The 45,741-nt window shown below is 64.5% G+C and carries 46 protein-coding genes (1 of these 46 only partly in view); 23 read left to right on the forward strand and 23 right to left on the reverse strand.

Going from position 1 to position 45,741, the window contains the following annotated elements:
• Together AWB70_RS33155 and AWB70_RS33160 are read right to left on the reverse strand one after the other, a co-directional pair.
• Positions 1 to 398, reverse strand: the start of a protein-coding gene (locus AWB70_RS33155) for a sugar ABC transporter ATP-binding protein (RefSeq protein ID WP_053571705.1). 1,141 nt of this gene lie to the left of the window's left edge; only the first 398 of its 1,539 coding nucleotides appear in the window; the start codon lies at positions 396 to 398; its stop codon lies beyond the left edge, outside the window.
• The gene (locus AWB70_RS33160; protein ID WP_014252841.1) at positions 388 to 1,632 is read right to left on the reverse strand and encodes an ROK family transcriptional regulator; all 1,245 of its coding nucleotides are present in this window, start codon (positions 1,630 to 1,632) and stop codon (positions 388 to 390) included. Before AWB70_RS33160 ends, AWB70_RS33155 begins: the two co-directional genes overlap by 11 nt.
• A 248-nt stretch (positions 1,633 to 1,880) precedes the next feature.
• On the opposite strand from AWB70_RS33160, the gene msrC reads away from it, so the two are divergent.
• From msrC to AWB70_RS33175, 3 genes are all read left to right on the forward strand, one after another.
• A complete protein-coding gene (gene msrC, locus AWB70_RS33165) occupies positions 1,881 to 2,378 on the forward strand; it encodes a free L-methionine (R)-S-oxide reductase MsrC (protein WP_053571704.1) in 498 nt (165 codons plus the stop codon).
• The gene (locus AWB70_RS33170) at positions 2,375 to 2,773 is read left to right on the forward strand and encodes a DUF302 domain-containing protein (protein ID WP_041733498.1); all 399 of its coding nucleotides are present in this window, start codon (positions 2,375 to 2,377) and stop codon (positions 2,771 to 2,773) included. The genes msrC and AWB70_RS33170 overlap by 4 nt, the downstream gene beginning before the upstream one ends.
• A 94-nt stretch (positions 2,774 to 2,867) precedes the next feature.
• The gene (locus AWB70_RS33175; RefSeq protein ID WP_053571703.1) at positions 2,868 to 3,851 is read left to right on the forward strand and encodes a substrate-binding domain-containing protein; all 984 of its coding nucleotides are present in this window, start codon (positions 2,868 to 2,870) and stop codon (positions 3,849 to 3,851) included.
• A gap of 3 nt (positions 3,852 to 3,854) precedes the next feature.
• On the opposite strand, the gene AWB70_RS33180 is transcribed toward AWB70_RS33175, so the two are convergent.
• Positions 3,855 to 5,042 (reverse strand): fumarylacetoacetate hydrolase family protein, encoded by a 1,188-nt coding sequence (locus tag AWB70_RS33180; protein ID WP_053571702.1) that lies wholly within the window; start codon positions 5,040 to 5,042, stop codon positions 3,855 to 3,857.
• Between the two features lie 103 nt (positions 5,043 to 5,145).
• Here AWB70_RS33180 and AWB70_RS33185 point away from each other — a divergent pair, with 103 nt between their 5' ends.
• Entirely contained in the window at positions 5,146 to 5,892 is a 747-nt protein-coding gene (locus AWB70_RS33185) for an IclR family transcriptional regulator (protein WP_053571701.1), read from the forward strand.
• Here AWB70_RS33185 and AWB70_RS33190 read toward each other — a convergent pair.
• Positions 5,871 to 6,425, reverse strand: coding sequence for a universal stress protein (locus AWB70_RS33190; RefSeq protein WP_053571700.1), 555 nt, complete (start codon positions 6,423 to 6,425; stop codon positions 5,871 to 5,873). The genes AWB70_RS33185 and AWB70_RS33190 overlap by 22 nt on opposite strands.
• 97 nt (positions 6,426 to 6,522) lie before the next feature.
• Complete coding sequence (locus AWB70_RS33195; protein WP_045461774.1) at positions 6,523 to 6,762, reverse strand: hypothetical protein; 240 nt, start codon at positions 6,760 to 6,762, stop codon at positions 6,523 to 6,525.
• A gap of 218 nt (positions 6,763 to 6,980) precedes the next feature.
• Between AWB70_RS33195 and AWB70_RS33200 the strand changes: the two genes are divergently transcribed.
• A complete protein-coding gene (locus AWB70_RS33200; protein WP_053571699.1) occupies positions 6,981 to 7,448 on the forward strand; it encodes a response regulator in 468 nt (155 codons plus the stop codon).
• On the opposite strand, the gene AWB70_RS33205 is transcribed toward AWB70_RS33200, so the two are convergent.
• The gene (locus AWB70_RS33205) at positions 7,424 to 7,819 is read right to left on the reverse strand and encodes a hypothetical protein (RefSeq protein WP_050878628.1); all 396 of its coding nucleotides are present in this window, start codon (positions 7,817 to 7,819) and stop codon (positions 7,424 to 7,426) included. The genes AWB70_RS33200 and AWB70_RS33205 overlap by 25 nt on opposite strands.
• 233 nt (positions 7,820 to 8,052) lie before the next feature.
• Entirely contained in the window at positions 8,053 to 8,409 is a 357-nt protein-coding gene (locus AWB70_RS33210) for a hypothetical protein (RefSeq protein ID WP_014252832.1), read from the reverse strand.
• A gap of 241 nt (positions 8,410 to 8,650) precedes the next feature.
• Here AWB70_RS33210 and AWB70_RS33215 point away from each other — a divergent pair, with 241 nt between their 5' ends.
• The gene (locus AWB70_RS33215) at positions 8,651 to 10,096 is read left to right on the forward strand and encodes an AarF/UbiB family protein (protein WP_053571698.1); all 1,446 of its coding nucleotides are present in this window, start codon (positions 8,651 to 8,653) and stop codon (positions 10,094 to 10,096) included.
• Here the strand turns inward: AWB70_RS33215 and AWB70_RS33220 are convergent.
• The 9 genes from AWB70_RS33220 to AWB70_RS33260 form a co-directional block, all read right to left on the reverse strand.
• Complete coding sequence (locus AWB70_RS33220; RefSeq protein WP_200826457.1) at positions 10,093 to 10,905, reverse strand: IclR family transcriptional regulator; 813 nt, start codon at positions 10,903 to 10,905, stop codon at positions 10,093 to 10,095. The two genes, AWB70_RS33215 and AWB70_RS33220, sit on opposite strands and share 4 nt — an antisense overlap.
• Positions 10,902 to 11,630: an SDR family NAD(P)-dependent oxidoreductase gene (locus AWB70_RS33225; protein WP_053571697.1), complete on the reverse strand. Its 729-nt coding sequence runs from the start codon at positions 11,628 to 11,630 to the stop codon at positions 10,902 to 10,904. The genes AWB70_RS33220 and AWB70_RS33225 overlap by 4 nt, the downstream gene beginning before the upstream one ends.
• A gap of 11 nt (positions 11,631 to 11,641) precedes the next feature.
• Positions 11,642 to 12,943, reverse strand: coding sequence for an MFS transporter (locus AWB70_RS33230; RefSeq protein ID WP_053571696.1), 1,302 nt, complete (start codon positions 12,941 to 12,943; stop codon positions 11,642 to 11,644).
• 68 nt (positions 12,944 to 13,011) lie between these two features.
• The gene (locus AWB70_RS33235) at positions 13,012 to 13,539 is read right to left on the reverse strand and encodes a 2,4'-dihydroxyacetophenone dioxygenase family protein (RefSeq protein ID WP_014252827.1); all 528 of its coding nucleotides are present in this window, start codon (positions 13,537 to 13,539) and stop codon (positions 13,012 to 13,014) included.
• Between the two features lie 167 nt (positions 13,540 to 13,706).
• Positions 13,707 to 14,039, reverse strand: coding sequence for a cytochrome o ubiquinol oxidase subunit IV (cyoD, locus tag AWB70_RS33240; RefSeq protein ID WP_014252826.1), 333 nt, complete (start codon positions 14,037 to 14,039; stop codon positions 13,707 to 13,709).
• A complete protein-coding gene (gene cyoC / locus AWB70_RS33245; RefSeq protein ID WP_014252825.1) occupies positions 14,039 to 14,647 on the reverse strand; it encodes a cytochrome o ubiquinol oxidase subunit III in 609 nt (202 codons plus the stop codon). The genes cyoD and cyoC overlap by 1 nt, the downstream gene beginning before the upstream one ends.
• Positions 14,647 to 16,656 carry a cytochrome o ubiquinol oxidase subunit I gene (gene cyoB, locus AWB70_RS33250; RefSeq protein ID WP_053571695.1) on the reverse strand — a complete coding sequence of 670 codons (2,010 nt, stop codon included), beginning with the start codon at positions 16,654 to 16,656 and terminating at the stop codon, positions 14,647 to 14,649. Before cyoB ends, cyoC begins: the two co-directional genes overlap by 1 nt.
• A 3-nt stretch (positions 16,657 to 16,659) precedes the next feature.
• Positions 16,660 to 17,547 carry a ubiquinol oxidase subunit II gene (cyoA, locus tag AWB70_RS33255; RefSeq protein WP_053571694.1) on the reverse strand — a complete coding sequence of 296 codons (888 nt, stop codon included), beginning with the start codon at positions 17,545 to 17,547 and terminating at the stop codon, positions 16,660 to 16,662.
• A gap of 238 nt (positions 17,548 to 17,785) precedes the next feature.
• Positions 17,786 to 18,628, reverse strand: coding sequence for an IclR family transcriptional regulator domain-containing protein (locus tag AWB70_RS33260; protein ID WP_053572118.1), 843 nt, complete (start codon positions 18,626 to 18,628; stop codon positions 17,786 to 17,788).
• Positions 18,629 to 18,726: 98 nt separating this feature from the next.
• Here AWB70_RS33260 and AWB70_RS33265 point away from each other — a divergent pair, with 98 nt between their 5' ends.
• The 17 genes from AWB70_RS33265 (at position 18,727) to AWB70_RS33345 (ending at position 40,601) form a co-directional block, all read left to right on the forward strand.
• Positions 18,727 to 19,986 carry an aromatic ring-hydroxylating dioxygenase subunit alpha gene (locus tag AWB70_RS33265; RefSeq protein WP_053572117.1) on the forward strand — a complete coding sequence of 420 codons (1,260 nt, stop codon included), beginning with the start codon at positions 18,727 to 18,729 and terminating at the stop codon, positions 19,984 to 19,986.
• A 16-nt stretch (positions 19,987 to 20,002) separates the two neighbouring features.
• Positions 20,003 to 20,473: an aromatic-ring-hydroxylating dioxygenase subunit beta gene (locus AWB70_RS33270; RefSeq protein WP_053571693.1), complete on the forward strand. Its 471-nt coding sequence runs from the start codon at positions 20,003 to 20,005 to the stop codon at positions 20,471 to 20,473.
• Positions 20,470 to 21,420: a PdxA family dehydrogenase gene (locus AWB70_RS33275; RefSeq protein WP_053571692.1), complete on the forward strand. Its 951-nt coding sequence runs from the start codon at positions 20,470 to 20,472 to the stop codon at positions 21,418 to 21,420. The genes AWB70_RS33270 and AWB70_RS33275 overlap by 4 nt, the downstream gene beginning before the upstream one ends.
• 11 nt (positions 21,421 to 21,431) lie before the next feature.
• Positions 21,432 to 22,406, forward strand: a complete 975-nt coding sequence (locus AWB70_RS33280) for an FAD-binding oxidoreductase (RefSeq protein WP_053571691.1) — start codon at positions 21,432 to 21,434, stop codon at positions 22,404 to 22,406.
• A 38-nt stretch (positions 22,407 to 22,444) separates the two neighbouring features.
• The gene (locus AWB70_RS33285; protein WP_053571690.1) at positions 22,445 to 23,797 is read left to right on the forward strand and encodes an MFS transporter; all 1,353 of its coding nucleotides are present in this window, start codon (positions 22,445 to 22,447) and stop codon (positions 23,795 to 23,797) included.
• A 191-nt stretch (positions 23,798 to 23,988) separates the two neighbouring features.
• Positions 23,989 to 25,731 (forward strand): ABC transporter permease, encoded by a 1,743-nt coding sequence (locus AWB70_RS33290; RefSeq protein WP_082378200.1) that lies wholly within the window; start codon positions 23,989 to 23,991, stop codon positions 25,729 to 25,731.
• 22 nt (positions 25,732 to 25,753) lie between these two features.
• Positions 25,754 to 26,866 carry an ABC transporter ATP-binding protein gene (locus AWB70_RS33295; RefSeq protein WP_053571689.1) on the forward strand — a complete coding sequence of 371 codons (1,113 nt, stop codon included), beginning with the start codon at positions 25,754 to 25,756 and terminating at the stop codon, positions 26,864 to 26,866.
• A gap of 138 nt (positions 26,867 to 27,004) precedes the next feature.
• Entirely contained in the window at positions 27,005 to 28,255 is a 1,251-nt protein-coding gene (locus tag AWB70_RS33300; protein WP_053571688.1) for an MFS transporter, read from the forward strand.
• A 2-nt stretch (positions 28,256 to 28,257) separates the two neighbouring features.
• On the forward strand, positions 28,258 to 29,652 hold the full coding sequence (locus AWB70_RS33305) for a NarK family nitrate/nitrite MFS transporter (RefSeq protein WP_053571687.1): 1,395 nt from the start codon (positions 28,258 to 28,260) through the stop codon (positions 29,650 to 29,652).
• Positions 29,653 to 29,795: 143 nt separating this feature from the next.
• Entirely contained in the window at positions 29,796 to 33,512 is a 3,717-nt protein-coding gene (locus tag AWB70_RS33310; RefSeq protein WP_053571686.1) for a nitrate reductase subunit alpha, read from the forward strand.
• Positions 33,509 to 35,062 (forward strand): nitrate reductase subunit beta, encoded by a 1,554-nt coding sequence (narH, locus tag AWB70_RS33315; RefSeq protein ID WP_053571685.1) that lies wholly within the window; start codon positions 33,509 to 33,511, stop codon positions 35,060 to 35,062. Before AWB70_RS33310 ends, narH begins: the two co-directional genes overlap by 4 nt.
• A gap of 14 nt (positions 35,063 to 35,076) precedes the next feature.
• Positions 35,077 to 35,751 carry a nitrate reductase molybdenum cofactor assembly chaperone gene (narJ, locus tag AWB70_RS33320; protein WP_053571684.1) on the forward strand — a complete coding sequence of 225 codons (675 nt, stop codon included), beginning with the start codon at positions 35,077 to 35,079 and terminating at the stop codon, positions 35,749 to 35,751.
• Positions 35,748 to 36,431 carry a respiratory nitrate reductase subunit gamma gene (gene narI, locus AWB70_RS33325; RefSeq protein WP_053571683.1) on the forward strand — a complete coding sequence of 228 codons (684 nt, stop codon included), beginning with the start codon at positions 35,748 to 35,750 and terminating at the stop codon, positions 36,429 to 36,431. The genes narJ and narI overlap by 4 nt, the downstream gene beginning before the upstream one ends.
• Positions 36,432 to 36,446: 15 nt before the next feature.
• Positions 36,447 to 38,297, forward strand: a complete 1,851-nt coding sequence (locus AWB70_RS33330; RefSeq protein ID WP_053571682.1) for a type IV pili methyl-accepting chemotaxis transducer N-terminal domain-containing protein — start codon at positions 36,447 to 36,449, stop codon at positions 38,295 to 38,297.
• A 43-nt stretch (positions 38,298 to 38,340) separates the two neighbouring features.
• Entirely contained in the window at positions 38,341 to 39,003 is a 663-nt protein-coding gene (locus AWB70_RS33335) for a response regulator (protein ID WP_053571681.1), read from the forward strand.
• Between the two features lie 75 nt (positions 39,004 to 39,078).
• A complete protein-coding gene (locus AWB70_RS33340) occupies positions 39,079 to 40,254 on the forward strand; it encodes an NAD(P)H-dependent flavin oxidoreductase (RefSeq protein WP_053572115.1) in 1,176 nt (391 codons plus the stop codon).
• 125 nt (positions 40,255 to 40,379) lie between these two features.
• Positions 40,380 to 40,601 (forward strand): DUF3079 domain-containing protein, encoded by a 222-nt coding sequence (locus tag AWB70_RS33345; protein ID WP_014252805.1) that lies wholly within the window; start codon positions 40,380 to 40,382, stop codon positions 40,599 to 40,601.
• Positions 40,602 to 40,610: 9 nt separating this feature from the next.
• Here AWB70_RS33345 and AWB70_RS33350 read toward each other — a convergent pair whose 3' ends face one another.
• From AWB70_RS33350 to ccmC, 7 genes are all read right to left on the reverse strand, one after another.
• Positions 40,611 to 41,675 carry a tetratricopeptide repeat protein gene (locus AWB70_RS33350; RefSeq protein ID WP_053571680.1) on the reverse strand — a complete coding sequence of 355 codons (1,065 nt, stop codon included), beginning with the start codon at positions 41,673 to 41,675 and terminating at the stop codon, positions 40,611 to 40,613.
• Positions 41,672 to 42,055, reverse strand: coding sequence for a cytochrome c-type biogenesis protein (locus AWB70_RS33355; protein WP_052485893.1), 384 nt, complete (start codon positions 42,053 to 42,055; stop codon positions 41,672 to 41,674). The genes AWB70_RS33350 and AWB70_RS33355 overlap by 4 nt, the downstream gene beginning before the upstream one ends.
• Complete coding sequence (locus tag AWB70_RS33360; RefSeq protein WP_053571679.1) at positions 42,048 to 42,587, reverse strand: DsbE family thiol:disulfide interchange protein; 540 nt, start codon at positions 42,585 to 42,587, stop codon at positions 42,048 to 42,050. The genes AWB70_RS33355 and AWB70_RS33360 overlap by 8 nt, the downstream gene beginning before the upstream one ends.
• A complete protein-coding gene (locus AWB70_RS33365) occupies positions 42,584 to 44,539 on the reverse strand; it encodes a heme lyase CcmF/NrfE family subunit (protein WP_053571678.1) in 1,956 nt (651 codons plus the stop codon). The genes AWB70_RS33360 and AWB70_RS33365 overlap by 4 nt, the downstream gene beginning before the upstream one ends.
• Positions 44,536 to 44,997, reverse strand: coding sequence for a cytochrome c maturation protein CcmE (ccmE, locus tag AWB70_RS33370; protein ID WP_053571677.1), 462 nt, complete (start codon positions 44,995 to 44,997; stop codon positions 44,536 to 44,538). Before ccmE ends, AWB70_RS33365 begins: the two co-directional genes overlap by 4 nt.
• Complete coding sequence (locus AWB70_RS39590; RefSeq protein WP_255724936.1) at positions 44,994 to 45,122, reverse strand: hypothetical protein; 129 nt, start codon at positions 45,120 to 45,122, stop codon at positions 44,994 to 44,996. The genes ccmE and AWB70_RS39590 overlap by 4 nt, the downstream gene beginning before the upstream one ends.
• The coding region (gene ccmC / locus AWB70_RS33375; protein WP_060854246.1) for a heme ABC transporter permease CcmC at positions 45,119 to 45,741 on the reverse strand (623 nt) is incomplete at its 5' end. The genes AWB70_RS39590 and ccmC, both read right to left, overlap by 4 nt.

Raw genomic sequence — 45,741 nt, forward strand, 5'->3', positions numbered from 1 at the left:
AGCACCTCCTCGCAGCCGCGCTCCATGCCCGCGCGATCCACCAGCCTGCCGCGGCGCAATTCGCGCCCCGCATAGATGTTTTCCGCAACCGAGAGATTCGGCGCGAGACTCAGTTCCTGATAGATCACGGCGACGCCGAGCGCGCGCGCAGCCAGCGGCCCGTCGATGGTGACGGCGCGTCCATCGATGAGAATCTCGCCGCCCGCGTCGGCCTGATACGCGCCGGAGAGGATTTTCATCAGCGTGGACTTGCCCGCGCCGTTTTCGCCCATCAGCGAATGCACTTCGCCGGGATAGACCGAGAGACGCACGTCGTTCAACGCGCGCACGCCCGGAAAGGTCTTGCTGATGCCGCGCATTTCCAGCAATGGCGGTCGAGTCGAAACATCATGCGGCATGGTTCACCTCCTGCGATTTGATGCCGGCGTGGCGAAGACCGGCCGCGCGCGGTGAAAAGTTGAAGAACATCGGCAGCGTGGCGGCCCCGATCGCGCCCGCATCCGGGCCGAAGGTGCCGCGCACCAGCGTTGGCGTGCCGCGCGCTTCAGGCGCGTTCGCGGCGAGCGTCGTCGAAAGACGCTTGACGAGCTTGTCCAGCAGGCCGCCGTCGATGTCGGAATCGATCACGACCATCGGCACGTCGAGCACGCAGAGCGTCGCGCGCAAGGCGGGCGCGAGCGCCTCGATGCAGTCGTCGATCCATTCGTCGACGGCCGGCAGACGCCGTTCGATGCACGCCTGCAAATCGACGCGGTTGTCCGCCGCCGCGCCGCTGTAGTTGAGATGCCGCACGAGCGCGTTGAGCGACGCGCGCGACAGCAGAATGTCCCACTGGCCCGCGGGCTGCGGCGCGGAGGGCAGGCGGCTCGGCGGCACCGGAATCACGCCGATATCACCCGCGTTGCCCGACGCGCCGCGCAGGCAGTCGCCGTGGATCGCGATGCCGCCGCCGATCGCCGAGCCGAGAAAGAGATAGACGAAGTCGTCGCAGCGGCGGCCGTGGCCGTAGAAGAGTTCGGCGGTGGCAGCGGCGTTGCCGTCGTTTTCGCTGAAAACCGGCAACGACAGCGCGCGGCCGAGCGTATCGGCGAAATCGGTTTCGTCCCAGGCGCGGAAGGTTTCGGCGGGCAGGCCGAGTTCGCGCAGCCAGCTGCCGAGATTGAAGGGCTGCGCGATGCCGACGCCCGTCAGCCGTTCGCGCTCCGCCGCCGACAGCAGGCCGAGCATGCTTTCGATATCGCGGCGCACGATCCTCAGCACTTCGGACGGATGCGGCAGCACGGCGTCGAGCGCGCTGCGGGCGAGCACGTCGCCGGCGAAGTTGACGAGCACCGTCTCGATGCCCGTGCGATCCAGCCGCACGCCGATGCCGAACGCGCCGCGCGGATCGAGCCGGATGAGCGACGCGGGCTGGCCGCGCTGGCCGTCCAGACGCCGTCCGGTGTATTCGATCAGGCCCGCATTTTCCAGCGACTCGACGATGCTGCCGACCGCCGTGCTCGTCAGATTCGCGTGACGCGCAAGCTCGGCTTTCGAAGCCGGCTCGGTGCGCCGCAACGCCTGCAGCAGCAGGCGCTCGTTGTACCGGCGCACGCTCGCAGAGTTGCTTCCTCGGCCGCTTAGGGGTTTCACGCGCTGTCTCCGTTTTCGAGCGGTCTTGCTGCCGCGTATTAATTAAATCAAGTTGATTTATTTAAGAACGAAGACGGCGCGAAGTAAAGCAGGGAATTCCCGAAGCTGCTTTTAAGCAACCGATGCAGACAACCACGACCGGTGCGCCTTTCACACTAGGCGATGGTTCTTACAAATGCTCGGCGACGCGAAAAACGCGTGGCGAATCGTTGTGCTATCGTCGGCGAAACTTTTTGACGCTTTTTGCCATGTTCTCGATCTCTCAAGCCACGCACGCCAGCAAGGCCGCGCAGTACGACGACCTGTTGCAGCAAGCCCGCGCGCTGATTGCCGACGAAGCCGACTTCATCGCCAATGCCGCGAATTTTTCGTCGCTCGTCTATCACACGCTGCCCGATCTCAACTGGGCGGGCTTTTACCTGTTCGATGGAACCGAACTCGTCGTCGGGCCGTTTCAGGGCAAGCCCGCGTGCGTGCGCATCGCGATCGGGCGCGGCGTGTGCGGCACGGCGGCGCGCGAGCGGCGCACGCAGGTCGTGCCGGATGTCGAAGCGTTTCCCGGCCATATCGCGTGCGATTCGGCGTCGCGCTCGGAGATCGTCGTGCCGCTCGTCGCGAGCGACGGCACGCTGATCGGCGTATGGGACGTCGACAGCCCCGTGCCCAACCGCTTCGATGATGAAGACGCGCTCGGCATGGAAGCGCTGTGCACGGCGTTTGTCGCGCTGGCGTGGAGCAGGAAATGAGCATCGATCCCGCGGACAACGGCGTCGTCACGATTGCGAGCGCGCAGGGCGCCATCGCGAGCGCCGACAAGCTCGAAGCGCTGATCCGCGCGCGCGGTCTGATGCTGTTCGCGCGCATCGACTTCAGCGGCGACGCGGCGCGCGCCGGTCTCGCCATGCCGCCGAGCCAGTTGCTCGTGTTCGGCAATCCGCAGGCGGGCACGCCGCTGATGCAGGCCGTGCCGACCGCCGCGCTCGACTTGCCGCTCAAGGTGCTGGCGTGGGAAGACGCTGGCGGCCGCGCGTGGCTCTCCTATAACGCGACGGAGTATCTGCGCGCGCGCCACGGCCTGGATGCCGATCTGATGAAGCCGGTAAGCGGCGTGGCCGCGCTCGTGGAAGCGGCGGCGCGCTGAAACGGGAAGCCTTACCGGCGACCGGGCTGCCTTCGGCGCGCGAACCCGTGCGTCTACAATGAGACGTCTTCGACCGTCTCAACCATCAGTTTCCATGACGAGCCTTGCCCGCCGCCGCCTGCTTGCCGCGTGCGCCCTGAGCGCGTGCGGGTTCGCGCGCATGCGCGAGGCGCGCGCGGCCTCGGACAAGGCGACGGTCGCGCTCGTGCTGAAGTCGCTGAACGATCCGTTCGTCGCATCGATGATCGATGGCGCGCGCAACTATCAGCGGCATTACGCGTCGCAGCTCGATCTCACGACGCACGGCACGAACACCGACAACGATATCGCCGGGCAGATTCACATCGTCGAAACCTTGATCGAGGCGAAGACCAACGCAATCGTGATCGCGCCCGCGGATTCCAAGGCGCTGCTGCCGGTGGCCGCGAAAGCGATCGCGGCGGGCGTCATCGTCATTGCGATCGACAATCCGTTCGACGAAGCCGCGCAGGAAGCCGCGAACCTCACGATTCCGTTCGTCGGGCCGGACAGCCGGCGCGGGGCGAAGCTCGTCGGCGGCTATCTCGCGTCGAAGCTCGCCGCGGGCGATGAAGTCGGCATCATCGAAGGGCCGCCGAACGATCGCAATTCGCAGCAGCGCACGCTCGGTTTCAAGGACGCGATGAACGCGGCGGGCTTGCGCATCGCGCCGCCGGACGGCGGCGACTGGACCGTGATGGGCGGCAAGTCGGCGGCGCTGCAGATGCTCTATACGCATCCGACGCTGCGCGGCTTGCTCTGCGCGAACGACAACATCGCAATCGGCGCGATCGATGCGGTGCGCATCGCGGGCAAGAGCGGCCGCGTGCTGGTGACGGGTTACAACAATATCGACGCCGTGCAGCCGATGCTCGACGACGGACGCCTGCTCGCGACCGTCGAGCAGTTCGGCGCGCGGCAGGCGGTGTTCGGGCTGGATGTGGCGGTGAAGGCGCTCGTGGAAAAACGGCGGCAAAGGGATTTGTCGCCGTACATGGAGACGCCGGTTCAGCTCGTCACGAAAGGACAGGCGAAGGGATTCGGCTTCGGCGCGTCGTGATCGTCACTGCGCGGACGCGCCGAGCAATCCCCGCGCCGCGAGACTCTGATACAGCGCACGCACGCCGAACGTCCACGGCTCGATCTCCGTCGACAGCCGCACGGTATTGACGAGCGCGCCGAGCGAAGGCGTGGAAATCGTCACGACGTCGCCGAGATGATGCGTGAAGCCGCCGCCTTGCGTATCGCGATCCTTGATCGGCGAGAACATGGTGCCGAGAAAGAGCATGAAGCCGTCCGGATACTGATGATGCGCGCCGTGCGTCTGCGTCACGAGATCGGCCGGATCGCGGCTGATTTCGCTCATGTGGCTCACGCCTTCGAGCACGAAGTCGTCATCCGCGCCTTCGATCTTCAGCGAGACGCTCGTGGCGCGCACCGAATCCAGCGTGAAGCGCTCATCGAAGAGACGCACGAACGGACCGATCGCGCACGACGCGTTGTTGTCCTTGGCCTTGCCGAGCAGCAGCGCGCTGCGGCCTTCGATATCGCGCAGATTCACGTCGTTGCCGAGCGTAGCGCCCACGATCTCGCCGCGCGCATTCACCGCGAGCACGATCTCCGGCTCCGGGTTGTTCCATTGCGATGTCGGATACAGGCCGACGTCCGCGCCGAAACCCACCGACGACATCGGCTGCGACTTCGAGAACACTTCCGCATCCGGCCCGATGCCGACTTCCATGTATTGCGACCACGCGCCGCGCCGCTCCAGTTCGGCCTTCAGCTTCATCGCGGCTTCCGAGCCGGGCTTGATCTTCGAGAGATCCGCGCCGATCAGCTTGTTGATGGTCTCGCGCACTTCTTGCGCACGGCTTGCGTCGCCGCCCGCCTGCTCTTCGATCACGCGCTCGAGCAGGCTCACCGCGAACGTCACGCCGCACGCTTTCACCGCTTGCACGTCGCAGGGCGCGAGCAGGCGCAGGCCATCGGCGGAGGCGTCGAGCGTCGCCTGCAGCACGTCCTGAACGTTGCCGAGATGCTCGCCTTCGGCGTTGCGGGCGATGTCGAGCGCATCGGGGCGATCGAAGAGATCGGCGGTCGTCGGCGCGGCCCGCGTGATGTCGAACACTTCGCCCTTGCGCACCGCGACGACCGACGGACCGTTCACCGGCGCGGGACGCCACACGCGGCCGACGAGCACGGCATCGGCGAAATCTTCGGGCAGGCAGGAGGACACGTTGACGGTTTGCATGAGCTGGAATGGGCTGGCGAAAAAGGAAAGCCGATGCTAGCCCGCGCGTCCGGCAGTGTCCATCAGGTTGATTAAATATCCAACCTGTTGGAATATGACGGCCATGGAAAAAACCTACGATGTGCCCGCGCTGCGCCGCGCGAACGACATTCTCGAAGCGCTCGCCAGCGCCGCGAAACCGGTGCGCGCGGCGGCGCTCGCCGAGCAGACAGGCCTTTCGCGCAGCACGCTGTATCTGATGCTCGAAACGCTCGCGCGCATGCAGTGGATCGAAAAGCGCGACGACGGCTACATGGTCGGCGTCGGCCTGTTCGAGCTCGGCAACGCGTATGTGCGCCACGACAAGCTGCAGGCGGCGTTTCGCGAAGGCGCGGGCGCCTTCATCAACAAGCACAACGAGGTCGTGCAGCTTGCCGTGCTCGACGGCGTGGAGGTGGTGTATGTCGCGCGCGAGGACGCGCATCGGCCGGTGCGGCTCGTCTCCGATCTCGGTTCGCGCCTGCCCGCGCATTGCTGCGCGCTCGGCAAGGCGCTCTTCGCCGGCATGACCGACGAGGATGTCATCGAGCGTCTTCCCGAGCGGCTCGAAGCGGTGACGCCGCGCACCATCACGCGGCGCGCGGCGCTGCTACGCGAACTCGCCGCGATCCGCGCGAGCGGTCTCGCGGTCGAGCGCGAGGAAGTGGCCGAAGGGCTCGCGTGCTTCGCCGCCTATGTCGGCAGGACGCCGGCGGGCAAGCGCGTCGCGGTATCGACGAGCGTGCCGATCGGCCGGTTGGATGCGAAACGCGAGAAACAGATTTCGATGGGCATCGTGCAGCTTGCGGCTCACTTGCGCGGCGCGCTCTGACGATGCGCCGGGCGCGCATTCACCCGACCTTGCGATCCGGCGATGCGCGCTTCGATCGATTCCATTTCGTTTTCCGCATGCGACGCCACGGGCGCGTGTGCCGCGATCAGCACGTCGCAACGCGCGTGCAGGCACACCACGTCGCGCAGACGCGCCTCGCCATGCCGCCAGCCGGTGTCCGATTCGCCGCCGAGCACGATGAGATCCGCGCCCGCCTGCTTCGCCTCCTGCGCGATCAGCTCGCCCACACTCATGCCGTTGAGCGGCTGCGTCACGCTGCGCGCAAGGCCGTCGATGCCCGCGCTTTCGATCAGCCGTGCGGCATAGCGCGTGACGGCGCGCGCATGATCGTCGATGACATCGAGCGTATCGTCCGGATCGCTTTCCGCCGTCGGCACCGCCCACCACGGCGCCTGATCGACGATATGCAGCGCCGTGAGCCGCGCATTGCAGTCGCGCGCGCGGGTGATGGCGGTAGTCAGGGCGCTTTCGCTGAGGCTCGTACCCACGGCCACGAGAATGTGCTTGTACATGGTGCGTCTCCGGTCTGAATCGATGAGACGGATGATCGCCGCGCAGACTTAGCCGCGAATGAGCGCGCGTCTGCACCGGCCCGCACACACGTTCGTGCTAACGGCGGCGTTTCTTCCATTCGTAGTCGCCGGGCGGATCGGCGACGCCGGGCTGGCCGACCGAATGCGGGTTTTCACTGCACAGCGTCACGAAGCCGATGTCTTCGCCGCCGGCCTGGCGGCGTCGAAGCGCTTCCGCAAAGCGCAGCGCGTCCGCGAGCGCGTTCGCATCGAAGCGTTTGAAGTGCGCCGCGCCTTCGATATCAGGGTTGGCGCCGAGCCAATACACGACGAACATCGATTAGCCTCTCGATTGGAGATGGAGCATCGTCGCCGTCGCTCGCGCCACGGCGATGCAAAACCTGCACGGCGCTCGTGCATCGACGCGCCGCGACAGCCATCGGGTATTCCCGAAGTGTAGCGTCGGCGGGCCGCATGCCGCCTGAGGACGCGCGTTTCGGAGCCCGCAGAGGAATGATCGTTGCTGCACTCTCCGTCCATTCCGAGGCCCATACGATGCAACGCTACGACCCTGTTCCTTCGCAAGCGCTATGGCAGATTCCGTCGCCGGCGACACGCCACCACGAGCCGCGCGTGCTCATCGCCGATGACGATATCGATGCCACGCGCGCCATCTGTCTCGCGCTCGAAGACGCCGATTTCACCGTGCGCGCCGTGCATACCGGGCTCGACGCGGTGTCCCTGGCGCGCAAATGGCGTCCGGGCGTCGTGCTGCTCGACTTGATGATGCCGCTCGGCGACGGCTGGGAGGCCGCCGAAGCGATACGCGCGATCGATCTTTCCATGTTGCTGATCGCGCATACGAGCCGCACGGACCCGGAGGACCTGACGCGCGCGCAGCGCACCGGCTTCAACGGTTACTTCGTCAAGCCGACGGAACTCGACGGCATGATCGCGGTGTTTCGCGATTATTTCTCGACGCACAAAGGCGAAGGCGATCAGGCCTCGGCGAGTTCGGGCTGACGGGCGTCGAAGTGCATGTCGGGATGGACGTGCTCCTTGAGCATGTCCTCCCAGTACTGGCAATAGCCGGCCCAGAACGGCATCTGGGAATACGCGGACGCGGCGGTGGGCAACGGGTCGGGCAGCATGCGGGAGAGCCGCCGGATTTCCTTGTGCTTCCATTGCAGCAGCGCCCGGCGATGTCCGCGCCGCGGCGGGCACATTTCGTTCATTCTCGCGACGGCGATCGAGAAGCCCTCGGCGGGGCGCGACGCCATCTTGGTGAGCACCGCGGTCTGCGGGCGCGGCCCGCGTTCGTGACAGATGATCGCGCCGATCTGGCCGAGGATATACATCGCCTTGGCCATCGGCCGCTCGGAAGGGTGTTGCATGGTGCCTCTCGGATTATCGTTATGGGTCTTCGTGCACGAACGCTCGATGCGGCCTCAATCTCGTTATTGATACGTTGTAGCGTCCGGCATTAATAAGATACCGCATTACGACTATTCCGAAATATGCATGCACAAAAAGATACAGTGATGAGGTTTGTTTTGGACTGCGTAAAAGCGAAGCGCCCCTGCATTCGCATGCAGAGGCGCTTCGCTTCGATGATTCTCGTGCCGGATCAGTGCTGCGTGTATTCGATCGGCTGTTGAATTTCGCTGACTTCAGGCAGATGCTTTTGCCGATAGTGCTCCGCCGACGCATTCGCGCCGCGCTCGTAATACGACTGCGCCGTGTGCTGTTCGAGCGCGTCGATGACCGGCAACTGCTCTTCGGCAATCGAATGCATGAGGCTCAGGATGTCGCGCTTCATCGCATCGGGAAACGCCGAGAAGTGCTCGAACCCGCCCGGCGCGGCGACCATGTTCACGAGCGACGACAGCAGGCGCGCGCGGCTCTTGCAGTGTTCGCTGATCGACGTGGAGTGAGAGATGACCGTATGGCCTTGCGCATCGACTGTAATCTGGAGGGGTTTCATGTGCCACCTGGGCTCGTCTGTGATGTCGACATTAAAGCCGAGTGCGACATAAGAATCAGTGAGACACATCTTAAACGGCCGTCGCCGGCGGGAAACGGATCGAATCGAAAAGTGAAACGCGGCGGCGGGATTTCACGGGCGTGCGTGCTCGGCGCAATCGGTTTAAATTGTGCAATCGGCGCCATGCTCGCGGGCATCGCGGTCTTTCAGCGGTTTCAACTCACTTTCAGCGAGCCTGAATTTGTCTGTCCGACGACTCGCAACGCTCTGGCGGCTTGGCCGGGCGTTCGTCCATGAAAGCCATCTGACCGATGACGGCGCCGCGATGACGCGCGTCGCGCGCTTTTTCGCGTCACATGGCGCGCGTGCCGCGCCGCTCGCGGCTGGCGTGCCCGCGCTGTCGCAACTGTCGCGCGTGCTGGAAAGCGCGTCGGGCGCGCTCGCGGCGCATCCGGCGCTCGCGGAAACGGCGGTGCGCGTCGCGCTGCACGAACTCGACGGACTCTTCACGGCCTACGACGCCGCCCGTTTTCGCGACGCCTGCATCGCGGCGTTTCCGCCTGCGCTTGCCTTCGAGCTCACGGATCTGAGCGATGTGCCGTTGCGCGCGGGCGTCGCGGAGCAGACGCACCGGGCACGCGTCGGCGATATTCCCGTGCGCATCACGCTCTTGCGCCCGGATGCGCATGCCGAACTCGTGGACGATCTCGATCTCGCGCTGGCGGCGGCGCGTTTCGCGGAACGGCGTTCGGCGAAGGCGCGCGCGTTGCATCCGGTGGAATGGGTGCGCCGCGCGTGCGAGAGCGTCGATGCGATGATCGACTTGCGCCAGCGCGCCGCCGATCAGAGCTACCTGCGTTTTCGCCTGCGCGACGACGCGCGCCTCGCCGTACCCGAAGTCCTCTGGGACTATTGCAACGATGCCGTGCTGACCACGCGCGCGATCGAAACGGCCTCGCTCACCGATACGGAAACGCTCGCCTCCTGCGGACTCGATCAGGCCGATGTGCTCGCGACCTTCATCGAAGCGTTCTTCGAAATGGCGCTCGGCGTCGGCGTGTATCACGCGGGGCTGGATGCGGCGGGCGCGCGCGTGAGCATCGAGCCCGGCACGCGCGGTCAGATCGTCCTCGAAGCCGACAACCCGATGATGATCTTCGCGGCGCACGAAAAGGACTTCATCGCCGGCGTGTCGCATGCGCTCATGGAAGGCGATCACAAGGCGGCGGCGCGCATGCATCTCGAACACGGCCGGCCCGCGGTTCACGCGACGCATCACGAAGTGCGGGTCGAGGCGACGTACCGGCGCGAGGCGGAGCGTTTCGCGTCGGCGCAATCGAAGCGCGGCGCCGGCGTCGCGCATCTGTTCGGCGCGATCGGCAAGGCGCCTGCCGAGCACATGTTCAGCGCGTCGCACGGGCGCATCGCGTCGCGCGCGGTGCTGCTGGCGAGAGCGGCCGAGAGAATCGAGCGCGTCGCGCACGAGATCGCGCCCGATGTCGATGTCTGGAAGATCGCGCGCCGCGTCATCGTGCGGATCGCCGCCGATCAGTTCAGCCTGCGCAGCATGGCGGCGCGTTTCGCGCACGAAGCGACGCATTGGCCGCATACGCTGCCGCGCTTGCCGAGGCTCATCGCGCTTCGCGCCGCAGCGACGCAACGCACGCGCGGCACGATCTTTCGCTAGCGCGTGCCGGGGCTCATGCGTTGCGCAATCGCGCGGCACGCTTCCCTGAGCGGCGCAACGTAGGTTTCGAGCGGCGTCGCGCTCTTTCTGAACAGCGGAATGCTCACGCTCACGCAACCGAGCGTGGCGCCGTTCGCGCCAACGATCGCGCTGCCATAGCAGAAAATCTGCGCCTCGTTTTCCTCGCGGTCTTCCGAATAGCCGCGTGCGTGCGTCTCGTCGAGTTCGGCGTCGAGCGCGGCGCGATCGACGATCGTGTTGGGCGTGAAGCGCTCGAACGCGATGCCTTGCAGAAGCACATCGCGTTCGGCGGGCGCGAGCGTCGACAGATACGCCTTGCCGACCGAACTCGAATAAAGCGTGACCCGCGTGCCGATGCGCGACGCCATGCGCACCGCATGCGGGCTTTCCAGCTTTTCGATGTACACCATCTCCGACGCGCTGCGAACCGCGAGGTGCACGGTTTCCTGCGTCGCGTCGCGCAGCGTCTGCAACGCGTCCGTGGCGGCGATGCGCAAGTCCGAGCGCTCCCAGCTTCGGCTCGCGAGGGACATCAGACGCGGCCCGAGCGCGTAACAGCCGCCGCGCGCGCTCTCGACAACGAGTCCCTCCGCGATCAGCGCGCCGACGATGCGATACACCGTCGGGCGCGGATAGCCGCTCGCCGCCGTGAGACGCGCGATGGTCGGCGGCTCGTTCGCGTCGGCGACGAGTTGCAGCACCGCCATGAACTTCGAGAAGGCGGCGGTGCCGGTGGCCTTGGCGGCGTCGAGAGAAGAGGAATCGGTCAGCATGATGCTGCGAATCATGCCACCAAATAGCCGCCATCGACAGGCACGATCGTGCCCGTCATGAACGATGCCGCCGGCGACGCGAGAAACGCCGTCACGCGCGCGACGTCTTCCGGCAGGCCCCAGCGCTTCATCGGCGTGCGGTCGAGAATGGCTTGCGAGCGGCCGTCGTCGTCCTGCAGCGCTTGCGTCAGCGGCGTCGCGATCCAGCCCGGCGCGACCGCATTCACGCGGATGCCATCGGCGGCGTAGGCGATCGCGAGCGACTTCGTCAGTTGCGCCACGCCGCCCTTGCTCGCGCTGTACGCGGGCACGAGGCCGCCGCCGAAGAACGTCAGCATCGACGCGGTATTGACGATCGAGCCTTGCGTGGCGGCGAGCAGCGGGCGAGCGGCGGCGCACATGCGCATCGTGCCGCTCAGGTTCACCGCGATCACGCGCTCGAAGGTTTCGATGTCGTGCTCGTCGCCGCGGCGGATCATGCCCGCGCAGTTGACGAGCACGTCGAGCGTGTCGAGCGACGCGAAGAGGGCGGCGGCGCTGTCGGCATCGGCGACATCGAGTGGTGCGACTTCGATGCCGCCGCCTAGTGCTTCGCGCTGCGCTTCGGTGGGCGCGAGGCCCGCCGCGACGACGCGCGCGCCGAGCGCCGCGAATTGCTGCGCGATGCCCGCGCCGATGCCCTGCGTGCCGCCCGTGACGACGACGGTCTTGTCCTTGAAGAGATCAGCTTGAAAAGTCATGACGATGTGAGTTAGACGGCGGGAACGGGCTCGGTTTGCTGCTCGACGTCCTCGATCGGCGAGCGCACGACGAACATGTAGACGAGCGCGGCGGCGAACGCGACGCCCGCGCTGATCAGAAACGCGTTCACGAACGAATGCGTCTTGTCGACGACGAGACCGGTGATGAACGGCGCAAACGATCCGCCGAAGTAGCCGCCGAAGTTCTGAATGCTGCCGAGCGACGCGACCATGTGGCGCGGCGCGGCAACCGAGACAAGCGCCCATGCCGCGCCGCTCGCCATGTTGACGAAGAACATCGCGGCGGAGAGATACACGATCGCGAGCGTGAGGTTCGGCGTGAAGGCGGCCGGCACGGTGAAAAGCGCACCGCCGATGAGGCCCGAGCAGATCGGCCACTTGCGGCTCTTGATCGGTGCGACGCCGCGTGCCATCAGTCCATCGGCGATGAAGCCCGACGACAGCATGCCGAGCGTGCCCGCCAGATAGGGAATCGTCACGACCCAGCCGGTCTTCGCGATCGTCAGATGACGCTCGTGTTCGAGATACGCGGGCAGCCATGTCAGGTACAGCCACACCATGTAGATCACGCCCATGAAGCCGAAAATCATGCCCCACGTCGTGGCTTTGCCGAACAGGCCGCGCCATTCCGCGAACGTCATGTTGCGTTCCTTGCGCTGCGCGGGTTCGCCTTCGGTCAGATGCGCGATCTCGTGCGATTCGAGCTTCATGTCGCGCCGGTTGCGATAGACGATGTACCAGCCGATCGACACTGCAATCCCGAGTGCGCCCATGATGACGAACATGTTGCGCCACCCGAAAGACAGCAGCAGCACGGTGAGAATGGGCGGCGCGAGCGCCGGTCCGATCGTCGACGACGTGACGAAGATGCCTGTCGGCTTGCCGCGCTCGCGTTGCGCGAACCATTCGGAGACCACTTTCGCGCCTGCCGGAAACTGCGGCGCCTCGCCGATGCCGAGCGCGATGCGCGCCGCGAGGAACTGATGCAGGTTCGTGACGAGGCCGCCGAACAGCTGCGCCACCGACCACACGAACATGCCGAGGCCGAGCATGATGCGCGCGCCGAAGCGGTCGAGCATCACGCCGACCGGCAACTGCGAGAACGCGTAGGCGAACGAGAAGGCGGAGAGCAGCAGGCCCATTTGCGACGCGGACAGGCCGAGTTCCTGCGTGACGGAATGATTCGCGATCGAAAGCGTGCTGCGATCGAGATAGTTCACGATGCCCGCGAGCATGAGAAACGTGATCGCGACGATCTGAATGCGCTTGAGGCGCGGTGATTTTTCCAGCATGTTCGTCTCCTCCGAATGCGCTTCTTCGAGGCTTCGGGGTTGGATGGTTTCGGTTGGTCGAGGGTGATCTAGCGGATGAACTGGTCGACGAAATCGGCGCCGAGCCCGACGGCTTCGTAATGCTTGCGGCACATGTCGACCTTGGTGAACACGTCTTCGTAGCCGGTGTAGTTGCCGTACGGATCGCAATAGAACATCACGCCGTTCACCTGGAAGTACGTGATCATTTCTTCGACGTCTTCAGGCACGTAGAGCGTGTGCGTCTCGCCGGGCGGCTCGAACACGTAGCTGCCTTCGGTCGCTTCCCAGTCGTGCTCCAGATAACGCCAGCGGCCTTTCAGCACCATGCCGTGCACCGCTTGCGGATGACGATGCCGCGACAGCACGCCGGATTTGCGCACGCGCAGGAGGTTCATCCAGTAGCCCGTCGACACGTTCAGGCACAGCGGCCGGAACCACACGTTTTCGGCTTGCGGAACCCACTCACGTTCGTCGGCTGGAATCGCGCTGCCAACGACGATTTCCTTTTGCGCTTCCTTGGGGAAGGGAAGTTGATACGGCGTCATGGCGTCCGCCGACGGTTTTGGCGCGGTCATCGCGTCTCCTTGTCCATATTGTGGATGATGAAATCAAATTATGGACAAATGGTGTGCCTCGTCACAAGAATTGTCAAGATTCTTTAGCGGGTGATGAATTCGCGCGGGGCAAAAAAAAGCGGACCCCGAAGGGCCCGCTTCTGCGATGCGCTCAAACCCCGGACGGGTTATCGCGCCATCATCAGCATGTGCACGTTATGCATCACCCAGACCGTGCCGACGATGAGAATCAGCGACATGAGAATGGTGTAGGCGAACGACAGCGCATGCCAGCGCTGGCCCTTCGACGCGTTGACGTGCAGGAAGAAAATCACATGCACGATCATCTGAACCGCCGCGAGGACCGCGAGCGCGACGATCGCGTTTTCGCCCTTGAACGCGCCCGAAGTCGCGGCCCAGAACGATGCCACCGTCAGCACCACGGCGAGCACGAAGCCGATGAGATAACCGCGCACGCTGACGTGCGGGAAATCGCCGGAATTGGTATGCGTATGAGCCATCAGACGACGCTCCCGAGATAGACGAAGGAAAATACGCAGATCCAGACGATGTCGAGGAAGTGCCAGAAAAGGCTTAGGCACGCGAGGCGGCGCAGTTCGCGCTCGTTCATTTCCGGATTGCTCACGATCTGCACGGCCAGCACGACGAGCCACACGAGACCGATGGTGACGTGCAGACCGTGCGTGCCGACGAGCGTGAAGAACGCCGACCAGAACGCGCTGCGCTGCGGACCGGCGCCTTCGGCGATCAGATGCGCGAACTCGTGCATTTCGAGCCAGAGGAAGCCCGCGCCCAGCACGAACGTGACGAACAGCCACGCGAGCACCGCGCCCGACTTGCGGCGATACGCCGAGATCATCGCGAAACCGAACGTGAGGCTGCTCGTGAGAAGCAGGGCCGTTTCGTACGCGACGTCCGGCAGCTTGAACAGATCCTTGCCCGTGGGGCCGCCGGCGGTCTGCATCGCGAACATCGCGAAGGTCGCGAAGAGCGAGGCGAACAGCACGCAGTCGGTCATCAGGTAGGCCCAGAAGCCGAACACCGAATGCGACTGGTGTTCATGCTCATGGCCGTGCGCATGCTGCGCGGAAAGTGTCGATTGCGACATTACATTGCCTCCAGTTCGGGTTCGCGCACCGTGCCGGCCTTGACGGGCATCTTCGGCGGCCGATTGCGCTCTTCGGTCGACTTCACGGTCGCGGCCGGAATGATGAAGCCGGCGTTCTCGCGGAAGCTATAGCCGATGACCGTCGCCGCCACGCCGATCAGACCGGCGCCGGCGAGCCACCAGATATGCCAGATCGCGGCAAAGCCGAACGCCAGCGCGAACAGGCCGATCACGAGACCCGCGCTCGTATTCGACGGCATGTGGATGTCGCGGTACGGACGCGTATCGATGCGGCCGTGCTCCTTCGCATCCGCGAAATCGTCCAGCTCGCGCACGGCCGGCAGATTCGCGAAGTTATAGACGGGCGGCGGCGAGCTCATGGTCCATTCCAGCGTGCGGCCGTTCCACGGATCGCCCGAGAGGTCGCGGTACGCAGGCTGATTGCGGCGGATGATGCTCACGACGATCTGCAGGACCTGGAACACCACGCCAACCGCGATGATGCCCACGCCGATAGCGGCGACGGTGAAGTACGGCTGCCATGCCGGATTGTCGTAGTGATTCAGGCGGCGCGTCGCGCCCATGAAGCCGAGAATGTAGATCGGCACGAACGCCACGAAGAAGCCCACGAACCAGCACCAGAACGCCTTCTTGCCGAGCTTGTCGTCGAGCTTGAAGCCGAACACCTTCGGCCACCAGTACGACACGCCCGCGAAGTAGCCGAACACCACACCGCCGATGATCGCGTTATGGAAGTGCGCGATCAGAAAGAGGCTGTTATGCAGCACGAAATCCGCGCCGGGAATGGCGAGCATCACGCCCGTCATGCCGCCCAGCGTGAACGTGACGATGAAGCCGATGGTCCACAGAACCTGCGACGTCATCTCCACGCGGCCGCGGTACATCGTGAAGATCCAGTTGAAGATTTTCACGCCGGTCGGTATGGAGATGATCATCGTCATAATGCCGAAGAAGGCATTGACGTTCGCGCCCGAACCCATCGTGAAGAAGTGATGCAGCCACACAAGGAACGACAGCACCATGATGCAGCAGGTGGCCCAGACCATCGTCTTGTAGCCGAAGAGCGGCTTCTTCGAGAACGTGGCGACCACTTCCGAATAAATGCCGAACGCGGGCAGAACCAGGATGTAGACCTCGGGGTGACCCCAGGCCCAGATCAGGTTCAGGTAGACCATCGGGTTGCCGCCGCCGTCGTTCGTGAAGAAGTGCATGCCCATGTAGCGGTCCAGCGCCAGCAGCGCGAGCGCGACGGTCAGGATCGGGAAGGTCGCCATGATCAGCACGTTGGAGCAGAACGCCGTCCACGTGAACACCGGCATCTTCATCCAGGTCATGCCGGGCGCGCGCATCTTGACGATGGTCACGAAGAAGTTCACGGCGGTCAGCAGCGTGCCGATGCCGGACAATTCGAGGGCCCAGATGTAGTAGTCGACCCCGACGCCCGGACTGAACTGCGTTTCCGACAGCGGCGGATACGCGAGCCAGCCCGTCTTCGAAAACTCGCCGACGAACAGCGACAGGTTGATCAGGATGGCGGAGATGGCCGTCATCCAGAACGAAAGCGAGTTGATGAACGGGAACGCCACGTCACGTGCGCCGATCTGCAGGGGCACGACGAGGTTGAAGAACGCGACCAGCAGCGCCATGGCCATGAAGAAAATCATGATGGTGCCGTGCGCCGTGAAAATCTGGTCGTAGTGATGCGGCGGCAGATAACCGGGCGAATCGAGCGCGATAGCCTGCTGAATGCGCATCATGACGGCGTCGGCGAAGCCGCGCACGAGCATCAGCCCGGCAACGACGAGATACATGACGCCAATGCGCTTGTGATCGACCGAAGTCAGATACTCGCGCCAGAGCCAGCCCCATTTGCCGAGTTTGGTGATAAGGCCAGCCGTACCGATTGCGAGGATCGCCATGAAGACGGTCGCCCCCATGATGATGGGTTCGTGGTACGGGATGGCCTCGAGCGTTAGTTTGCCGAACATGGCTTACCCCTTGGTTACACAATTTGCGCCATTCACATCGAAGCGGCCGTTGTTGTATTTGGCGACGATGTTGTTGAAGAGCTTCGGATCGACGGTCGAGAAGTAGCGCACGGCAACCTTCTCGCTCGGACGCGCGACGCCCGAGTAGACATCCATGCTCAGCGATTCGGGCGCGGTCCTGACCTTCTTGAGCCATGCGTCGAATTCGGCGCCGGACATGGCCAGGGCGCGGAACTTCATGTCGGAAAAGCCTGCCCCGCTGTAGTTGGCCGAGATGCCGGCGTAGTCGCCCGCGTGGTCGGCGAGGAGGTGCAGACGCGTCTGCATGCCGGCCATCGCGTAGATCTGGCTGCCGAGCTGCGGGATGAAGAACGAGTTCATCACCGAATCCGACGTGATGCGGAAGTTCACCGGCGTGCCGACCGGGAACGCGAGCTGGTTCACCGACGCGACGCCCAGGTCCGGATAGATGAACAGCCACTTCCAGTCGAGCGCGACGACTTCGACGTTGATCGGCTTGACGTTCGATTCGAGCGGCTTGTACGGATCGAGCTCGTGCGTGGTCTTCCACGTCAGGATGCCGAGATACAGGATGATGACCGCGGGAATCGCCCAGACGACGATTTCGATGGCCGTGGAGTGCGCCCACTTCGGCGCGTAGGTGGCGTGCTTGTTGGACGCCCGATAGCGCCATGCGACGAACAGGGTCAACAGAATCACCGGCACTACGACGAGAAGCATGACGTAGGTCGCGGTGGCGATCAGCGAGGATTCCGCTGTGCCAATCACGCCTTTCGAGTCCAGAACCTCAAGCTTGCATCCCGAAAGAGAGAGACTGGCTATCAACCCCGATAACAATGGCACTGCTAAACGTTGGCTATTCTCATTCATTGCATTCGCTGGTTTCTATGATCGGAGCGTCCCGTAAGGGCGCTGCTGCACGGCGTTGCGCCGCGTCAGGATCATGCCACGCGCGATTTTTCGCGATGGCGCGAATGGTTGAAATTTTGTTTCAGATCAAGCTGATGCGACAGGGTGTCGCGCAGGGGGCAAGCCCTTCCGGGTTCGTCCGGAAGGGGTAGCGAAGTCTACAACGAAGGGATGGGGTCGCGCGTGTAATAAAGCATGCTCACAGCGCGCGTTCGAGCCGCGACGCGAGACGTTGCAGGACCGGCAGGAAGTCGCGCTTCATCGCGTCCACGCTCACGCGCGCCGACGACACGCTCACGCTCACCGCGGCCTCGATGCCGCCCTGGCGATTTTTCACCGGCACGGCCATCGCGCGCATGCCGAGTTCCAGTTCCTCGTCGCTGATCGCGTAGCCATCGGTTTGCACGCGATGGATCGCCGCGATGACTTCATCGGGCGCATGGATGGTGCGCGCCGTGAGTTTCCTGAGCGGCACCGCCGAAATGTGCCGGACGATCTCCCCTTCCGATTTCTGCGAGAGCAGCACGCGGCCCGTTGCCGAGCAGTACGCGGGGAACCGGCCGCCGAGCTTCGCGCCCGTCGACACGATGCGAACCGCCTCCGCGCGCCCGACGAACACCGAATGACCTTCGTCCAGGACGGCGAGCGATACCGATTCCTGCAACTCGTCGCGCGCGGCGGCGAGCAGCGGCTGCGCGATCTGCGCGAGCGACGAGGTCGAGAGATACGCGCCGCCGAGCCGCAGCATGCGCGGCAGCGGCGTGAAGAACTTGCCGTCGTGCGACAGATAACCGAGATCGACGAGCGTGAGCAGGCAGCGGCGCGCGGCGGGCCGCGTGACGTCCGCGAGACGCGCGGCCTCGGCGACGGTCATGCGCACGGTGGTCGTGCTGAACGCCTCGATGATCGCGAGGCCTTTGGCGAGACCGCCCATGCCCTCCCGCGCACGCGGTTCGGATGCTTCTTCGGTGGCGGCTTCGATGTCGGCGGCGGACGCAAACGCGCCGTCCTCGCCGTTGACAGGCAATTTGACGGATGTCATGATGGTTCTATATTCGAACAATGTACGATATTCGAACACAACGAAAGCGCAGTGTCAAGCGCCCGCCGCGAACGAAAACGAAGACGAAGGAGAACGACTTGAACATCATCCCCATCCAACCGGCGCCGCGCGCCGAGATCGCCTGGCCCGAAGAAGGGCTGACGCGCGTGCCGTACACCGTCTTCCAGAGCCGGGACGTCTATGCGGACGAGCAGGACAACATCTTTCGCGGCGCGAACTGGAATTTCCTGTGCCTCGAAGTCGAAGTGCCGAATCCGGGGGATTTCCGCGCGACTTTCGTGGGCGACACGCCCGTGGTCGTCACGCGCGATGAAGACGGCGAGCTTTACGCATTCGAAAACCGCTGCGCGCACCGCGGCGCGCTCGTGTGTCTCGAAGATCAGGGCAACGCGAAAGACTTCAGTTGCGTGTATCACGCGTGGACCTACAACCTGCAGGGCGATCTGCAGGGCGTCGCGTTCAAGGACGGCATCAACGGCAAGGGCGGCATGAAGCCGGACTTCTGCCTGGAAGATCACGGCCTGCGCAAGCTGCGCGTCGAGACGCTGCACGGCCTCGTGTTCGGCAGCTATTCCGACGACGTCGCTCCGCTCGACGAATACCTCGGCGAAGAAATCGTCGCGCGCATCGCTCGCGTGCTCGAAGGCCGCACGCCCGTCGTGCTCGGCCGCTTCACGCAGATGCTGCCGAACAACTGGAAGCTTTATATGGAGAACGTGAAGGACTCCTATCACGCGAGCATCCTGCATCTGTTTTTCACGACGTTTCAGTTGAACCGTCTGTCGCAGCGTGGCGGGATCATCGTCGATCCGAGCGGCGCGCATCACGTCAGCTACTCGGCGGTCGATCACGCTCAGGAAACGTCGTCGAAAGATTATTCGCAGCAGAACATCCGCTCCGAAAGCGGGCACCGGCTGGAAGACACATCCGTGCTCAAAGGCGCGGATGAATTCGGCGACGGCGTCACGCTGCAAATCCTCTCCGTGTTTCCCGGCTTCGTGCTGCAGCAGATTCAGAACGCGATCGCCGTGCGTCAGATCCTGCCGCGCGGCACGGAGGAAACCGAGCTCAACTGGATTTATCTGGGCTTCGACGACGACACGCCCGAGCTGCGCGAAATGCGTCTGCGGCAGGCGAATCTCGTCGGCCCGGCGGGCTATGTGTCGATGGAAGACGGCTGCGTCGGCGGCTTCGTGCAGCGCGGCATCGAAGGCGCGGAGAACGCGTGCTCGGTCATCGAAATGGGCGGCGACACCGCCGAAAGCAGCGAAAGCCGCGTGACGGAAGCCTCGATTCGCGGCTTCTGGAAGGCGTATCGCCACGCAATGAACTATTGAGCACGACGGGGACCGCATCATGCAAGACACTTTCCAGTTGATCGCGCGGGCGCAGGCGGAATACGCGCGCTGCATCGACGACGGCGATCTCGCGCAATGGCCGGACTTTTTCGTCGGCGAATGCGTGTACAAGGTGACGACCGCCGAGAACCACAAGCGCGGGCTCGAAGCGGGGCTAATTTACGCGGCGTCGCGCGGCATGCTGATCGACCGCATCGCGTCGCTGCGCGATGCGAACATCTACGAGCGGCACGCGTATCGGCATCTGGTCGGGCAGCCGTACATCGTGTCGGAAGAGGGCGATGAAGTGCGCAGCGAGACCTCGTTCATCGTCGCGCGCATCATGCGCGATGGAAGCACGAGCCTCTTCGTGACCGGCCGATATCTCGACGTCTACGTGCGCCACGAAAACAGCGTGAAGCTGCGCGAGCGCATCGCGGTGTGCGACAGCTCGCGCATCGATACGCTGCTCGCGTTGCCGCTATGACGCGCGCCGCTTCCGTCATCGCGCTGGCCATCGGCGACCCGAACGGCATCGGGCCGGAGATCGCCGTCAAGGCGGCGGCGCGGCTGGCGACGCAGGATGCGCCGCGCATCGTGCTCGTCGGCGATGCGCATGTGATCCGCTGGTACGCGCAGCGTTGCGCGTTGCCCTTCGATGCGCTCCACGTGCTCGACGTGAAAGCGCTGCCCGCCGATTCCTTCAGGCCCGGCGAAGTGAGCGCGGCGGCCGGCGCGGCGACGCTCGCCTACGTTCGCGCCGCGCTCGATCTCGCGCGCGCCGGAGAGGCCGATGCCGTGATCGCGTGCCCGCATTCGGAAACGGCGATCAATGCGTCCGGCACGGCGTTCGCGGGCTATCCCGGCTACGTCGCGCAGCATCTCGGACTCGCCGCCGACGATGTGTATCTGCTGCTCATCGGCGGCGGCCTGCGCATCGTGCATGCGACGCTGCACGAAGGGCTCGCGGGCGCGCTCGCGCGTCTCACGTCGAAGCAGGTCGAAGGCGCGGCGCGCGCGGCGGTTCGCGCCATGAACGCGATGGGCATCGACAAGCCGCGCATCGGCGTGATGGGCATCAACCCGCATGCGGGCGAAGGCGGATTGTTCGGCCGCGAGGACATCGACGTGACCGAGCCCGCCGTCGCCACGTTGCGCGATGAAGGCATCGACGTGGTCGGCCCGCAAGGCGCGGACTTGCTGCTGACGCGCGAGGACATCGACGTGTTCGTCGCGATGTATCACGATCAGGGCCACATTCCGGTGAAGCTGCGCGCGGGACGCCATTCCGCGGCGATGTCGATTGGCGGCGATGTGGTGTTTTCGAGTGTCGGACATGGCAGCGGCTTCGATATCGCCGGCCGGCTCGTGGCGGACCCGGCGCCTTTGCTCGGCGCGATCGGGCTCGTGACGCGCGGCGAATCGCCTGCCTGAAAGGAGCATAAGTGTCTTACCAGATCAAGGTCGCGGCAAGCGACATCACCTTCGATTGCAACGATGGCGAGAGCGTGCTCGATGCGGCCGAACGCGCGGGCTTCGCGCTGCCTTATTCGTGCCGCAAGGGCGTGTGCTCGGAGTGCCAGGGCGGCGTGGTGAACGCGCAGGGCATCACGGAAAAAGCGCTGCTGTGCTGCGTGCGCCCGTCGGCGAACGTCACGATTGCGCCGCGCAAGATCGAGAAGCGCGAACGTGTCGTGCGCAAGAAGCTCGATGCGTCCGTGTTCCGCATCGCGCAGGCCGCGCCCGACGTCACCGTGCTGCAACTGCGCCTGCCGACCGGCGTGCGTGCGAAGTTCCGCGCGGGCCAATACCTGCAGATTCATCTCGACGATGAAACCGTGCGCAATTATTCGATGGCCAATCCGCCGCATCAGAGCGACAGCGTTCATCTGCACGTGCGTCACGTTGCGGGCGGCCGCTTCTCCGATGGCGTGCTGAAGGAGCTCGCGGTCGGCAGGAAGCTGCGCATCGAATTGCCTTACGGCGAGTTCTTCTTTCGCGACGAATCGGCGAAACCGGTGATTCTCGTCGCGACGGGCACGGGCTTCGCGCCGGTGAAATCGATCGTCGAGGATGCGATCAAACGCAAGCTCGCGCGGCCGATGAAGCTGTATTGGGGCGCGCGCCGCGAGCAGGACCTGTATCTCGCGGATCTCGCGCGGAAATGGCACGACGAGGGACACGTCGAGTTCATTCCGGTGCTCTCCGACCCCGATGGCGACTGGGCGGGCCGCACGGGATTCGTGCATCGCGCGGTGCTGGCGGATCATCCGTCGCTCGCGGCGCATCAGGTCTACGCATGCGGCAATCCGTCGATGACGAGCGCCGCGCGCGATGCGTTCACGAGCGCGGGCCTGCCGGAAGACGAATTCTTCTGCGACGCCTTCGTGCAGACCGGCACGCTCGAACCGGCGGCCTAGCCTCAGGCAACAGATAACAAGCGAACGGAGACAAAAAAGTGGCATCCCCAAGCATCGACGTTTCAGAACTCATCGAGCGGCAGCGCATCAACGGACGGCAATATCTGATCGTGCTGCTGTGCGCGCTGCTCATGTTCCTCGACGGCTTCGACACGCAAGCCGTCAGTTATATCGTGCCGGTGCTCGCGAAGACCTGGCACTTGCCGCGCGAGATTCTCGGCTCGATCTTCTCGGCGGCGCTCGTCGGCCTGATGGTCGGCTATCTGGCGATTTCGCCGATGTCCGGCCGCTTTGGCCATAAGCGCATGATGGTGTTCAGCACCGTGTTCTTCGCGATCTTCACGCTGCTCACCGTGTTCGCGACGAACGTGACCCAGCTTATCGGCCTGCGTTTTCTGACGGGCATCGGCCTGGGCGCCGCAGCGCCGAGCGCGGTCGCGCTGACCTGCGAATTCGCGCCGAAGCGCGTGCGCTCGACCTTCGTGCTGCTCGTGTATTGCGGCTTCTCGCTGGGCTTCGTGGTGGCGGGCTTCACATCCGGCGCGCTGCTTCCGGCATTCGGCTGGCAATCGCTGATGCTGGCGGGCGCGGTCGCTCCGCTTCTGCTCGCGTTGCCGCTTGCGCTTCTGCTGCCCGAATCGCTCGCGTATCTCAGGAAACGCCCGCACGGCGATGACCGCATCCGCGCGCTGGTGCTGAAAGTGTTTCCGGCCGCGCACATCGCGCGGGGCAGCCGCTTCGTTCTCGAAGACGAAGAGGAGTCGCGCGCGAGCGTCGCGGCGCTGTTTCGCGGCCGCACGTCCGTCGGCACGCTGCTGCTGTGGGGCGTGTTCTTCCTGAATCTCGCCGAGTTCTACTTCCTGCAAAGCTGGCTGCCGACGATGCTCACCGGTCTCGCCTATCCCGCCGCGACGGTCGTCTGGGTGACGGCGTTGCCGACGATCGCGGGCGTGATATCGGCCGTGCCGCTCGGACTCGCGATGGATCGCGTCGGCCCCTATGTCACGCTGACGGTGATGTACGTCGCCGGCTGCCTCTTCATGTTCATGGTTGCGTCGACGTTTGCCGCGCCCGTGTGGCTGCTGATGGTCGCGGTGTTCTGCGCGGGCTTTTGCATCAGCGGCGGGCAGAAGAGCGTGATCGCGCTCGCGGCGATCTACTATCCGTCGAATCTGCGTTCGACCGGCGTGGGCTGGGCGCTCGGCATCGGGCGGCTGGGCGGAATCGCCGGGCCGCTGATCGTCGGCGTGATGTATTCCGCGCACTGGACGCCGGCCGAGGTGTTTCGCATTGCCGCGTTGCCGGTGCTCGTGGCGGGGTTTGCGGTGTTTTTGATGGGGCGGTTGTCGGGGGCGCATGAATCGGTCACGGGGGCGCGCGTGACGAGTTGAACGCTCGGCTTCCGACTTCGAAGACGCGGTGCGGCCTCCAAGCCCACCGCGTTTTTTATTCCACTTGACAGAACGCCCGCCGTGCCAGCGGTCCCTCAGTACTTTCCGCAGGTTTATTTGCTTAGATACCTAAGCTTATGATGCGCTTCATCCGATGAGACTCAGTCGATCACTTCGAGGAGGAGCCGCGCTTGGAACAGACATTCGATGCGATGAAGGCAGCCCTGTCGCGTTCCACGCGGCTCGACGCGAAGTGGCTCGTGATCGGCGGCGCGGTGATCGTCGTGGGCGTGCTGGCGCTGATCCCGCTCGTGTTTCTCTTCTGGCAAAGCTTCTTCACGCCGCAAGTCGCCGATAACCCGGCGGTCTTCACCTTCGGCAACTACAAGCTCGCCTACGGCAGCCCCGAAACGCTGCGCACGCTCTTCAACTCGCTCAAGTTCGCGCTCGGCGCGTCGTGCGTGTCGTTCTCGATCGGCACCGTGCTCGCATGGATCATCGAGCGCACCAACACGCCGTTGCGCAAGTTCTTCTACGCGATCACCATCGTGCCGCTGATCGTGCCGAGCATCCTCTTCACGATTGCATGGATCTTTCTCGCGAGCCCGAAGATCGGCGTGCTGAACGTGGCGCTCGGCTCGCTCTTCGGCGTGACCCGGCCCGTCTTCAACATCTACAGCATGAGCGGCATGATCTGGGTCGACGGTCTGCATTATTCGACGATGGCCTTTCTCCTCATGTCCGCCGCCTTTCGCGGCATGGACCCTTCGCTGGAGGAATCGTCGTTGATGAGCGGCGCGGGCGTCGCGCGGACAATGTGGCGCATCACGCTGCGCCTCGCGTTTCCGGCCATCGTCTCGACGCTGCTGATTCTCTTCGTGCGCGCGCTCGAATCGTTCGAAGTGCCCGCGCTGATCGGCTTGCCGGTGAAGCTGCAGGTGTTCACGTCGTCGATCTACGAAGCGATCGAGCAGTATCCGAGCCAGATCGGTCTCGCATCGTCGTATTCGATGCTGCTGCTCATCATCACATCCGTCGGGCTGTATCTGCAATCGCGCGTGTCGTCCGGCGGCGGCAAGTATTCGACGATGAGCGGCAAAGGCTTTCGCCCGCGCGTCGTGGATATCGGCAAGTGGCGCTATCTCACCGTCGGCGTGTTCGTCGTCTACTTTCTGCTGATCGTCGCGTTGCCGTTCGCGGTGCTGCTGTGGTCGTCGCTGCAGAAGTATTACCGCACGCCGTCGCTCTCGGCGCTGGATCATCTTTCGTTCGACGCGTACCGCTACATCCTGCATCTGTCCACCCTGCGTCATGCCGTGATCAACAGCCTCGCGCTGTCGTTCGGCTGCGCGACCGCCGTCATGCTGCTGTCGGCCGTGATTTGCTGGATCGTCGTCAAGACGAAGCTGCCGGGCCGCTGGCTGCTCGACAACCTCGCGTCGCTGCCGCTGGTGTTTCCGGGGCTCGTGCTCGGCCTGTCGTTCATGATCGTGTCGCTGAAGGTGGATATCGGCATCTACGGCACGCTGTGGATTCTGCTGATCGCCTACATCACGCGTTTCATGCCCTACGGCATGCGCTATACGACGACATCGATGGTGCAGATTCACAAGGAGCTGGAAGAGTCCGCCGCGATGAGTTGCGCAAGCTGGAGCGCGACGTTCTTTCGCATCGTGCTGCCGCTTCTCAAGCCCGGTCTGCTGGCGGGCTGGATCTACGTGATGATCGTGTCGATCCGAGAACTGTCGAGCTCGATCCTGCTGTACAGCCCCGGCTCGGAGACGGTGTCCATCGTGATCTGGGAGTTGTGGCAGAACGGGCAATACGTGGAACTGTCGGCGCTGTCGGTGATGCTCGTACTGGCGCTGCTCGCGCTCGTCATGCTGCTGCAATGGATCGGCGGAAAGTTCGGCGTGAAAGCGAACCACGCCTGAAAAGAACACATCGGAGACGAACGTGCTGAACGTACAAGGCCTCAACACCGAATATGTCGATGGCAACAACGTGCGCGTGCGCGCCGCCCGCGACGTTTCGTTCGATGTCCCCGAGGGCAAGCTCTTCACGCTGCTCGGGCCGAGCGGCTGCGGCAAGACGACGACGCTGCGCTCCATCGCGGGCCTCGAACGGCCTGTCGGCGGGGCGATCTCGGTGAACGGCGTGACCGTGTTTTCCGCGCGCGAGGACACCTTCGTGCCGCCGAACCGGCGCAAGTTCGGCATGGTGTTTCAGTCTTACGCGATCTGGCCGCACATGACGGTCTTTCGCAACGCGAGTTTTCCGCTCGAAGTCGGCGAAAAGAAATATTCGAAGCGCGAGATCGAAGAGAAGGTGATGCGCGTGCTGACGGCCGTCGGCCTCGATCACGTCGCGGACCGCGATGCCACGCGCATGTCTGGCGGCCAGCAGCAACGCCTCGCGCTCGCGCGCGCGCTCGTGATGGAGCCGAAGCTGCTGCTGCTCGACGAACCGCTCTCGAACCTCGATGCAAAGCTGCGCGACAAGATGCGCTTCGAGCTGAAGCGCATGCAGCGCGAACTGCGGATCACGACGATCTACGTGACGCACGATCAGGAGGAAGCGCTCGCGCTGTCGCACGAAATCGCCGTGATGAAAGACGGGCAAATCGTGCAGAAAGCGGCGCCGCGCGCGATCTACGACTTGCCGAACTGCAAGTTCGTCGCGGACTTCGTGGGCACGACCAATTTCATCGACGGCCGCGTGCGCGACTGCCATGACGAGGACGGCAACGTGCTGATCGAATCCGCGCTCGGCACGATCGCGGTGGCGAACGCGGTTTCGTGCCGCCCCGGCGACGCAGCCGTGATCGCCGTGCGCCCGGAAAACGTGATGGTGCACGAGACGCTCGATGGCTTGAGCGCGCGCAACGTCTACACCGGCACGGTCGCGGCGAAAGTGTTCCTCGGCGAGACGCTCGATTTCCAGATTCGCGTCGGCGAACAGATCGTGCTGGCGCGCGTGCATCCGTCGCACAAGACGCCGGTCGGCGAGACGATTCACTTTTCGATCGATCCGGGAAGTTGTATCGCATTGTCATCGCAGAAGGACTGAAGAGGCAGGCGCATCATCCAGTCGGACTACGCCGCAATGACTAGCGGCAAATCAACGCTGCATCCGTCCGGCGAATAGGCGTTTCGCGCGGCGCTCCGTACCCTTGTCGAGCAAGCTACACACGACAAGGAACGGACGATGAGCGTCGTCAACACACCCGCCACTACCTCGGTCTCCGCCGACGCGCGCGCATGGCGCGTGCTCGGCGCGAGCACTTTCGCCTTCACCATCTGCTTCGCCGTATGGATGATGTTCGCCATCCTCGGCATTCCTCTCAAGAAGCAGCTCCATCTCTCCGATACCGAATTCGGCCTGATCGCCGCGATGCCCGTCCTGACAGGCTCGCTCGCGCGCGTGCCGCTCGGCATCTGGACCGACCGCCTGGGCGGACGCGCCGTCTTCTTCTTCACGATGGCCGTCACCATCGTGCCGATCTGGCTGATCAGCTACGCCACCGAATTGTGGCAATTCCTCGTGCTCGGGCTGTTCGTCGGCGTCGCGGGCGCGTCGTTTTCGGTGGGCACGCCGTATGTCGCGCGCTGGTTTCCGAAGTCCCGTCAGGGTCTCGCCATGGGCATTTTCGGCGCGGGCAATTCGGGCGCCGCGCTGACCAAATTCGTCGCGCCGGTGCTGATTCTCACCGCGGGGACGTGGACCATCGTGCCGAAGGTCTATTCGGTGGCGATGCTCGTCACCGCGCTCCTGTTCTGGCTTTTTTCCGCTTCCGACCCGGCGCACCGCAGCGCCGGCACGCAGCGTTTCGGCGCGCAGATGGCCGTGCTCAAAGACCGGCGGGTGTTGCGGTACGCGCAGTACTACTCGGTCGTGTTCGGCGGCTATGTTGGCCTCGCGTTGTGGATGCCGCAGTACTACGTGAATCAACACGGCTTCGGCATCGAACAGGCCGCGTTCCTCGCCGCGTGCTTTTCGCTGCCTGGCGGCGTGCTGCGCGCGCTCGGCGGATGGATGTCGGACCGCTTCGGCGCGTATCGCACGACATGGATCGTCATGTGGGTCGCGCTCGCGTGTTTTTTCCTGCTGAGCTACCCCGTGACCGATTTCGTGGTCCACGCGAAAGACGGCCCGCTCACGTTCCACATCGCCATGGGACCGCTCGGCTACACCGTGCTGATGTTCGTCGTCGGCGTGGCAATGGCGGTCGGCAAGGCGTCGGTCTTCAAGTTCGTATCGGATGAATTCGCGTCGAACATCGGCGCGGTCTCGGGCGTCGTCGGCCTCGCTGGCGGGCTTGCGGGTTTCCTTTTGCCGATTCTCTTTGGACTGCTCGTCGATCTCACCGGCGTGCGCACCACCTGTTTCATGCTGATGTTCGGCGCGACCGCGGTCAGCCTGATCTGCATGCACTTCACATTTCAATCGAAAGCGTAATCATGTCAACACCATCACGTTACTTGCTCACCAAATGGGAGCCGGAAAACGCGGCGTTCTGGCGCGCGAGCGGCCAGTCGGTCGCCCGCCGCAATCTCTGGATCTCGATTCCCGCGCTGGCGCTCGCGTTCACGGTGTGGTCGTTGTGGAGCGTCGTCGTGGTCAGTCTCGATAAGGGCGGCTTCCATTTCACGAAAGACCAGTTGTTCTGGCTGACGGCGCTGCCCGCGCTCTCGGGCGCGACGTTGCGCATTTTCTACTCGTTCCTCGTGCCGATCTTCGGCGGACGGCGTTTTACCGCGCTGTCCACCGCGAGCCTGCTGATTCCGGCAATCGGCATGGGAATCGCGCTGCGCGACCCCTCGACCACCTATCCGACGCTGCTCGTGCTCGCGTTGCTGTGCGGTCTGGGCGGCGCGAACTTCAGTTCGTCGATGGCCAACATCAGCTTCTTCTTCCCGAAAGCGGAGAAGGGCTTCGCGACCGGCATGAACGCCGGCATCGGCAACCTGGGCGTGTCCGTCGTGCAGTTCGTCACGCCGCTCGTAATCTCGGCGGGCGTGTTCGGCGCGCTCGCGGGCGAGGGGCAGTCGTACACCGTCAACGGCGTCGGGCACAGCATCTGGCTGCAGAACGCGGGCTTCATCTGGGTGCCGTTCATCGCCGTCGCCTCGCTCGCGGCGTGGTTCGGCATGAACGACATCGCGGATGCGAAGGCATCGTTCGCCGAGCAGGCCGTCATCTTCAGGCGCAAGCACAACTGGCTGATGTGCTTGCTGTATATCGGCACGTTCGGCTCGTTCATCGGCTTTTCGGCCGGTCTCGCGCTGCTGACGAAGGCGGAATTTCCGTCCGTGAATCCGACCGCCTACGCATTCCTCGGGCCGCTCGCGGGCGCACTCACGCGTCCGGTCGGCGGCTGGATCTCGGACCGTCTCGGCGGCGCGCGCGTGACGCTGTTCACCTTCATCGCGATGATCGCAGCCGTGTTCGGCGTGATGGCGTCTTTGCCGCACGACGGCGCGGGCGGCAGCTTCGGCGGCTTCCTCGCGATGTTCATCGCCTTGTTCGCGCTGACGGGCATCGGCAACGGATCGACGTTCCGCATGATCCCGGTGATCTTCCTCACGCAGAAGCAACGCGAATCCGCAAACCAGTCCGATGCGGCGAAAAAGCAGGCGCAGCACGATGCGGGCAAGGAATCGGCGGCGGTGCTCGGTTTCGCCGGTGCGATCGGCGCGTATGGCGGCTTCTTCATCCCGCGCGGGTTCGGCACTTCGATGAGCATGACCGGATCGCCCGACGCCGCGCTCTGGTGCTTCATCGGCTTCTACGCCGTGTGCGCGGTGGTCACCTGGGTCTGCTATGCGCGCCGCAACGCGGACATGCCGTGCTGAACTAGTTCGAAAGGACTAAGCAAAGTAATCCGCATGACGCGCAACGAGCGCTCCTTTCGGGGAATGGGCGCGTGGTCATCGCGCCCCTACACTCGAATCAACGTATTCATGGCGGCTCGCGGCCGCCTCGCCCGGAGAAACGGATGAGTCACTTTCTGGATCGGCTGAAGTTCATGTCGCGCATCAAGTCCACGTTCTCGAATGGACATGGCGCGGTCGTGAACGAAGACCGCAAATGGGAAAACGGCTATCGCAGCCGATGGCAGCACGACAAGATCGTGCGCTCCACGCACGGCGTGAACTGCACGGGCTCCTGCTCATGGAAGGTCTATGTCAAGAATGGCCTGATCACGTGGGAGACGCAGCAGACTGACTATCCGCGCACGCGTCCCGATCTGCCGAATCACGAACCGCGCGGCTGTCCGCGGGGCGCGTCGTATAGCTGGTATGTGTATTCCGCGCAGCGCGTGAAACATCCGATGATCCGCGGACGTCTCATCGAGATGTGGCGCGAGGCGCGCAAGACGCTCGACCCGGTGGCGGCGTGGGCGTCGATCTGTGAAGACCCCGTCAAGGCGAAGCGCTACAAGAGCGTGCGCGGTCTCGGCGGTTTCGTGCGTGCGGACTGGGACACGGCAAGCGAGATCATCGCGGCGGCGAATGCGTACACCGTTGGCAAGTACGGGCCCGACCGCGTGATCGGTTTCTCGCCGATCCCCGCCATGTCGATGGTCTCCTACGCCGCCGGCGCGCGCTATCTGAGCCTGATCGGCGGCGCGTGCCTGTCGTTCTACGACTGGTATTGCGACCTTCCGCCCGCGTCGCCCCAGGTCTGGGGCGAGCAGACGGACGTGCCCGAATCCGCGGACTGGTACAACTCCACGTATCTGATGGTGTGGGGTTCCAACGTGCCGCAAACGCGCACGCCGGACGCGCACTTCTACACGGAAGTGCGCTACAAGGGCACGAAGACGGTCGCGGTCTCGTCCGACTACGGCGAGATGGTGAAGTTCGGCGACATCTGGCTCGCGCCGAAGCAAGGCACGGACGCCGCGCTCGCCATGGCGATGGGTCATGTCGTGCTGAAGGAGTTCCACGCAAGCGGCAAGTCAGCGTACTTCCGCGATTACGTGAAGCGCTACACCGACATGCCGATGTTGGTCGTGTTGCGCGAGAACCCGAACGGCGACGGCACGCTCGTGCCCGACCATTTCCTGCGCGCATCGCAACTGCAGAACGATCTGGACGAAGCGAACAATCCGCAATGGAAGACGCTCGTCATCGACGAGACGAGCGGCAGGATCGTCGCGCCGAACGGCACGATCGGCTTTCGCTGGGGCGAGGCGAATCATGACAGCGGCGCGAAGGTCGGCCGCTGGAATCTCGAGCAGAAGGACGGCGGCTCGGGCCGCGATATCGATCCGCGTCTGACGCAGATCGGCGCGCACGACGAAGTGGCGGAAGCGAGCTTCCCGTACTTCGGCGCGGAGCACGACGCGCTGCTCGCGCGCCGCGTGCCGGTCAAGCGCATCACGCTGGCGGACGGCACGAGCGCATGCGTCGCGACCGTCTATGACTTGCAGATGGCGAACTATGGCGTCGATCGGGGTCTCGGCGGCGCAAACGTCGCATCGTCCTACGATGACGACATGCCCTACACGCCCGCATGGCAGGAAAAGCACACCACCGTGCCGCGCCATCTCGTCATCCAGGTGGCGCGCGAATTCGCGGACAACGCGGACCGCACGCAGGGCAAGAGCATGGTGATCGTCGGCGCGGCGCTGAATCACTGGTATCACAACGACATGATCTATCGCGGCATCATCAATTTGTTGATGATGTGCGGCTGCATCGGCAAGAGCGGCGGAGGCTGGGCGCACTATGTCGGTCAGGAAAAACTACGTCCGCAGTTTGGCTGGGCGCCGCTCGCATTCGCGCTCGACTGGTCGCGCCCGCCGCGCCAGATGAACGGCACGTCGTTCTTCTATAACCACACGAGCCAGTGGCGTCACGAAAAAGTCGCGCTCGATGAAATTCTCGGGCCCACCGCCGACAAGTCGCGCTACGAACGTCTCTCGATGCTCGACATGAACGCGAAGTCCGAGCGCATGGGCTGGCTGCCGTCGGCGCCGCAACTGGGCGCGAATCCGCTCGATATCGTCGATGCCGCGAAGCGCGCGGGACGCGATCCGATCGAATACACGGTCGATCAACTGAAGTCCGGCGCGCTGAACTTCGCGTGCGACGACCCGGACAATCCCGTCAATTTCCCGCGCAACATGTTCGTGTGGCGCTCGAATATTCTCGGCAGTTCCGGCAAGGGTCACGAGTACTTCCTGAAGTATCTGCTCGGCACGCAGAACGCGCTTTTCGGCGACGAAGCCGACGCGATCAAGCCGTCCGAAGTGAACGTGCGGGAAGCCGCTGAAGGCAAGCTCGATCTCCTGACCGTGCTCGATTTCCGCATGAGCACGACATGCCTCTACGGCGACATCGTGCTGCCGAGCGCGACGTTCTATGAGAAGAACGATCTCAACACGTCGGACATGCATCCGTTCATCCATCCGTTGTCGGAAGCGGTGCAGCCGTTGTGGGAAAGCAAGAGCGACTGGGAAATCTACAAGGCGATCGCGAAGAAGTTCGCGGAAATCGGCGGAAAGCATCTGGGCACGCGCACGGATCTCGTCTGCGCGCCGCTCATGCACGACACGCCGGGCGAACTCGGCCAGGCGTTCGAGCCCAAGGACTGGCGTCATGGCGAATGCGACCTGATCCCCGGCAAGACCGCACCGTCGATGACGCTCGTCGAGCGCGACTACAACGCGATCTACGACAAGTTCACGTCGGTCGGACCGTTGCTCGCGAAGCTCGGCAATGGCGGCAAGGGCATCAACTGGAACACGGCGCACGAAGTGGACGAACTCGCGTCGTTGTCCGGCGAGAGCAACGGCCGTCCGCGTCTCGATACCGCCATCGACGCCGCCGAGATGATCCTCACCTTCGCGCCCGAGACGAACGGCCATGTCGCCGTGAAGGCCTGGGAAGCGCTTTCGAAGATCACGGGACGCGATCACTCGCATCTCGCGCTCGGCCGCGAGCACGACAAGATCCGCTTTCGCGACGTGCAGGCGCAACCGCGCAAGATCATTTCCGCACCGACATGGTCGGGACTCGAATCGGAGGAAGTCAGCTACAACGCGGGCTACACGAACGTGCACGAGCTGATTCCCTGGCGCACGCTCACCGGGCGGCAGCAGTTCTATCAGGATCACCGCTGGATGCTGGACTTCGGTGAGGGTTCGTGCGTCTACAAGCCCGCGATCGACACGAAGACCGTTTCGCCGATGCTCGGCGCGAAGCCCAACGGTGAGCACGAACTCGTTTTGAACTGGATCACCCCGCACCAGAAGTGGGGCATCCATTCCACCTACACGGACAACCTGCGCATGCTCACGCTGTCGCGCGGCGGCCCGCACGTGTGGGTGTCGGAATCGGAAGCGAAAGAGGCTGGCCTCGCGGACAACGACTGGGTCGAGGTCTTCAACGTGAACGGCACGCTGACCGCGCGCGTCGTCGTGAGTCAGCGCGTGCCGCGCGGCATGTGTCTCATGTATCACGCGCAGGAGAAGATCATCAACGTGCCGGGCGCGGAGACGAGCGGCATGCGCGGCGGTATCCACAACTCGGTCACGCGCACGGTGCTCAAACCCACGCACATGATCGGCGGATACGCGCAACAGGCTTATGGCTTCAATTACTACGGCACCGTGGGCAGCAATCGAGATGAATACGTCATCGTACGCAAGATGAAGAAAGTCGACTGGCTCGAAGGCCCGCTCAAGGAAGGAGCAGCATCATGAAGATCCGCGCCCAGGTGGCGATGGTCCTGAATCTGGACAAATGCATCGGCTGCCATACCTGCTCGGTCACATGCAAGAACGTGTGGACGTCGCGCGACGGCGTCGAGTACGCGTGGTTCAACAACGTCGAGACGAAGCCGGGCATCGGCTATCCGAAACAATGGGAGAACCAGGAGAAGTGGAACGGCGGCTGGATTCGCAAGAGCGACGGGCGCATCGAGCTGCGTCAGGGGCCGAAGCTGAAAGTGCTCGCGAACCTGTTCGCGAACCCGAATCTGCCGGGCATCGACGATTACTACGAGCCGTTCACCTACGACTACGCTCGCCTGCAGAATGCGCCGCTTTCGGAGACGCCGCCCACCGCGCGACCGGTCTCGGCGATCACCGGCAAGAAGATGGACAAGATCCATTGGGGGCCGAACTGGGAAGACGACCTGGGCGGCGAATTCGCATCGCGCGGCCGTGACGCGCTCTTCGAGAACGTGCAGAAGGAGATGTACTCGACCTTCGAGAACACGTTCATGATGTATCTGCCGCGCCTGTGCGAACACTGCCTGAATCCGGCATGCGTGGCGTCGTGCCCGTCGGGTTCCGTGTACAAGCGCGAGGACGACGGCATCGTGCTCGTCGATCAGGACAAGTGCCGCGGCTGGCGCATGTGCGTGTCCGGTTGCCCGTACAAGAAGATGTACTTCAACTGGAAGTCGGGCAAGGCGGAAAAGTGCGTGTTCTGCTATCCGCGTATCGAAGCGGGCGAGCCGACCGTTTGCTCGGAAACGTGCGTGGGCCGCATCCGTTATCTCGGCGTGATGCTGTACGACGCGGACCGCATTGCCGAAGCGGCGTCGGTCGAGGCGACCTCCGATCTTTATCAGTCGCAGCTCGATCTGTTTCTGGACCCGCATGATCCGCAGGTCCAGGCCGAAGCGCTGCGTCAGGGCATCACGCAAAGCTGGCTCGATGCGGCAAAGCGTTCGCCGGTCTATCGCATGGCGTGTGAGTGGAAGGTCGCGTTTCCGCTGCATCCCGAATACCGCACGTTGCCGATGGTCTGGTACGTGCCGCCGCTCTCGCCGATTCAATCGGCGGCGGACGCGGGGCATATGGGCATGAACGGCGTGATCCCCGATGTGAAGAGCCTGCGCATCCCGATGCGCTATCTCGCAAACCTGCTGACGGCGGGCGATGAAGCGCCGATCGTCGCCGCGCTCGATCGCATGCTCGCGATGCGCGCCTACAAGCGCGCGCAGAACGTTAACCGCGTGAACGATGAGGCGGTGTTGAACGACGTCGGTCTTACCGCATCGCAAGTGGAAGAGATGTATCAGTTGATGGCGATCGCCAACTACGAAGACCGCTTCGTCGTGCCTTCGTCGCACAAGGAAATGGTGCAGGACAGCTTCGACGAAAAGGGCAGTTGCGGTTTCTCGTTCGGCAATTGCGGCTCGCCCGGCGAGTCGGAGGGATCGCTCTTCGGGTCGCGGACCCACGGTGAAGTGAGTTACGCGGCGTTGCCGAAGTCGCGCAAGAACGCCTTGTCGGAAAGTTGATCGAGGAACGAACGATGTCGCTTTATCCCATTCTTTCCGCGCTGCTCGATTATCCCGAGCCCGCGCTGCTGGACGCGCTGCCGGAGATCGAAACCGCGTTGCATGACTGGCCGCACGCGCAAAAGCGCCTTGCGCCGCTCGTTGCATCGCTGAAGCGTCCGCTGATCGACTCGCAACTGACCTACGTGTCGACCTTCGACCGCAATCCGTCGCATTCGCTGCATCTTTTCGAGCACGTCCACGGCGAAAGCCGCGACCGCGGCCAGGCGATGGTCGATCTGCTCGACGAGTATCGCGGTCTTGGGCTCGATATCGAGACGAACGAGTTGCCGGACTATGTGCCGCTCTTTCTCGAAGTCCTCGGCGCGATCGATCCTGACCGTGCGCAAGCCTTGCTGAACGACGCCATTCACGTGCTCGACGCGATCGGCGGGCGTCTCGCGCGCGACGAAAGCCCGTATGCGGCCGTGTTCGCGGTCTTGCGCGAGCTCGCCACCGTCGAGCCGCGCCCGCTCGTGCAACCGCCCGTGCGAGACATGGACGAGATGCTCGAAACCTTCGGGCCGGGGCCGGACGGCGTCGAGCCCTTGCTCGCGCCGCACATGCGGCAGGACACGCAGACCATTCGCTTTCATCAGCGCGGCGCATCGTCTGGCGCGGGCGCACCCATCGCAAAGGACGCACGATGAACATGTTCAACTCGTTCCTGTTCGGCATCTATCCGTACATCGCCGCGAGCATCTTCCTGTTCGGCAGCCTCGTGCGCTTCGAACGTGAGCAGTACACCTGGAAGGCCGACAGCACGCAACTCATCGACCGTGGCAATCTCAGGCTCGGCAATATCTTGTTTCACATCGGGATTCTCGGGCTGTTCTTCGGGCATCTCGTCGGCTTGCTGACGCCGGTCGCCGTGTGGGACGCGCTCGGCGTCGAGCACAGCGTCAAACAGGCGCTGGCGATGATCGCGGGCGGCATCATGGGCTCGATGTGCCTCGCGGGTCTTCTGATCCTGCTGCATCGCCGCCTGACGAGCGCGCGGCTCTCCGCCGTGACGAAAATGGGCGACCGCGTACTGCTGGTCTGGATCCTCATCACGCTGCTGCTCGGCTTGTCGACCATCGGCCTCTCCGCAGGTCATATGGATGGCGCGATGATGGTGAGCCTCATGACCTGGGCGCAACACATCGTTACGTTCCGCGCCGATGCGGCCACTTATGTCGCAGATGCGCCGCTGCTCTTCCGTGTACATTTGTTCATGGGCATGAGTCTTTTCGTCATCTTCCCGTTCACGCGGCTGGTACATGTCTGGAGTGGCTTCGCTTCGCTCGGATATCTCACACGGGCGTGGCAGCTGGTCCGCAGCCGCTGATTTCGAAGATCGAACATGTCCCTGCCGTCGTATCGAGAACGTCTGACCACACGCATCGTCACGCTGTCGGTGGTGTCGCTGGTTCTCGTTCTCGCGATGATCGGCGGGACGCTCTGGCTGTCGTGGCAACTGCAAGGCGCGGGCGCGGCCATCAACGACGCGGGTAGCCTGCGCATGCGCGCGCACGCGGTCGCGCTCGCGCTCATCAAGCGGCAGGACATGCCGGGATCGGCACTGCAATCGCAGATCGATCAGATGAGCGCGACGATCGACCGCTTGCGCCGGGGCGACCCCGCGCGTCCGCTCTTCCTTCCCGACGACGCCAACGTGCGCAGCCAGTTCGACAAGGTCGCGAATGAGTGGCACGCGCGACTCGAACCGGATGCGCAAAAGGGCGTTGCAGCGGCCGATCCGAAAGCCGTGTCGCGTTACGTGGACGCTTTGCCGGGTTTCGTCGCCGGGGCGGACGAGCTGGTCGTGCTGATCGAGGAAGAGAACGCGCGCAAGACCGGCTGGCTGCGCACGTCGCAGATGGCCTTGGGCGCCATGGCGTGTATCGGAACGCTGGCTATCGTGTATCTGCTCTTTCTGTGGATCGTCGTGCCGGTGCAGCGCTTGCAGGACGGCCTCAAGCGCATCCGGCGGCGTCAGTTCGACACGCGCCTGCAGGTCATGACGCACGACGAGTTCGGGCACCTGACGGCGGGCTTCAACCGTATGGCCGCCGAGCTTCAGACGCTGTACAGCCATCTCGAAGGCTGCGTCGAAGCGAAGACGGCCGAGCTTGCCGCGCAGAACCGCGAGCTTACGGCGCTCTATCAGATGGCGGCTTTTCTCAATCAGCCGAATGACGTCGATGCGCTATGCCAAGGCTTTCTCGCACGTCTCACGCGTCAATTCGACGCGGACGCCGCGGCGGTTCGTCTCGCCACGGAGGACGGCCAGATACGGCTGATCGAATCGGAAGGATTGCCCGCCGCGCTGCTTCAGGACGAGCGCTGCTTTGCCGCCACTGACTGCGCCTGCGACGCGCGGCCCTGTGAGCGCGTGGGCTTCGCGGCCGTGGCCGCGTTCGATATTGTCTCGCAAGGGGAGAAGCTGGGTACGTTCTCGCTGCACTTCAGGGAGAAACGCGCCATTCCCGCTTCGGAGGCGCAGTTGCTCGACACGCTCGGCGGGCATTTCGGCACGGCGCTCAAGAGCAGGCGGCTCGCAGCGCTCGCGCGGCAACTCGCCGTCTCGGAGGAGCGCAACCTCGTGGCGCAAGGCTTGCACGACAGCATCGCGCAGAGTCTCAATTTTCTGAAGATGCAAGTGCATCTCCTCGATGGCGCGACGCGCGAAGACCGCATGGATGAGGTTCGCGAGATCGTGCCGCTGCTGGCGGGCGGCGTGGCCGAGAGTTATGACGACGTTCGTGAATTACTCATCAATTTCCGCACGAGACTCGGCACCGGCGAATTCAGGCGTGCGGTGGACGAGTCGATCGAACGATTCACCGTTCAGTCAGGCGTCGCGCCCCGCGTCGACTACCGTGACGAAGGCGGGCTGCCATTGTCGCCGGATCAGCAATTGCAGGTGCTGTTCATTTTGCAGGAAGCGCTCTCGAACATTCGAAAGCACGCCGACGCGCAGTGCGTCCACGTGACGATTGTCAATGGACGTGATTTCAGCCTCCTTGTTGAGGACGACGGACAAGGCTACGATCCAGATGAAATGGCCGCACTCGGCGAGACGCACGTCGGCTTGCATATCATGCGCGAGCGCGCGCAACGTCTGGGCGCCTCGCTTCGGCTGACGGGAACACCCGGAGGCGGCGCACGTGTCGAGCTCGTCTTGCCGGCCCCGGCGCGCCAGGCTGCCTGAAAATGGTCCGTGGCGCGCGTTTCACGCTGCTTCGAGTTGTGTCATGACCATCCGCATTCTGTTGATCGACGATCACGCGCTGTTTCGCTCCGGCGTGCATGCCCTTTTGCAACGGCAGTCCGATTTCGAAGTCGTCGGCGAGGCGGCCGATGGGCTCGAAGGCCTCAAGCGCGCGAAGCAATTTCGCCCGGACGTCATTTTGCTGGACCTCAACATGCCGGGGCTGTCCGGGCTTGAGACCTTGAAGCTGCTCGTGCAGGACGTGCCGCAAACCGTGGTCGTCATGCTGACGGTTTCCGAGGATCTCGACGAACTTTCTCTCGCGCTGCGCGAAGGCGCATGCGGCTATCTGCTGAAAAGCATCGAGGCGGAGACGCTCGCAAGCGCGATCCGCAAGGCGGCGGCAGGGCATCCGGTCATTGCCGACGACATGACCGCGAAGCTTGTCATGAGCATGCGCACGCCGAAGCCCGCACCGGCTCCGGCCCCCGCAGCCGATCCGCTCACGACGCGCGAGCGCGACATCATGCGCGAACTGGCGCATGGCGCGAGCAACAAGGAAATCGCACGTTCGCTGATGCTCGCGGAGAGCACGGTGAAGATCCACGTGCGCAACATCCTGCGCAAGCTCAATCTCACGAGCCGTGTGCAGGTCGCGATTTACGCGGTCGGTCATGACACGGCCAGGACGACGGAAACTACGTAAGCGACCCGCGTCAGGCACCGAAGCGCACATCACATCGAGCAGTTCAATATGAATTCACACCAAACCGATTCGCACATGAAGCCTCACGATCATTCCTTCACGCCGCTCACGATTCGTGGGCGCAGCCTGCTGCCGATCGTGCAGGGCGGCATGGGCGTCGGCATTTCGGCGCATCGGCTCGCGGGCAGCGTGGCGCGGGAAGGCGCGGTCGGCACCATCGCGAGCATCGACTTGCGTCATCATCATGACGATCTGCTCGAGATGTGCCGCGAAGACCACACGCGCCCGACGCTCGAACGCGCCAACCTGATCGCGCTCAGCCGGGAAATCGCGGCGGCGCGCAAGTTGTCGGAAGGGCGCGGCATGATCGCCGTCAACGTGATGAAAGCGGTGAGCGCGCATGCGGATTACGTGCGCGTCGCGTGCGAGGAAGGCGCGGACGCCATCGTGATGGGCGCGGGCTTGCCGCTCGATTTGCCCGATCTTACGCAAGGCCGCGATATAGCGCTGATCCCCATTCTCTCCGACAGCCGCGGCGTCACGCTCGTGCTCAAGAAGTGGATGAAGAAAGGCCGCTTGCCCGACGCCATCGTGATCGAGCATCCCGCGCATGCGGGCGGCCATCTCGGCGTCAACGACGTCGCGGACATGCACAATGAACGCTTCGGTTTCGAGCGCGTGCTGGCGGAACTGGATGCGTCGTTCGAAGCGCTCGGACTGAAGCGTTCGGACGTGCCGGTGATCGTCGCGGGCGGCATCAACAGCCACGAAGCGGTGCGCACATGGCTCGCGGCGGGCGCGAACGGCGTGCAGATCGGCACACCGTTCGCCGTCACCGAAGAGGGCGACGCGCATCCCAACTTCAAGCGCGTGCTCGCCGAGGCAACGCCGGACGATATCGTCGAATTCATCAGCGTGACGGGCCTGCCCGCGCGCGCCGTCAAGACGCCGTGGCTCATGCGCTACCTGCGCAACGAAGAACGCATCCGCACGAAGATCGGCGCGCGCAAGCAGACGTGCCCGTCGGCGCTCGAATGTCTGAGCGCGTGCGGCTTGCGCGACGGCATCGAGAAATTCGGCCATTTCTGCATCGACACGCGGCTGGCTGCGGCACTGCGCGGCGATGTCGGCAATGGCCTGTTTTTCCGCGGACGCGAGAAGCTGCCGTTCGGCGCGGCGATCCGCAGCGTGCGCGATCTGATCGAACTGCTGCTGACGGGGGCGACGAAAGCCGTGCCGTCGGGCTGTTGAAAAATGCGAAATGGTCTGCTTCGCCGCGTGCGTGCTCGGATCGCCGGGTTCCTATTGGCGGAAGCCAGCGCCGGCGCTAATCTCGATGCCGATGTCTCGCACGCCGTAATCGAAGGAGTCTCGCCATGTCGAAGCGCTTTCCGCTGAACCCCACGCATCCCGAACGCAATTGCTGGGGTTGCGATCACTACTGTTCGACCGACGCCATGCGCTGCGGCAACGGCTCCAGCCGCACGCAGCATCCCGCCGAGCTGCTCGGCGAAGACTGGTATGAACAAGGCGAGTGGGATCTCGACATCGCCGAGAATGCGAAGTCGGTTCAGCCCGGCGCGGGCAAGCCGCGCTGAGCGCAGTATTCAGCGGACGACATCGGAGATCGTCACGTCGATGACGCCCGCGTCCTTAGACGACACCAGTCCGCTCGATCCTGTGAAATCGCCCGCCGCGGGCCGTGCCTGACCCGAGGCCGACACGCGCGCATCGATACTGATGTGCGAGAAATCGGAGAGACGGCGGTTCGGCGTCATCGCCATCGAATCGTCCAGGCGCACGGTCGCGGGCAACTGGCTCGCGCTCAGGCGTTGCACCGCGAGCGGCATGCGCGAGCCGTCGTCCGCGAGCGCGTAGACGAAGAGCGTATCCGTCGGGCGAACGCGCTTTTCCAGCGCCGCACTCAAGTGCACGCGGACTTCGATCGATGCCGCCTTCGGAGCCACGTTCGAAGCCACGATTGAAGCCGCGCTTCCCTTCGCCGCGAGCGCGCGCGTCTCGTCGATATTCTTTTGCGCCTGCTCTGCGATCTGCGGCGCGAGATCCGGCACCTTGCTCAAGCGCTCCCAGAACTGGATCGCGCTCGCGTAATCGCGACGGTCGAATGCGGCCGATGCCGCCAGCGCGAGCGCCTTCGGCTCCTGCGCATCGAGCGCGAGCGCCGCGCCGATCACTTTCAGCGCCGCGTCGTTGAGCCCGCCGCCGTTGGCGCTCGCCAAGGCATCGGCGTAATCGGCGAGCAACTCGGCGTCGCGCGGATTCAGCGCGACGGCACGGCGATACGCCTCGGCGGCATCGCCCGGACGGTCGAGCACCACGTACGAGCGCGCGAGCATCGCCCAGCCGGGCGCGTCGTCGGGGCTATCGCGTAGCCGCGCGGCGAGGCGGCTGACCGCGGCTTCCATCGAAGCGGGCGCGTCGGCATGTTCGCCGGATACTGCGGGCGGCGCGGTCTGGATCGCCAGCGCGGCCGGATCGCCGATGCGCATGTAAAGCGTCAGCGCCGACGCGGGAATCAGCGCAATCATCAGTCCAGCCAACGCCGCGTGCGCTTGTCCACGCTCGTGCGCAAACGTCAGCAAGAGCGGCGTCACGACGCAGGCCAGCGCGCCGAGCAGCATCGCGGCAATGATCAGCCAGAACGCGATCATCGGTGCATGCTCCTGTGTTTGCGGGCGCGGCGGATATGCAGCGCCATCGCCAGCGCGCCCGCCGCGAGCACGGCGAACGGCCCGAACCACAGCGCCCATGTGACGGGCTTCACCGGTGGCCGATACAGCACGAAGTCGCCGTACCTCCGCACCATGTAGGCCTGAATCTGCTCGTCGCTCGCGCCTTGCCCGACCTGCTCGCGAATGCGCGCGCGCAGATCGGCGGCGAGATCGGCGTTCGAATCGGCCAGACTCTGGTTCTGGCACACCACACAGCGAAAGCGCTCCGCGAGATGGCGGGCGCGTTCGTCGTCGGGCGATGCCTGGGCGTGAGCGCACGCCATGCACGCGAGAAGGATCCACGCGTATCGGCTAGTCACGCGTCGTCTCCTTTTGGAGCTTGCCGACGAGCGGCAGAATCACGCGCTCCAGCGACGCCGTCGTGAGCGGCCCCGCCTGCCGGTATCGCACGACGCCCGCGCGGTCGATCACGAACGTTTCCGGCACGCCGTACACGCCATAGTCGATGCCCGTGCGCCCGTCGCGATCGACGAACGACGTCACGTAAGGATTGCCCGCGATCTCCAGCCATTGCAGCGCGGGTTCGCGCTCGTCCCGGTAGTTCAGGCCGTAGACCGGCGCCGCGCCGCTCGCCGCGAAGTTCATCAGCACGGGGTGCTCGTCGCGGCACGCCTCGCACCACGACGCCCACACGTTCAATATCCACACCTGACCGCGCAGCGCGTCGGACGACATCGTGCGGCCGGCGGCGTCGAGACGCGGCAGATCGAACGCGGGCGCGGGCTTGCCGATCAGCGCCGAAGGCAGCCGGCGCGGATCGTGCCGCAACCCGGCCCCGAGCAGCGCGACGAGCACCCCCAACACGGCGAGCGGAATGAGAAAGCGCTTCATCGTCCGGTCTCTGCGATGGGTTCCGGAGCGACCGTCGTCACGCGCGGCTGCGTCGCTCTGATCCGCGCGTAACGCCGGTCCGCCGCGGCGAGCAGCCCGCCCAGCGCCATCAAGATGCAGCCGCCCCAGATCCAGCGCACGAACGGCTTGATCTGGATGCGCACGGTCCATGCGTTCGCGCCCGCCGGCTGATCCAGCGCGACGTAGAGATCGCGCAGCACGCCGCGGTCGATCGCCGCTTCCGTCGTCGGCATGTTCGAGACGAGGAACTCGCGCTTTTCGGGATTGAGCGTCGCGATGGCGCGGCCGTCGCGCGTGACGGTGATCGTCGCCCGCGTCGCGCGATAGTTCGGGCCGTCGATCGCGCGCACGTCGTCGAGACGGAAGCGATAGCCGCCCGCATCCACGCTGCCGCCGGGCACGATCCGCGCATCGCGCTCGACGGGAAAGCCCTTCACCATCGTCACCCCGACGATGAACACGCCGACGCCCGCATGCGCGAGCCACATGCCGAGCGTCGCGAGCCGCACGCGCTGTCTCGCCCTCACGACGCGCTCGAACACGCTCGTTGCGATGGTCGCAAAGGTCCATGCGGCGAGCAGAAAGCCGAGGCTCACGAGCGGGCGCGACACGCCGGGCAGGAATGCGCTCGCCACGCTCACGAGCGCGGCCCAGCGCAGACGCACGGCGATTTCCGGCAGACGCGCGGCTTTCCAGCGCGCGAGCGGGCCGACGCCCATCAGGAAGACGGCGGGCGTCATCAGCGGGACGAACACGCTGTCGAAGTACGGCGCGCCGACCGAAATCTTGTCGAGATCGAGGGCGTCGAGCGCCATCGGATAAAGCGTGCCGAGCATCACCGAAGCGGCCGCGACGAGCATCAGCAGATTGTTCGACAAGAGCAGCGCCTCGCGCGATACCGGCTCGAAGCCCACCGCCGCCGCCGCACGCGGCGCGCGCCACGCGAACAGCGCGAGCCCGCCGCCCGAGAACAGCGCGAGCAGCGCGAGAATGAAGACGCCGCGCGTGGGATCGGACGCGAAACCGTGCACCGATGTCACGACGCCCGAGCGCACGAGAAACGTGCCGAGCAGCGACAGCGAAAACGCGCAGATTGCGAGCAGCGCGCTCCATGCGCGGAACGCGCCGCGCTTCGCCGTCGCCGCGAGCGAATGAATCAGCGCCGTGCCGACGAGCCACGGCATGAACGACGCATTCTCGACCGGATCCCAGAACCACCATCCGCCCCAGCCGAGTTCGTAGTACGCCCACGCGCTGCCGAGCATGATGCCGAGCGTCAGGAACATCCACGCGGCGAGCGTCCATGCCCGCGACGCGCGCGCCCACGCAGCGTCGAGCCTGCCTTCGAGCAGCGCGGCGATCGCGAACGCGAACGCCACCGAAAAGCCGACATAGCCCATGTACAGCAACGGCGGATGGATCACCATGCCGGGGTCTTGCAGAAGCGGGTTGAGATCGCGGCCGTTCATGGCGGGCGGCATGATGCGCGTGAACGGATTCGACGTCAGCAGCATGAAAAGCAGAAAGCCCGTATTGATCCAGCTCATCACGCCGAGCACGCGCGCGGCGAAGGGCAAGGGCAGGCGGCGGCCGAATCCCGCGACGGCGATCATCCACAGCGTCAGCAGCAGCGCCCAGAGCAGCAGCGAGCCTTCGTGCCCGCCCCAGACGGCTGTGAAGCGATAAATCGCCGGCAGCGCCGAATTCGAATTGCCGACGACGTAGACGACGGAGAAATCGTCGCCGAGAAACGACGCCGCGAGACACGCGAACGCGATCGCCACGAACACGAATTGCCCGCACGCGGCGGGCGCGGCGACGCGCATCCAGCGCTCGACGGAAAGGCGCGCGCCGAGCATCGGCACGACGCCCGCCACGAGCGCGAGCAGCATCGCGAGAATCAGCGCGAAATGGCCGATTTCCGGAATCATCGGCGCGGCCCCGCGTTCGCGTTCGCATCCGTCGATGCGCGCACTTCGTGCAGCGCGCGTTCGAGCTGCGGCGGCGTGTACTTTTCGTCGTGCTTCGCGAGCACTTCGTCGGCGTGAAAGCGTCCGTTCGCGTCGAGCCTGCCTTGCGCGACGACGCCGCTGCCTTCGCGGAACAGGTCGGGCAGCGCGCCCGTGTAGGTGACGGGAACCGACGCCCGCGCGTCGGCGACGACGAAGCGCACCGTGCGGCCGTCGCCGTCGCGCACGAGCGAGCCGCGTTCGACGAGCCCGCCGAGCCGGAAGCGCTGCGTGCGCGTCGCTTCCTGTGTCGCAATCTGGCTCGGGCTCACGAAGAACATGACATTGGCTCGAAACGCGTTGAGCACGAACGCGCACGCGAGCCCCGCGCTCGCCATGCCCAGCGCGATGAAGGCGAAGCGGCGATGGCGCGCCTTCATCGGCGCATCTCCGGCTCGCGCAGCGCGCGATATACGAGCCACGCTTCGGCGGCCATCAGCAGGAACGTGATCGCGAGCGCGGCGGCGAGGATCGGATTGGCGGCGAGCATCGACAGGACGTTCATGCGGCGCGCTCCTCGATTCGCGATGGACGCTCGTCCGTCGAGACGCGTTGCGCCGCGCGCAGGATGACGCGCACGCGCGCCAGCGACACCGCGATCGCGTAACACCAGAAGCCGGCCGTCATCACGAGGATGCCGCATGCCATTGACGTCGTCATCGACACGCCGCTGCCGAAACCGAGCGACGGCCCCTGATGCAGCGTGTACCACCATTGCACGGAAAAATAGATGATCGGAATATTCACGACGCCGATCAGCGCGAGCACCGAGCACGCGCGATCGGCGCGGCGCGTGCCGTCGATCGCGGCATGCAGCGCGAGAAAGCCGACATACAGGAAGAAGAGGATCAGCTCGGAAGTCAGGCGCGCGTCCCAGACCCACCACGTGCCCCATGTCGGCTTGCCCCACAGCGCGCCGGAAACGAGCGCGATTGCCGTGAAAAGCGCGCCGGTCGGGGCGAGCGCGCGGGCCATCATCGCGGAGAGGCGGGTGTTCATCGCGAGATGCAGCGCGCAGTACGCGGCCATCACGAGGTAGATGAACATCGACATCCACGCCGCCGGAACGTGCACGAACATGATGCGGTAGATGTCGCGTTGCAGCGCATCGGCGGGTGCGATGG

Origin of the sequence: Caballeronia cordobensis, assembly GCF_001544575.2 — a bacterium.
GTDB lineage: Bacteria > Pseudomonadota > Gammaproteobacteria > Burkholderiales > Burkholderiaceae > Caballeronia > Caballeronia cordobensis.

Excerpts from the sequence above, each read along its gene's own strand:
- msrC (WP_053571704.1), top strand. The coding sequence starts at position 1,881 with ATGTTCTCGATCTCTCAAGCCACGCACGCCAGCAAGGCCGCGCAGTAC.
- AWB70_RS33170 (WP_041733498.1), top strand. The coding sequence starts at position 2,375 with ATGAGCATCGATCCCGCGGACAACGGCGTCGTCACGATTGCGAGCGCG.
- AWB70_RS33175 (WP_053571703.1), top strand. The coding sequence starts at position 2,868 with ATGACGAGCCTTGCCCGCCGCCGCCTGCTTGCCGCGTGCGCCCTGAGC.
- AWB70_RS33180 (WP_053571702.1), bottom strand. The coding sequence starts at position 5,042 with ATGCAAACCGTCAACGTGTCCTCCTGCCTGCCCGAAGATTTCGCCGAT.
- AWB70_RS33185 (WP_053571701.1), top strand. The coding sequence starts at position 5,146 with ATGGAAAAAACCTACGATGTGCCCGCGCTGCGCCGCGCGAACGACATT.
- AWB70_RS33190 (WP_053571700.1), bottom strand. The coding sequence starts at position 6,425 with ATGTACAAGCACATTCTCGTGGCCGTGGGTACGAGCCTCAGCGAAAGC.
- AWB70_RS33195 (WP_045461774.1), bottom strand. The coding sequence starts at position 6,762 with ATGTTCGTCGTGTATTGGCTCGGCGCCAACCCTGATATCGAAGGCGCG.
- AWB70_RS33200 (WP_053571699.1), top strand. The coding sequence starts at position 6,981 with ATGCAACGCTACGACCCTGTTCCTTCGCAAGCGCTATGGCAGATTCCG.
- AWB70_RS33205 (WP_050878628.1), bottom strand. The coding sequence starts at position 7,819 with ATGCAACACCCTTCCGAGCGGCCGATGGCCAAGGCGATGTATATCCTC.
- AWB70_RS33210 (WP_014252832.1), bottom strand. The coding sequence starts at position 8,409 with ATGAAACCCCTCCAGATTACAGTCGATGCGCAAGGCCATACGGTCATC.
- AWB70_RS33220 (WP_200826457.1), bottom strand. The coding sequence starts at position 10,905 with ATGATTCGCAGCATCATGCTGACCGATTCCTCTTCTCTCGACGCCGCC.
- AWB70_RS33225 (WP_053571697.1), bottom strand. The coding sequence starts at position 11,630 with ATGACTTTTCAAGCTGATCTCTTCAAGGACAAGACCGTCGTCGTCACG.
- AWB70_RS33230 (WP_053571696.1), bottom strand. The coding sequence starts at position 12,943 with ATGCTGGAAAAATCACCGCGCCTCAAGCGCATTCAGATCGTCGCGATC.
- AWB70_RS33235 (WP_014252827.1), bottom strand. The coding sequence starts at position 13,539 with ATGACCGCGCCAAAACCGTCGGCGGACGCCATGACGCCGTATCAACTT.
- cyoD (WP_014252826.1), bottom strand. The coding sequence starts at position 14,039 with ATGGCTCATACGCATACCAATTCCGGCGATTTCCCGCACGTCAGCGTG.
- cyoC (WP_014252825.1), bottom strand. The coding sequence starts at position 14,647 with ATGTCGCAATCGACACTTTCCGCGCAGCATGCGCACGGCCATGAGCAT.
- cyoB (WP_053571695.1), bottom strand. The coding sequence starts at position 16,656 with ATGTTCGGCAAACTAACGCTCGAGGCCATCCCGTACCACGAACCCATC.
- cyoA (WP_053571694.1), bottom strand. The coding sequence starts at position 17,547 with ATGAATGAGAATAGCCAACGTTTAGCAGTGCCATTGTTATCGGGGTTG.
- AWB70_RS33260 (WP_053572118.1), bottom strand. The coding sequence starts at position 18,628 with ATGACATCCGTCAAATTGCCTGTCAACGGCGAGGACGGCGCGTTTGCG.
- AWB70_RS33275 (WP_053571692.1), top strand. The coding sequence starts at position 20,470 with ATGACGCGCGCCGCTTCCGTCATCGCGCTGGCCATCGGCGACCCGAAC.
- AWB70_RS33300 (WP_053571688.1), top strand. The coding sequence starts at position 27,005 with ATGAGCGTCGTCAACACACCCGCCACTACCTCGGTCTCCGCCGACGCG.
- AWB70_RS33305 (WP_053571687.1), top strand. The coding sequence starts at position 28,258 with ATGTCAACACCATCACGTTACTTGCTCACCAAATGGGAGCCGGAAAAC.
- AWB70_RS33310 (WP_053571686.1), top strand. The coding sequence starts at position 29,796 with ATGAGTCACTTTCTGGATCGGCTGAAGTTCATGTCGCGCATCAAGTCC.
- narH (WP_053571685.1), top strand. The coding sequence starts at position 33,509 with ATGAAGATCCGCGCCCAGGTGGCGATGGTCCTGAATCTGGACAAATGC.
- narJ (WP_053571684.1), top strand. The coding sequence starts at position 35,077 with ATGTCGCTTTATCCCATTCTTTCCGCGCTGCTCGATTATCCCGAGCCC.
- narI (WP_053571683.1), top strand. The coding sequence starts at position 35,748 with ATGAACATGTTCAACTCGTTCCTGTTCGGCATCTATCCGTACATCGCC.
- AWB70_RS33330 (WP_053571682.1), top strand. The coding sequence starts at position 36,447 with ATGTCCCTGCCGTCGTATCGAGAACGTCTGACCACACGCATCGTCACG.
- AWB70_RS33335 (WP_053571681.1), top strand. The coding sequence starts at position 38,341 with ATGACCATCCGCATTCTGTTGATCGACGATCACGCGCTGTTTCGCTCC.
- AWB70_RS33340 (WP_053572115.1), top strand. The coding sequence starts at position 39,079 with ATGAAGCCTCACGATCATTCCTTCACGCCGCTCACGATTCGTGGGCGC.
- AWB70_RS33345 (WP_014252805.1), top strand. The coding sequence starts at position 40,380 with ATGTCGAAGCGCTTTCCGCTGAACCCCACGCATCCCGAACGCAATTGC.
- AWB70_RS33350 (WP_053571680.1), bottom strand. The coding sequence starts at position 41,675 with ATGATCGCGTTCTGGCTGATCATTGCCGCGATGCTGCTCGGCGCGCTG.
- AWB70_RS33360 (WP_053571679.1), bottom strand. The coding sequence starts at position 42,587 with ATGAAGCGCTTTCTCATTCCGCTCGCCGTGTTGGGGGTGCTCGTCGCG.
- AWB70_RS33365 (WP_053571678.1), bottom strand. The coding sequence starts at position 44,539 with ATGATTCCGGAAATCGGCCATTTCGCGCTGATTCTCGCGATGCTGCTC.
- ccmE (WP_053571677.1), bottom strand. The coding sequence starts at position 44,997 with ATGAAGGCGCGCCATCGCCGCTTCGCCTTCATCGCGCTGGGCATGGCG.
- AWB70_RS39590 (WP_255724936.1), bottom strand. The coding sequence starts at position 45,122 with ATGAACGTCCTGTCGATGCTCGCCGCCAATCCGATCCTCGCCGCCGCG.